The sequence below is a fragment of the Glutamicibacter sp. GQ173 genome (assembly GCF_059759215.1).
On sequence record NZ_JCAXDT010000009.1, the window covers coordinates 115,344 to 170,828 of the forward strand.

General features: G+C 59.1%; 56 protein-coding genes and 1 riboswitch (2 of these 57 running past the window's edge). Of the genes, 21 read left to right on the forward strand and 35 right to left on the reverse strand.

The window, feature by feature from the left end; genetic code table 11:
- The 3 genes from AC6CHO_RS14745 to AC6CHO_RS14755 form a co-directional block, all read left to right on the forward strand.
- Positions 1–620, forward strand: partial view of a metal-dependent transcriptional regulator gene (locus AC6CHO_RS14745; protein WP_498216061.1) — the 3' portion only. Its footprint begins 58 nt before the window's first position; the window shows 620 of its 678 coding nt (coding positions 59–678); its start codon lies off the left edge, out of view; the stop codon is at positions 618–620.
- Positions 621–839: 219 nt separating this feature from the next.
- A complete protein-coding gene (locus tag AC6CHO_RS14750; RefSeq protein WP_498216063.1) occupies positions 840–1,103 on the forward strand; it encodes a hypothetical protein in 264 nt (87 codons plus the stop codon).
- The gene (locus AC6CHO_RS14755) at positions 1,054–1,791 is read left to right on the forward strand and encodes an HNH endonuclease family protein (RefSeq protein WP_498216065.1); all 738 of its coding nucleotides are present in this window, start codon (positions 1,054–1,056) and stop codon (positions 1,789–1,791) included. The genes AC6CHO_RS14750 and AC6CHO_RS14755 overlap by 50 nt, the downstream gene beginning before the upstream one ends.
- A gap of 89 nt (positions 1,792–1,880) precedes the next feature.
- Here the strand turns inward: AC6CHO_RS14755 and AC6CHO_RS14760 are convergent, their stop codons facing one another.
- The 6 genes from AC6CHO_RS14760 to AC6CHO_RS14785 all read right to left on the reverse strand — a co-directional run bounded on the left by AC6CHO_RS14760 (position 1,881) and on the right by AC6CHO_RS14785 (position 7,168).
- Complete coding sequence (locus AC6CHO_RS14760; RefSeq protein WP_498216067.1) at positions 1,881–2,756, reverse strand: metal ABC transporter permease; 876 nt, start codon at positions 2,754–2,756, stop codon at positions 1,881–1,883.
- On the reverse strand, positions 2,753–3,508 hold the full coding sequence (locus tag AC6CHO_RS14765) for a metal ABC transporter ATP-binding protein (RefSeq protein WP_060702570.1): 756 nt from the start codon (positions 3,506–3,508) through the stop codon (positions 2,753–2,755). The genes AC6CHO_RS14760 and AC6CHO_RS14765 overlap by 4 nt, the downstream gene beginning before the upstream one ends.
- Positions 3,505–4,449, reverse strand: a complete 945-nt coding sequence (locus AC6CHO_RS14770) for a metal ABC transporter substrate-binding protein (RefSeq protein ID WP_498216225.1) — start codon at positions 4,447–4,449, stop codon at positions 3,505–3,507. The genes AC6CHO_RS14765 and AC6CHO_RS14770 overlap by 4 nt, the downstream gene beginning before the upstream one ends.
- A 133-nt stretch (positions 4,450–4,582) precedes the next feature.
- On the reverse strand, positions 4,583–5,539 hold the full coding sequence (gene hutG, locus AC6CHO_RS14775; RefSeq protein WP_498216227.1) for a formimidoylglutamase: 957 nt from the start codon (positions 5,537–5,539) through the stop codon (positions 4,583–4,585).
- Between the two features lie 87 nt (positions 5,540–5,626).
- A complete protein-coding gene (locus tag AC6CHO_RS14780; RefSeq protein WP_498216069.1) occupies positions 5,627–6,280 on the reverse strand; it encodes a peptidyl-tRNA hydrolase in 654 nt (217 codons plus the stop codon).
- A 69-nt stretch (positions 6,281–6,349) separates the two neighbouring features.
- Positions 6,350–7,168, reverse strand: coding sequence for a hypothetical protein (locus tag AC6CHO_RS14785; protein WP_498216071.1), 819 nt, complete (start codon positions 7,166–7,168; stop codon positions 6,350–6,352).
- Between the two features lie 488 nt (positions 7,169–7,656).
- Between AC6CHO_RS14785 and AC6CHO_RS14790 the strand changes: the two genes are divergently transcribed.
- Positions 7,657–8,445: a MerR family transcriptional regulator gene (locus AC6CHO_RS14790; protein WP_498216073.1), complete on the forward strand. Its 789-nt coding sequence runs from the start codon at positions 7,657–7,659 to the stop codon at positions 8,443–8,445.
- On the opposite strand, the gene AC6CHO_RS14795 is transcribed toward AC6CHO_RS14790, so the two are convergent.
- On the reverse strand, positions 8,442–8,648 hold the full coding sequence (locus AC6CHO_RS14795; protein ID WP_022876090.1) for a helix-turn-helix transcriptional regulator: 207 nt from the start codon (positions 8,646–8,648) through the stop codon (positions 8,442–8,444). The genes AC6CHO_RS14790 and AC6CHO_RS14795 overlap by 4 nt on opposite strands.
- A gap of 226 nt (positions 8,649–8,874) precedes the next feature.
- Between AC6CHO_RS14795 and AC6CHO_RS14800 the strand changes: the two genes are divergently transcribed.
- Complete coding sequence (locus tag AC6CHO_RS14800; RefSeq protein ID WP_060702576.1) at positions 8,875–9,363, forward strand: Lrp/AsnC family transcriptional regulator; 489 nt, start codon at positions 8,875–8,877, stop codon at positions 9,361–9,363.
- Between the two features lie 14 nt (positions 9,364–9,377).
- On the opposite strand, the gene AC6CHO_RS14805 is transcribed toward AC6CHO_RS14800, so the two are convergent.
- The 5 genes from AC6CHO_RS14805 to AC6CHO_RS14825 all read right to left on the reverse strand — a co-directional run bounded on the left by AC6CHO_RS14805 (position 9,378) and on the right by AC6CHO_RS14825 (position 14,939).
- A complete protein-coding gene (locus AC6CHO_RS14805) occupies positions 9,378–10,517 on the reverse strand; it encodes an MFS transporter (protein WP_498216229.1) in 1,140 nt (379 codons plus the stop codon).
- Between the two features lie 62 nt (positions 10,518–10,579).
- A complete protein-coding gene (locus tag AC6CHO_RS14810) occupies positions 10,580–10,984 on the reverse strand; it encodes an arsenate-mycothiol transferase ArsC (protein WP_498216076.1) in 405 nt (134 codons plus the stop codon).
- 63 nt (positions 10,985–11,047) lie between these two features.
- The gene (locus tag AC6CHO_RS14815; protein WP_444662078.1) at positions 11,048–12,571 is read right to left on the reverse strand and encodes an APC family permease; all 1,524 of its coding nucleotides are present in this window, start codon (positions 12,569–12,571) and stop codon (positions 11,048–11,050) included.
- 70 nt (positions 12,572–12,641) lie between these two features.
- Positions 12,642–13,514, reverse strand: a complete 873-nt coding sequence (locus tag AC6CHO_RS14820) for a universal stress protein (RefSeq protein ID WP_498216078.1) — start codon at positions 13,512–13,514, stop codon at positions 12,642–12,644.
- A gap of 3 nt (positions 13,515–13,517) precedes the next feature.
- Positions 13,518–14,939 carry a flavin monoamine oxidase family protein gene (locus AC6CHO_RS14825; protein ID WP_498216080.1) on the reverse strand — a complete coding sequence of 474 codons (1,422 nt, stop codon included), beginning with the start codon at positions 14,937–14,939 and terminating at the stop codon, positions 13,518–13,520.
- Positions 14,940–15,045: 106 nt separating this feature from the next.
- Between AC6CHO_RS14825 and AC6CHO_RS14830 the strand changes: the two genes are divergently transcribed.
- Positions 15,046–15,699 carry a TetR/AcrR family transcriptional regulator gene (locus AC6CHO_RS14830; RefSeq protein ID WP_498216082.1) on the forward strand — a complete coding sequence of 218 codons (654 nt, stop codon included), beginning with the start codon at positions 15,046–15,048 and terminating at the stop codon, positions 15,697–15,699.
- Complete coding sequence (locus AC6CHO_RS14835) at positions 15,696–15,917, forward strand: LapA family protein (RefSeq protein WP_498216084.1); 222 nt, start codon at positions 15,696–15,698, stop codon at positions 15,915–15,917. The genes AC6CHO_RS14830 and AC6CHO_RS14835 overlap by 4 nt, the downstream gene beginning before the upstream one ends.
- On the opposite strand, the gene AC6CHO_RS14840 is transcribed toward AC6CHO_RS14835, so the two are convergent.
- The 9 genes from AC6CHO_RS14840 to AC6CHO_RS14880 all read right to left on the reverse strand — a co-directional run bounded on the left by AC6CHO_RS14840 (position 15,914) and on the right by AC6CHO_RS14880 (position 22,142).
- A complete protein-coding gene (locus tag AC6CHO_RS14840) occupies positions 15,914–16,102 on the reverse strand; it encodes a hypothetical protein (protein ID WP_444662069.1) in 189 nt (62 codons plus the stop codon). The two genes, AC6CHO_RS14835 and AC6CHO_RS14840, sit on opposite strands and share 4 nt — an antisense overlap.
- A gap of 164 nt (positions 16,103–16,266) precedes the next feature.
- Positions 16,267–16,638: a hypothetical protein gene (locus AC6CHO_RS14845; RefSeq protein WP_444662068.1), complete on the reverse strand. Its 372-nt coding sequence runs from the start codon at positions 16,636–16,638 to the stop codon at positions 16,267–16,269.
- A 264-nt stretch (positions 16,639–16,902) separates the two neighbouring features.
- On the reverse strand, positions 16,903–17,148 hold the full coding sequence (locus AC6CHO_RS14850; protein WP_498216087.1) for a hypothetical protein: 246 nt from the start codon (positions 17,146–17,148) through the stop codon (positions 16,903–16,905).
- Between the two features lie 200 nt (positions 17,149–17,348).
- Entirely contained in the window at positions 17,349–17,837 is a 489-nt protein-coding gene (locus AC6CHO_RS14855; protein ID WP_444662065.1) for an Lrp/AsnC family transcriptional regulator, read from the reverse strand.
- 54 nt (positions 17,838–17,891) lie between these two features.
- Positions 17,892–18,404 carry a DedA family protein gene (locus tag AC6CHO_RS14860; RefSeq protein ID WP_498216088.1) on the reverse strand — a complete coding sequence of 171 codons (513 nt, stop codon included), beginning with the start codon at positions 18,402–18,404 and terminating at the stop codon, positions 17,892–17,894.
- Positions 18,405–18,406: 2 nt separating this feature from the next.
- Positions 18,407–19,663, reverse strand: coding sequence for an MFS transporter (locus AC6CHO_RS14865; RefSeq protein ID WP_444662061.1), 1,257 nt, complete (start codon positions 19,661–19,663; stop codon positions 18,407–18,409).
- On the reverse strand, positions 19,660–20,802 hold the full coding sequence (locus tag AC6CHO_RS14870) for an NAD(P)/FAD-dependent oxidoreductase (RefSeq protein WP_498216090.1): 1,143 nt from the start codon (positions 20,800–20,802) through the stop codon (positions 19,660–19,662). The genes AC6CHO_RS14865 and AC6CHO_RS14870 overlap by 4 nt, the downstream gene beginning before the upstream one ends.
- A complete protein-coding gene (locus AC6CHO_RS14875; protein ID WP_444662058.1) occupies positions 20,803–21,120 on the reverse strand; it encodes a non-heme iron oxygenase ferredoxin subunit in 318 nt (105 codons plus the stop codon).
- A gap of 101 nt (positions 21,121–21,221) precedes the next feature.
- Positions 21,222–22,142, reverse strand: a complete 921-nt coding sequence (locus tag AC6CHO_RS14880; RefSeq protein ID WP_498216091.1) for an N-acetylglucosamine kinase — start codon at positions 22,140–22,142, stop codon at positions 21,222–21,224.
- A gap of 577 nt (positions 22,143–22,719) precedes the next feature.
- Here AC6CHO_RS14880 and AC6CHO_RS14885 point away from each other — a divergent pair.
- Positions 22,720–24,663 (forward strand): S8 family serine peptidase, encoded by a 1,944-nt coding sequence (locus AC6CHO_RS14885; protein WP_498216093.1) that lies wholly within the window; start codon positions 22,720–22,722, stop codon positions 24,661–24,663.
- Positions 24,664–24,748: 85 nt separating this feature from the next.
- On the opposite strand, the gene AC6CHO_RS14890 is transcribed toward AC6CHO_RS14885, so the two are convergent.
- The 6 genes from AC6CHO_RS14890 to AC6CHO_RS14915 are packed head-to-tail and all read right to left on the reverse strand — an operon-like array spanning position 24,749 to position 31,157.
- Positions 24,749–25,363, reverse strand: a complete 615-nt coding sequence (locus tag AC6CHO_RS14890) for a dioxygenase family protein (protein WP_498216095.1) — start codon at positions 25,361–25,363, stop codon at positions 24,749–24,751.
- A 26-nt stretch (positions 25,364–25,389) separates the two neighbouring features.
- Positions 25,390–26,469, reverse strand: coding sequence for an ABC transporter ATP-binding protein (locus AC6CHO_RS14895; protein ID WP_498216097.1), 1,080 nt, complete (start codon positions 26,467–26,469; stop codon positions 25,390–25,392).
- A complete protein-coding gene (locus AC6CHO_RS14900) occupies positions 26,469–27,527 on the reverse strand; it encodes an ABC transporter ATP-binding protein (RefSeq protein ID WP_498216230.1) in 1,059 nt (352 codons plus the stop codon). Before AC6CHO_RS14900 ends, AC6CHO_RS14895 begins: the two co-directional genes overlap by 1 nt.
- Positions 27,528–27,529: 2 nt before the next feature.
- Positions 27,530–28,519 carry an ABC transporter permease gene (locus AC6CHO_RS14905; RefSeq protein ID WP_498216098.1) on the reverse strand — a complete coding sequence of 330 codons (990 nt, stop codon included), beginning with the start codon at positions 28,517–28,519 and terminating at the stop codon, positions 27,530–27,532.
- A gap of 2 nt (positions 28,520–28,521) precedes the next feature.
- Complete coding sequence (locus AC6CHO_RS14910) at positions 28,522–29,556, reverse strand: ABC transporter permease (RefSeq protein WP_498216100.1); 1,035 nt, start codon at positions 29,554–29,556, stop codon at positions 28,522–28,524.
- A 26-nt stretch (positions 29,557–29,582) separates the two neighbouring features.
- On the reverse strand, positions 29,583–31,157 hold the full coding sequence (locus AC6CHO_RS14915; protein ID WP_498216101.1) for an ABC transporter substrate-binding protein: 1,575 nt from the start codon (positions 31,155–31,157) through the stop codon (positions 29,583–29,585).
- Positions 31,158–31,431: 274 nt separating this feature from the next.
- Here AC6CHO_RS14915 and AC6CHO_RS14920 point away from each other — a divergent pair, with 274 nt between their 5' ends.
- The 3 genes from AC6CHO_RS14920 to AC6CHO_RS14930 all read left to right on the forward strand — a co-directional run bounded on the left by AC6CHO_RS14920 (position 31,432) and on the right by AC6CHO_RS14930 (position 34,502).
- On the forward strand, positions 31,432–32,424 hold the full coding sequence (locus AC6CHO_RS14920; RefSeq protein ID WP_498216103.1) for a 2-hydroxyacid dehydrogenase: 993 nt from the start codon (positions 31,432–31,434) through the stop codon (positions 32,422–32,424).
- Between the two features lie 187 nt (positions 32,425–32,611).
- On the forward strand, positions 32,612–33,745 hold the full coding sequence (locus tag AC6CHO_RS14925; protein WP_498216105.1) for an L-talarate/galactarate dehydratase: 1,134 nt from the start codon (positions 32,612–32,614) through the stop codon (positions 33,743–33,745).
- 70 nt (positions 33,746–33,815) lie between these two features.
- Positions 33,816–34,502: a FadR/GntR family transcriptional regulator gene (locus tag AC6CHO_RS14930; RefSeq protein ID WP_498216106.1), complete on the forward strand. Its 687-nt coding sequence runs from the start codon at positions 33,816–33,818 to the stop codon at positions 34,500–34,502.
- A 65-nt stretch (positions 34,503–34,567) separates the two neighbouring features.
- On the opposite strand, the gene AC6CHO_RS14935 is transcribed toward AC6CHO_RS14930, so the two are convergent.
- From AC6CHO_RS14935 to AC6CHO_RS14955, 5 genes are all read right to left on the reverse strand, one after another.
- Complete coding sequence (locus tag AC6CHO_RS14935) at positions 34,568–35,926, reverse strand: gluconate:H+ symporter (RefSeq protein ID WP_498216108.1); 1,359 nt, start codon at positions 35,924–35,926, stop codon at positions 34,568–34,570.
- A 429-nt stretch (positions 35,927–36,355) separates the two neighbouring features.
- The gene (locus AC6CHO_RS14940) at positions 36,356–36,748 is read right to left on the reverse strand and encodes a universal stress protein (protein ID WP_444662040.1); all 393 of its coding nucleotides are present in this window, start codon (positions 36,746–36,748) and stop codon (positions 36,356–36,358) included.
- Complete coding sequence (locus tag AC6CHO_RS14945) at positions 36,745–38,280, reverse strand: tripartite tricarboxylate transporter permease (RefSeq protein ID WP_498216109.1); 1,536 nt, start codon at positions 38,278–38,280, stop codon at positions 36,745–36,747. Before AC6CHO_RS14945 ends, AC6CHO_RS14940 begins: the two co-directional genes overlap by 4 nt.
- A 21-nt stretch (positions 38,281–38,301) precedes the next feature.
- Entirely contained in the window at positions 38,302–38,874 is a 573-nt protein-coding gene (locus AC6CHO_RS14950) for a tripartite tricarboxylate transporter TctB family protein (protein WP_498216110.1), read from the reverse strand.
- Between the two features lie 51 nt (positions 38,875–38,925).
- Positions 38,926–39,927, reverse strand: coding sequence for a Bug family tripartite tricarboxylate transporter substrate binding protein (locus tag AC6CHO_RS14955; RefSeq protein WP_498216112.1), 1,002 nt, complete (start codon positions 39,925–39,927; stop codon positions 38,926–38,928).
- Between the two features lie 150 nt (positions 39,928–40,077).
- On the opposite strand from AC6CHO_RS14955, the gene AC6CHO_RS14960 reads away from it, so the two are divergent.
- From AC6CHO_RS14960 to AC6CHO_RS14985, 6 genes are all read left to right on the forward strand, one after another.
- The gene (locus tag AC6CHO_RS14960; protein ID WP_498216114.1) at positions 40,078–40,977 is read left to right on the forward strand and encodes a LysR family transcriptional regulator; all 900 of its coding nucleotides are present in this window, start codon (positions 40,078–40,080) and stop codon (positions 40,975–40,977) included.
- A 131-nt stretch (positions 40,978–41,108) separates the two neighbouring features.
- Positions 41,109–42,047: a 5-dehydro-4-deoxyglucarate dehydratase gene (gene kdgD, locus AC6CHO_RS14965; protein ID WP_444662032.1), complete on the forward strand. Its 939-nt coding sequence runs from the start codon at positions 41,109–41,111 to the stop codon at positions 42,045–42,047.
- Positions 42,048–42,084: 37 nt separating this feature from the next.
- Positions 42,085–43,686, forward strand: coding sequence for an aldehyde dehydrogenase (NADP(+)) (locus AC6CHO_RS14970; protein ID WP_498216116.1), 1,602 nt, complete (start codon positions 42,085–42,087; stop codon positions 43,684–43,686).
- A gap of 3 nt (positions 43,687–43,689) precedes the next feature.
- Positions 43,690–45,018 carry an enolase C-terminal domain-like protein gene (locus AC6CHO_RS14975; RefSeq protein ID WP_498216118.1) on the forward strand — a complete coding sequence of 443 codons (1,329 nt, stop codon included), beginning with the start codon at positions 43,690–43,692 and terminating at the stop codon, positions 45,016–45,018.
- 127 nt (positions 45,019–45,145) lie between these two features.
- Complete coding sequence (locus tag AC6CHO_RS14980) at positions 45,146–46,087, forward strand: AEC family transporter (protein WP_498216120.1); 942 nt, start codon at positions 45,146–45,148, stop codon at positions 46,085–46,087.
- Positions 46,088–46,104: 17 nt separating this feature from the next.
- Positions 46,105–47,034: an AEC family transporter gene (locus AC6CHO_RS14985; RefSeq protein ID WP_498216121.1), complete on the forward strand. Its 930-nt coding sequence runs from the start codon at positions 46,105–46,107 to the stop codon at positions 47,032–47,034.
- Between the two features lie 33 nt (positions 47,035–47,067).
- Here the strand turns inward: AC6CHO_RS14985 and AC6CHO_RS14990 are convergent, their stop codons facing one another.
- Entirely contained in the window at positions 47,068–48,000 is a 933-nt protein-coding gene (locus AC6CHO_RS14990) for a LysR family transcriptional regulator (RefSeq protein WP_498216123.1), read from the reverse strand.
- Between the two features lie 101 nt (positions 48,001–48,101).
- On the opposite strand from AC6CHO_RS14990, the gene AC6CHO_RS14995 reads away from it, so the two are divergent.
- The 3 genes from AC6CHO_RS14995 to AC6CHO_RS15005 all read left to right on the forward strand — a co-directional run bounded on the left by AC6CHO_RS14995 (position 48,102) and on the right by AC6CHO_RS15005 (position 50,948).
- Positions 48,102–49,424 (forward strand): enolase C-terminal domain-like protein, encoded by a 1,323-nt coding sequence (locus AC6CHO_RS14995; RefSeq protein WP_498216125.1) that lies wholly within the window; start codon positions 48,102–48,104, stop codon positions 49,422–49,424.
- Positions 49,418–50,410 carry a 2-hydroxyacid dehydrogenase gene (locus AC6CHO_RS15000; RefSeq protein ID WP_498216126.1) on the forward strand — a complete coding sequence of 331 codons (993 nt, stop codon included), beginning with the start codon at positions 49,418–49,420 and terminating at the stop codon, positions 50,408–50,410. Before AC6CHO_RS14995 ends, AC6CHO_RS15000 begins: the two co-directional genes overlap by 7 nt.
- A gap of 94 nt (positions 50,411–50,504) precedes the next feature.
- Positions 50,505–50,948 carry a MarR family winged helix-turn-helix transcriptional regulator gene (locus tag AC6CHO_RS15005; protein ID WP_498216128.1) on the forward strand — a complete coding sequence of 148 codons (444 nt, stop codon included), beginning with the start codon at positions 50,505–50,507 and terminating at the stop codon, positions 50,946–50,948.
- A gap of 8 nt (positions 50,949–50,956) precedes the next feature.
- On the opposite strand, the gene AC6CHO_RS15010 is transcribed toward AC6CHO_RS15005, so the two are convergent.
- A complete protein-coding gene (locus AC6CHO_RS15010; protein ID WP_498216130.1) occupies positions 50,957–53,566 on the reverse strand; it encodes a DEAD/DEAH box helicase in 2,610 nt (869 codons plus the stop codon).
- A gap of 744 nt (positions 53,567–54,310) precedes the next feature.
- Positions 54,311–54,430, forward strand: a riboswitch (SAM riboswitch).
- Positions 54,431–54,461: 31 nt separating this feature from the next.
- Here AC6CHO_RS15010 and AC6CHO_RS15015 point away from each other — a divergent pair.
- Entirely contained in the window at positions 54,462–55,013 is a 552-nt protein-coding gene (locus AC6CHO_RS15015) for an OsmC family protein (protein WP_498216132.1), read from the forward strand.
- 79 nt (positions 55,014–55,092) lie between these two features.
- On the opposite strand, the gene AC6CHO_RS15020 is transcribed toward AC6CHO_RS15015, so the two are convergent.
- Positions 55,093–55,485: the end of an L-idonate 5-dehydrogenase gene (locus AC6CHO_RS15020; RefSeq protein WP_498216134.1), read on the reverse strand. The gene runs 696 nt beyond the window's last position; 393 of the gene's 1,089 nt are visible here — the last part of the coding sequence; its start codon lies beyond the right edge, outside the window — the gene reads right to left on this strand; the stop codon is at positions 55,093–55,095.

Below are 55,485 nucleotides of genomic sequence, written 5' to 3' on the forward strand. Positions count from 1 at the left end.
TGAATGAGTGGTCCAACGAGCCCGTGACCGCTAGCGTCATTGCGACGAAAGCGGGGATGAAGCTTTCCACGGTTTCGGGGGCGCTGAGCAAATTGCGCCAACAGGGCTTGCTGGACCATGCGCCATACGGTGCAGTGACGCTTACTGCCCTGGGCCGGGACTATGCCATGACCATGGTCCGCAGACACCGGCTGATCGAAACCTTCTTGGTCCAGATGCTCGGGTATCGCTGGGACCAGGTGCACGATGAAGCAGAAAATCTGGAGCATGCGGTCTCCGACTTCATGGTCCAGCGCATCGACAATCTTCTCGAGCACCCCACACGCGATCCCCATGGGGATCCCATCCCGACCGCCGAGGGACGCATCAGCATTCCCCCGGCTATCAATTTGAGCGATGCTGCCGATGGAAGCAAAGTCGTCGTCGAACGAATCGCTGACGATGACTCGCAGCTATTGCAGTATTTTTCCGATCAAGGCATTCGCGTGGGCGTTGAACTCAGCGTGAGCGCTGCCGAGGATTTCTCGGAAACGATCAATGTGCGCGTTGCTGGAAAAAAGACAGCCCTGAGTCTCGGCTCCCGGGCTATCAACGCTGTCTGGGTCTCTGCCGGAAAATAACTGGCATCTTCCATAACCACGAGCGGCTTTCCTGCATTTCAACGCGAGCCTCTGAGCGCCTAACAGTACTTTGGACAAGACCGACGCTTATTTGTCGGATTGTGGATTAGAGTGAATAGTAACCGTACTTGCTGGAAGGTTCAAGTTTCTTGAATTGAGAGCCCCACCAGTAAGTTTGGGCCATCACTTGCATCCCTTCTTGCACGAAAGAATCCCCCATTGCCACGGAAAATCTTTGCGCTGCTTTTCGCAGCGATTCTGGTACTGACCGGCTGCAGCGTTCCATCCGGGCAGTCCGCCTCAACGGCTTCGATTTCTGAAACCTTCCGGGCCCCATCGGCCACCGATCAAGACCTCATCATTGATCTAGCCTCGACCACGTCCAAGAAGGTCAACCCTGGTGCCAAGCTCAACGGACCCCAAGGCCTTGAACATGCTCAAGGCTCTTCCGGTCAAAGGCAAAGCACCAGCCACGGGCTATAACCGAAACAAGAAATTCGGCAACGGCTGGAAAGATTTTGACCGCGACAAGTGCGACGAACGCCAGGACACACTGTCCCGGGACATGTCCAAGGTGAAGTTCAAGGATCGCAAAAAGTGCACCGTCGCTTCAGGCACCTTGCACGACAAATACACCGGCAAGAAGATCAATTGGAAGGTCAAGTCAGGCAGCGTCGACATCGATCACGTTGTGGCCCTGAAAAATTCCTGGATCTCAGGGGCACAGAAACTGTCACAGGCCCAGCGCCAGGATCTGGCCAATGACCCACTGAATCTCATCGCTGCCGACGCTTCTGCCAACCGCCAGAAGGGTGATAAAAACGCTGCCGAATGGCTGCCCAGGAATAAGAGCTTCCGCTGCCAGTACGTCGCCACCCAGATCAGTGTCAAGAAAAAATACGCGCTGTCGGTAACCAAAGCCGAAAAGAACGCGATGACCAAGGTTCTCAATACCTGCCGCAACCAGAAGGGCGCGAAGGTTACGGCAATAAAGCCCGCCGGAAACCAGAAGACGGCGGCGCCCAAGAAGTCGGCTTCGACCGTGAAGGGCACCGTTCATCACGGTTCCTACTGCAAGAAGGCTGATAAAGGAAGGCACGGAAAGGCCAAGTCCGGCAAGGTCTACACCTGCAAATACGACGCCAATGGCAAACTCCGCTGGCGTGCCTAGAACATCATCATGGGATGGCGGAAGTCGCAGACTTCCGCCATCCCATATCTGGCCCCGGGGCGGCACATCAGTAACAGCCCCTTGTGGCGTTAGCGAACAGCGGCCAAAGACCTCCGCCGCTCCTTGGCTGCGAGCTTCGTGGCAATCAGCCCTTGGCGGGGACTGAAAAGATAGACGGCAGCGAAGATCAGCGCTTGAGCGAGAACGACCATGCCTCCCGTGGATGCGTCGAGGAAGTAGCTGGCATACACCCCGAGAATTCCAGCGCAAGCCGCCAGTGCCGGGGCGATGACCAGCATCTTTGAAAACTTGTCGGTCAGCAGGAAGGCAGTAGCTCCAGGGATGATCAGCATCGCCACCACGAGGATCACTCCCACGGCCTGCAATGCAACGACCGAGGTCATGGCCAGCAACCCCAGCAGAATCGCACCGATCAACCGCGGGCTCATGCCAAGCGCGTGGGCGTGCGTCTGGTCAAAGGCATAGAGAGTGAAGTCCTTGCGCTTGAGGATCAGAATTGCGAAGGTCACGGCTCCAAGAATCAATACCTGCCACAAGTCTGCCGAGGAGACTCCCAGCAGGTTGCCAAAGATGATGTGGTTCAAGTCGATATGGCTGGGAGTAACCGAAATGAGTACCAGCCCGAAGGAAAACAACGTAGTGAAAACAATTCCAATGGCGGCGTCTTCCTTCAGCTTGGTGGTATCTCGCACTCCCCCAATGAGCGCCACGGCCAAAAACCCGAAGATGAGTGCGCCCAGGGCAAAAGGAGCCCCGACAATATAGGCCAATACGACGCCGGGCAGCACCGCATGGGAGACGGCATCTCCCATCAGCGACCAGCCGATGAGCACCAGCCAGCAGGAGAGCAGCGCGCAGAGCACCGAAGCAATAATCGTTACTGATAAGGCACGGATCATGAATGTGTAGCTCAGCGGCTCCGCCAGCAATTCAATGAGGTTCATGATGCATCTCGTTTCATCGGGTCCAGGCCGAAGGCCAAAGCCAAGTTTTCTGCGCGCAGGACGACCTCGGGCCGCCCATGCATCAAGACCTTGCGCATCAACAGGACCGCCTCATCGGCCAGGTCCGGAAGGGCATGCAGGTCATGGGTGGAAATCAGCACGCTGCCACCCTCATCTGCCACCTCGCGCAGCAGCTTGGTGATGGTCGCTTCGCTGCGCTTGTCCACTCCGGCAAATGGTTCATCCAGCAGCATGATGCTTGCTCCTTGGGCGATGCAGCGAGCCACAAAAGCACGCTTCTTCTGCCCGCCCGAAAGCTGCCCGATTTGCCGGTTGGCAAAGTCCGTGAGCTCTACGCGTTCCAGGGCTTCATTCACTGCCGCATGGTCTTTTTTCTTAGCACGTCGGGTCCATCCCATTTGGCCATAGCGGCCTGTCATCACGACGTCGCGAACAGATATCGGGAAGTTCCAGTCAACTGCCTCGCTTTGCGGGACGTAGGCAAGTTTTCCGCTTTTGCGGGCTTGCTGCGGATCGGTTCCACTGATTTTGACGCTTCCGGTATCGGGCTTGATCTGTCCCATGATGGTTTTGAATAGCGTTGATTTTCCGGAACCATTCATTCCCACCAGGCCGCAGACGGTTCCCTGCGCCAATTGCAGCGAGGCGTGGTCTAGCGCCTGGACTTGGCCGTAATGCACGGTAGCATCGGTGACATTGATGGCCAGATCGGCGTTGCACTGTGTATTCATGATGCTTGGCCTTTCAATGCTCGGGCGATTTGCTGGGTGTCATGGGTAATCAGCTCCAGGTAGCTAGGCACTGGTCCACCAGGCTCGGAGAGGGAGTCCACATACAGCGTTCCGCCAAAGTGCGCATCGGTTGACTCCACAACTCTTTGCATGGCGGCATCGGAGACGGTGGACTCGCAAAAGACCGCAGGGACATGGTTGTCTCGAACATAGTCAATCGCCGAGGCGACTTTGCGCGGCGTGGCTTGTGATTCCGAATTGACTGCCCAGAGGTATTTTTCTTTCAGTCCGGCATCTCTCGCCAGATAGCTGAAGGCGCCTTCGCAGGTCACCAGCACGCGTTCCCGTTGCGGTATGCCCTGGAGTTCGGCAGCCAAGTCGTCTTGCACTTTCTGCAGTTTCGCCTGGTAGGACTTGGCATTCTCCCGATAGGCCGACGCGTTGGCTGGATCCAGCTCGCTAAAGGCCTGCGCAATGGTTTGAACGTATCGCTGTACGTTGATCGGGCTCATCCAGGCATGGGGATTCGGCTTCCCTGCTCCCTCGCCCTGGACGATGCCAATGGGTTCGATGCCTTCGCTGACCGTGATGTGCGGGGCGGAGTTCTCTTGGACAAACTGCGCAAACCACGCTTCAAGGTTCAGGCCGTTGTCCAGAATCAGATCTGCATGGGAGGCCCTGCGCAGATCATCCGGCGTCGGTTCGTATCCATGGATTTCTGCTCCGAGTCGGGTGATTGATTCCACCCGCAGGTGCTCGCCAGCGACATTCTGGGCGATATCTTGCAAGACAGTGAAGGTCGTCAGCACCACAGGACGCGAGTCGGCCGGCCCGGTTCCGATAGCATCCTGGCTTTTGGCCGGCGCGCATCCGGTGACAAATAGGAGCAAGGGCGCAACAAGCATGGCCAGCCAGCTCGCCGCCCTGCGTCGACCGGTCATCTTTTTCACTCGTGCCCTCATATCCTGAGCTTCGCTCCATTGCCTCTGCCTCTTTGCAAGATAACAGGAGCGAAGATCTTCGCTCACTCATAGGATAATGTTTGAGGGGTCAAACAATCAATCTGTGTCGAAATTACCCCAGGGCAATTTCATAGATCAGACGGGCAGCGCTGCGTGCTGTACGAGAGTCGACATCGTAGCGGGGATTCAGCTCGACAACATCGGCAACCGCAAGTTTCCCGCTGGCGACAACCTGACGGCATGCCGCCAGGATTCGCTCGAAGGGAACTCCGAAACCTGCGGGGGCACTCACGCCAGGCGCCACACTAGCTGGCAATACGTCCAAGTCAATAGTCAGGTACAGAACGTCGATGCGCTCAAGGAAAGCAGCGACAAATCGACTGATCTGCTCAGGCTCGCAGCGCTCGTCCAGCAAGTAGGGAACGCCGAGCTCGTCTGCCCTGGCGAAGAGCGCCGCGGTATTGCCGGGACGCGAGATTCCGAGCACTGCGTAGTGGAATTCAAGGCCTTGCTCCTGCATTTCTTGATGCAGATCCAGAAACGGCGTGCCGCTGGTTCGCTGCCCCTCATCCCGCAGGTCGAAGTGCGCATCCAGATTCAGGATGCCGATCCTCGTGGAATGATCATCTGCCAGGTGCTGCAATAATCCGAGGCCGGTGCCATAAGCGGTCTCATGTCCACCGCCTAGCACGATGGGCAACGCTCCGGTGCCCAGTGTCTGCGCCACCGCATTGGCCAAGCGCTCCTGGCCTGATTCCAGCTCGTCGCCTTCAACGACGACATCTCCGAGGTCCACCATTGCTCGCTGCTTATGGATGGCCATGGGGCTCAGCGCGGCGCGCAACGCTGCCGGTCCATCAGAAGCGCCAATACGGCCCTGATTGCGTTGCACTCCGGCATCCGAGCGGAAACCAATCAGTGCCACCGCATCGTTCAGATTCTGGGAATTTTGCGCAGCAATCTGTTGATGCCAGCGCAGGTGCTGCACAGCAGAACCGTCTACCCGGCCCGACCACCGCTGCGCTTTTTGGTCGGTCTGAATCTCTATTGCCTTGCCGTTTTCGCCCATAAGACCAGCACAGCAGATCAGACCAACGCGGTCTAGCAGAAACAAGTTGGTACTGTCCGGCATTCCGGACAGCACCAACTTGGCTGTCTAGTGTTCTTGAATGAAGACGAAAGCCGTCGTGGACCCTGGCTCAATTTCTGTACGGCCAGCGTCTTGAATCACCGGGCCGCTGGCTCGTTCAGAGAGGGCCTCAAAATCCTGGCGCGACAAATGCCGAATTCCCACGGGCGCATGAACCTTGAGCCACTCCTCGATCCCCTGGCCATCAGATTCAGCCAGCCAAGCAAAAAGCGCGTGGGCGCACTGTGCGGCAGCCTTGCCGGTGGACATCTGCAGCGAATCATTAACCGCGATATTCACCGTGGAGCTCAGTACCTCATCGCTCTTGGGAAGTTCGGTCCCAGAGACCTGCAATTTGGCGACGAGCTTGGGGAGATTTGCCGCGGGCAGTGGCGGCAAGCCGACGGCCTGGGCTTTGCCCACCTCGCTGACCATCTGGTCGGGGTACATTTCCAAGACCTTGGCGAACATCTTCGGATTGGCACGGCGAACCGATTTGGCGAAAGCCTGGGACGCCCATTGCTGCCAGTCCGGGTTGTGGGGATCTTGCAGATAGGCGATGACCGCGGCGCGCGAAACTGCCGACAGCCCTTCGTCTTCGGTTGAAGGATCCTCTTTATCGATGCGCAGGATAATGGGCTGGACTAGTTCTTCGGGATCGCGTTCGCGCAGTTCATCCATGAACTCATTCTAGATTGCGACGTGGGCTGAAGACTGCCAGATTGCCGGAGCTGCACTTCAATGCCAAGGTCAACGCCGGCGCACCTTGCGGACAATCACGATAACAACACTGGTAAGCATGGCGGTTGCGAGGCTGACAATCAGCGGAGTTTGCCAGTCGAGCTCGACTATTAATGCACTGAATTCCTTGCTGAAGGCGCTCGCTGCCGGGCCTATTTGGGCTTCGGACTGTATTGCTTTGGCCGAACTTTCCACCACGGCTGGCATCACCCATTGGAAAGCCAGGGCCACCACCCAAAAGACCAGGTTGATGGCGCGCAGGAATCCGACAAATCCAAGGATCAGCCCCAAGATCAACGGCCCGGCATACCAGAGGTATACGTAGTAGGACTGCGCTCCGGCAATGAGCGAGGCGACGATCTGCAGCCAGTAGCTCACGCTGACCGTCATAGTGGCATAAAAGAGCGCCGCCACAGGAAGACGCAACTTTGCGCTAAAGAAATACCAGGCCAGGCTCAGGACCAGCAAGGATCCGAAGACCCATAGTTGAGTTACTGAGGCTTGCGTAAGTTTCCCGCCGAAAGCCGAAGGATTCGTGGCATATATTCCCTGCGCCCCTAATCCGAGCATCCCTAGGAATATTCCCACGGCGGTCACAACCGTGAACCCAGTTCTCCCGCGGCCCACTCGACGCACTAGCCAACTGCCCAATAGCGCGGACAAGCTGGAGACAACAATCAAGCCAAGTGCATCGTTGCCAGCGAGCGGCAAAATCGAGCGGTCTTCTTCCCCGATCCACAACCAGGGCATCACAACTATGACCACAATTAATATGCCGCCGGCAATTTGCATCCACCAGTTTTGCCAGACGCGCCTCATTGAACTCACTGTGCTCCTTCGTGTTCCTACGCGCTCATTGTTCCAGAGCAGAGCCGGTGCCGCGCGAAAGGCACGGGGCATGTCCATGAAATCGGTGTCCGCTACAAGAACGAACCAGGAATAGCCACGCAGACGCAAATGGCTCGCGAGCGTCCACTCAGGTGGGATGCTCACGAGCCATCAGAATTTTGCTTTCACCGCGCTTTGGCATGGATGGCCAAAACATTTCAGCGATGCAGATTCGGGTGGTCTGCACTCGCGATAGGTCATTGCTGGATCAAGCGGTAGCCTTTCCAGCGTCATCTGTTTTCATTGAACACCAGACAATTCATCCTGCGCAAACGGCAATGCATCTACTGGTCAATATGATCAATCAACCGAAAAATAGCCTCAAAATATCCAGCATTTTGCCATGAGGCCTGAATCACATTTTGAACCAGCGTCGCAATTTTCGACGCCTTGACATTGACGTAGCGTCAACCTGTAGCTTGAGGAACATGAACAATTCACCGGTGGATCCAGTACCCGCGGAATACTCGATTTCCTACCTTTCGCGGGTCGCTGGAATCAGTAGCCGCACCTTGCGCCACTACGACCACATCGGGTTGCTGGTACCGGACCATGTTGCCCAGAACGGATACCGCTTCTACACCCAAAACCAGTTGGTGCGGTTGCAACGGATCCTGCTGCTCAGGGACATGGGCCTGAAGCTGGAGAGCATCACCGAAATTCTGGATGACCAACGCGACGAACGAGAAGCGCTGGCCGAACATGTCCAGCAACTACAAACACAGCGCAGGATCATCGATCGCCAGATCACGACGCTGGAACGCACGATTTCAGCATTGGAAAACGGAGAAGAAATGAAACCCGAAACCAGCTTTGACGGCTTCAACGAACAGTACAAGGAAGAAGTCACTCAGCGTTGGGGCGCCAAAGCCTACAACGACTCCAACCAGTGGTGGCGCAGCAAGAGTGCAGAGGAACAAGCCGGCTTCTTCCAGCAAGTCCGCGAATTGAACGAAGCGTGGATCCGCGCCGGAGAGCAGAACGTGCGTGCCGATAGCGATGCTGCGCAAAGCTTGGCCGCGCGTCATGTGCAGTGGCTGCGTTCGGTTCCAGGAACGCCACTGGATTCCTCTGATCTGGAACAGCGCCTCGCCTATGTCAGTTCATTATCGGAGATGTATGTCGCAGATGATCGGTTTGCCAAGAATTACGGCGGCCATGCGGAACTGGTCCGTGACGCGTTGAAGGCCTATGTCCAGAAAGCTGCGGACCTCTAGGATTGCGAGTCGTTGGCAATCTCTTCGCGTGCCTGGGCGTAGCGTTGCTGGATGTAGTTTTCCAGTTCAACGCGCTCCACGCGCCACATGCCCCGTCCACCAATTTGGATGGCTGGCAGCTCCCCGCTTTTGACCAGGGCGCGAACTTGAGGAAGCTTTACATTCAGCTCCTCTGCCACATCTTCCAAACGCAAAAACCTCATAGGAACAGGGTACTGTGCTTGGCCTTCGAATGAGGGCCAAGCACTACTTTGTGGACAAGCGGCATGGATTCGCGCCATAGCCGTCGGCGGAGCGGCTGCACCTAGCTCGCCTGCAACAATATCGGTCAGTTAGCGCAACACATTTGGGGGGAACTGGTCATATTGACTAAAATCTGTAGGAGGTACTTACGCACGCGCACCACAACCTGTCACAGGAGACCAGCACATGAATTCGGATACGTATCAGCTCGATGAAACCGACCGGCGTATCCTCCTGGCACTCGATGCCGACCCTCGTGTGCCCATCATGATGCTCGCGCAGCAACTTGGCCTGGCCCGCGGCACCGTTCAAACCCGCTTGGAGCGCTTGGCCCACTCCGGAGCGTTGCGTCCGAACACCGCCCGCATCTTGCCTGCATCCATGGGTCGCGGTGTCAGCGCCTTTGTGAGTGCCGAGCTGAACCAGGCTGCGCTCAATGATGCCATTGCCGCATTACGCCAGATTCCCGAGGTCCTCGAATGCGTTGCTCCAGCGGGCGATACTGACCTTTTGATACGGGTCTCCGCTACGGACCCCGATGACCTGTACCGCGTCAGCGAAGAAATCCGCCTCTGCCCCGGCATTACCCGTACGTCCACCTCGATGATCTTGCGTGATGTTATTCCCTACCGCACGACCGAACTCTTGAAGAAACTGAGCAAAGACCAGCACTAGCTCAGCGCCAGCAGTTAACTGCTGACCTCCTCCAGCCCGGCTCTCGGCAGGTGTCCGCGGGAACGATAGACCAGGGCGATTGATGCCAGGCACAGCAACGCCAGAATAGCGATGAACAGCTCCGGGTCGGCAATAAGGCGCCACGAGGCGAATAGCGTCGGGAACGTAAAGCCAACAAAACAGACCATGTAAAAGCGCCCGGTCAGTTTGCCGACATCCGCCGAACCGGCCAGATCCAGCACCTGGCTCAGCCCGGCCACCAGCAAAATGCCATTGGCTGACCCCGAGACGATAAACGCAACGACTCCCAGCAGCTCGGAGCCGGTCAACGAGACGGCAATCATCAGCAGCAGGGCGGCCAGCGCCGTCACCAAGCCAGCAATCAGCAATGAAATCTTGCGGACATCGTTGTACCGCCGAACGAACGGCTGGATGATGGTCCCCATCCCCATGGTCACGGCGACCGCAACGGTGGAGTAGAGCAGGCTGGATCCTCCAGCGCCGTCGCTTAATGCCGGGACTACCGCGAAACCGGTGGCGGCCATGCCAAATACCCACGGAGCGGAAGGCAAAACCACGCGGTTGAACCGGCGCCGGTTTTCCAGCGTTGTTTCACTGCCGGTAGCGGTGGCCTCCTGTAGTTGAATCTGGGGTTCCTCGGAGGCCGCAACAAGCAAAACCAGCCAGGCAATAGTGGTGAGCGCATGAACCAGATACGCAATCTCGGGGTGTGCGCTAAAACCGACGATGGCGCCGGAAACGATCGGCCCCACCGCGAATCCGAGGGATGTGCATAGTGCCGCACGGGTAGCGCCAGCTGGACCAGGGCTGAGCACTTTGACCCAGCTGGTGATGGCCACCATGGCCAGGCCCATTCCGAGCCCGCTGAAGACGCGGCCCGCATAAAGCCCGGCAACGTTCAACGCTCCAGCAGCCATAATTAAGGATCCGAAAATGGAACTGCTCAAAGCGATCAGTGAAAAGAGCTTGCGCCCGAAGCGATCCGCCAGCGGGCCGCCGAAGGCCAGCGCAGGAATCATGCCCACGAGATAGCTGCCCATCACCAGCATGGCCTCGACTTCGCTCAGGTCACGAAATTGCTGGTACCAGTTGATCAGGGAAACGTACTGGTTGGCGCACCACCCGGTCAGCACCAAGCAAACGCCCGGCAGCCACCACGGTGTGGCACCGGTGCGCAGGACTCGTCGTGAAATTTCTACTGCTCCATCTCGTGGAAGAGCCCGCGAACTCGCTCAGCGATCTCATCCCTGATGATATTCATGCGCTCGGCTCCGGTGATCCCGTCTTCGCTGGGCTCATAGGTGACCCAGCGTTCGACGGCGACCGACGGGTCCAGTTGCGGATGGGCATCGGTGCCGAGAATGACGACGCGGTCGACTTTCTCAACCACCTTCGGATCAATGCCCTTGGGCTCTCCATTGGACATGTCTGCCCCGGTCTGTGCCAATGAGGAAACCGATTCTTGGTTGATTCCTGTGCCAGGATTGGTTCCGGCTGAATAGCTGGTGATCTTTCCACCAGAGATGTAGTCCATCAATGCGGCAGCCATCTGCGATTTGCCGGCATTGCGTGAGCAAATGAAAAGTACCGAGTTAGCCATGAACCTATTGAACCACCCGCGATGGATTCGCGGGTGGTTCAATACTCATGAATCATCGAATGATTACTTGAGCAATTTATAGGTCTTGATGGTTTCTCCCTTGAAGAAGGCGGGCTGGGTGATCCGCATATAGATCATCACCACCACGCCAAGCAGGAGAACGCCGACACCCAGGATGAACACCATTCCCACTCCCCCGATATTCGAGCCGGATCCGTAGTCCGGATTCATGGATTCAACGGCGGTGGCAAAGAACATCACCAGAAGGACCACTCCGCCAATCAGCGGTGCCAGGAACTTGAAGATGATATTTCTCGGACTGGCGAATAGTTCCCCGCGGAAATACCAAACACAGGCCAAGGCAGTCAGGCCGTAGTAGAAGCAGATCATCAGGCCCAAGGCTGTGATGGTGTCCCACAGGGCGTTTTCGGAGAGCAGTCGGGTAATCACATAGAAGGCCGCTGCTGCCACTGCGGAGGCCACAGTGGCCACCGACGGGGACATGAAGCGCGGGGAGATCTTAGCGAAGCTCGACGGCAGCGCCTTGTAGTAGCCCATGGCCAGCAGGGTGCGGGCCGGGGAGACCATGGTGGACTGCAACGAGGCTGCCGAGGATGACAGGATGGCCAAAGACATCAGCAGGGCCAGCGGTCCCATGACCGGGCCGGAGAGCACGGCGAAGATGGATTCCTGGTTATCCGGGTTGCCGGCGCCCAGGCCCGTGGTCCCCACGCCTGCCCAATAGAGCACGCCGGTGGCGACCGCCAGGTACAGGGCGATGATGATCAGCACAGTCCAGGTTGCGCCGCGGCCCGGGACCTTCTTCGGATCGGTGGTCTCCTCGTTCATGGTCAACGTGACGTCCCAGCCCCAGAAAACGAAGATCGACAGCGAAATGCCCGCGGCGAAGGCCGAGAAGCTCTCGACGCCTGCCGGGTTGAACATCTCCAAGCTGATGGGCGTCTGGTCGAAGGGCTGGTTCGAGGTGAAGGCCATGATGGCGAACAGCAGCAGCACGCCGACCTGGAAGCCGACCAGCAGATACTGGAAGACCTTGGTGGCGTTCATGCCGCGGTAGGAAATATAGGCCGCGATAGCGATGAACACCAGGGTGGTGGGGATGTTGATCCAAAGGTTGGTGGTCAGCTCCGCGATCCAGTCCTGCCCGGTGAGCTGGGCGATCAGGATGTAGAAGAAGTCCACCGCAACGGCCGCCAGGTTGGAGAGCACGATTACCGTCGCGGCAATCAGCCCCCATCCGCCCATCCAGCCGATCATCGGGCCGAAGGCGCGGGTGGCCCAGGTGAAGGAGGTGCCAGAGTCCGGCATGGCATTGTTCAGTTCGCGGTAGCCCAGGGCCACGAGCAGCATCGGGATGAAGCCGGCGATCAGGATGGCCGGCAGGCTGGTGCCCACCTCGGACACGGTGGCGCCAAGCCCTGCGGTGAGGGTGTAGGCCGGGGCGATGCAGGAGATGCCGATGACAACAAGTCCCATGACACCCACGGTGCCTTTGGACAGACCCTTTTCATGCAGTCCCGAAACATTTTGTTCGGGAGGGTTATCCTGCCTCAATTCTTGCGACATTGAAAATTACCTTTGCGGTGGCGCGGCTCGACGGTGAACCGCTGAAGTCAGCGAGCGTTTATCGGTCTTTCTACCGTGTGGTGTCCAGGGTGGGAATGACGCCAATGGGCACGTTCAGGTTGCCCAGGATGCGCTGGGCCTTGGGGCCGATGAATAACCGGCGGTGGGCGGCAAGCCGGGCAGAACCCAGCAGGGCAAGGTCCCCCGGCTGCCAAGACAATTGGGCTGCGGCGGCATCAATGGTGTCGCCGGAAACCACCTCAATCTGCGCATCGATACCCAGATCAGCGGTGACCTGCCCCAAGTACTCGCGGGTGTTCTGCACATGGGCATCCAGCTGGTCAATGGAATCTGCCACATCTTTGTGCGCCACTAAGGTGGCAACGCGCAGCTTGGCCTTGCGGGCCTCGGCGACGCGGGCCGATAGGTCGATCACCGCACGTGCTCCGGGACGGTCGCCCACGAAGCAGGTCAGCCTGATGATCTGTCCTTCGGCGTTGCGCAGCGAATCCAGCGAGGAAGGTGAAGACATAAACACCGGCAACGGGGAGGAGTGCAGCAGCGCATTGGCGATGTTGCCGGGCATAAAGAACCCGCCCATATGGCGCTTGCGTCCACCGAGCACAATGCCGTGGGCGCCGGACTCCTGGCCGAGCTCAATCAGCCCTTCAGCGATGGAGGGTACCGAACGGGCCACCACGGCGGCGCTGATTCCTGCTGGAACCAGCGCCAGAGCTTCGGCGGCCCAGGCGTCTACCTGGGCGGAGAGGATGGATTCATATCCATGGTCCCCGCCCGGGTAGACGGCGCTGAAGGGGGTGGCGGCCGGAAGCACGATCGCGATCCGCAAGGATGCGTCCACGGTTCCGGCCACCACAGCGCTGGCCAACTCGATGGCCTCGGCGCCGCGTTCGTCGGCGGTATAACCTACGAGCAGTTTCATGGCTTAGGCGTTCGCCTTTTCGGTCAAGGTTGCCACGCCATCGTAGGACTCGTCGTAGCTGGTGCCGTCCAGTTCGGCAATGATGCGCGCTGCCGAGCGGCGGCCCATGCGCACTGCGCCGTCAACATGCTGGAATCCTTCGCCCGCCAAGTCCGAGGAGCTGAAGTAGATCGGGCCGACATTGTCGTTCTGGGTCGGGCCGAAGCGGTGCAGGCCGCCCAGGTCGTAGCTGGTGGCGTAGGCTCCCCGGGTCCACTCTTCGGAGCCGAAGTCCGAGAGGTAGAAGACCTTGGGATCCAGGGTCTTCTCGCCCAGGAACTCGGCCATGGCCTTCAGCACGGCTTCCTTGCGCTCTTCGTCCGTTTCCAGCGACCAGACCTTGTCGGCCTCGACGTCGGAAATGAAGCCGACCAGGGTGCCGGTCTCTTCCCCGTCGAAGGTGTTGTCATAGACTTCCTGGACCAGGTGGTTCGGGCCGAAGCAGGTGCCGGACAGGCCCTCTTCGCGCCAGAACGGGGTGTCGTAGACCGCGTGCACCTTGATGACCAGGCCCATGGACTGGTGCTGGTGGGTGATCTGCTGCCACCGTGGCAGCGGCGGGAAGTAGCTGATGCGGCTGTACAGGTTCGGCGGCACTGCAAGAACAACCTTCTTGGCCTTCACGGTGACATCGCTGCCGTGGGCCACAACGCCTTCTTCGCTCCATTCAAGCTTCAGCACCGGGTTTTCCAGGAACAAGGTATTTTCCGGCAGGCGCTGGGATACGGCGATGGACACGCCCTGCATGGAGGTCTTCATGCGGCGGTCAAGGATGAAGTCTTCATCGACCAGGTTGTCGAAGGACCCTGCTGAGGAGGCCATGAGCACTGCCTGCAGCGCGGAGAAGGCATGGGCCGGCTTGGTGAGCATGCCGCCGGCAATGAACAGTCCGATGTTGTTGCATGCGGTCTCGTCATCGGAGTTGTTGCGCAGGAAGTGGTGGAAGGAGATGGTGTCCAGTTCCGCCGCGCGCGGGTGCTCCCACGGCTTGTCCGGGTTCATTTCGGCTGCCAGTTGGTTCATCAGCTCGATCAGCTTGTTCATTTCCGCCACGGTGGATTCGCCAACAGGGAAATCGTCGCCCTCGTAGATGATCGATTCGCCGGCTTCGGTGCGGTAGACGCTCTTGCCCTGCTTGTAGCGCTCGAAGGTCTCGATCCCCAGCTCTTCGATCAGCGAGTACAGGCCGGTCTGGTCCGGGCTGATCCATTGGCCGCCGATTTCGATCGTGGCGCCATCCATCTGCTCGGTCCAGGTGCGGCCGCCAACGCGGTCGCGGGCCTCGAGCACTGCCACGCTCTTGCCCGCTTTGCCCAGCTCGTAGGCTGCGGTCAAGCCCGATGGGCCGGCACCGATGACAACGACGTCGCGTTCCAGATATTCCATGAACAACTCCCTCAAACAATAAAATGAATTCAGTTCATTTACTTGTCATATAGCATAGGGGAAGAACATCGACTTGTGAAGCAACCCACGTCAGGAAGTGAAACGCATGACCGAATCGGGCGCCAGGCGCGCTGGCAGGCCGCGCAAGGCGGTACTCAACCGCGAACGCATCACCGCGAACGCGCTCGAACTGGTTTCCGAGGGCGGGTACGAGTCGCTGACGATGCAGCGCCTAGCCAAGTCGCTCGGGGTTTCACCATCGGCCCTTTACAACCACGTGGATTCGAAGCATGTCCTGATGCAGTGGATCCAGGAATTGGTCATGACCGATATCGACACCACGATTTTCGATACGGAACCGATCAAGGAAGCCCTCGTGCATTGGGCGACGAGCTACCGCGATGTGTTCGCTCGCCACATCCCATTGATCCCGATCATCGCGGTGCTTCCGGTCTCCGATTCCCCGCGCACCCTTGGCATGTACGAACGGGTCGCCGAGGCCCTGAAGGACTACGGCCTGGCTGAAAACGAGATCATCCCGACTATCGTTGCCCTGGAATCATTCATCTTCGGCTCTGCGATGGACACCGCGGCGCCGCACGATATTTTTGATACGACGAATCACAAGGACCTCACCCCGCACTTCACGCAGGCGGTAGCGGCGCAATGGAAAACGCGGATCAATACCAGTGACGATTCTTTCCAGCGAGGGCTATCGGCCATGATTGCCGGCCTGCTGAGCACAGGCAGCGCATCATGAGCGAAGAGGGGCGCAAGCCGCAGCGCATCGCGTTGAATCCCCGGCAGTGGGCGGCCATCGCCTTGGTGATCGTTGCGCTGGTTTTCATCTTGCAGAACCTGACCTACGTCCGCGTGGAGTTCTTCCTCATCCACACGGCTGCGCCGCTATGGCTGGTCCTGCTGGTGACCCTGGCCGCAGGCTACGCCATTGGCTGGTTCTCAAAGCGTCGGGGCTAGTCGTCCAAGATGGCCCATTCCCCGACTTCTTCATTTTGCGAGTCGTAGACATCCTCTTGGGCACCGGGCTCCAGCGGGTACATGGCCACGCGCTGCGACCAGTCGCCCAAAATGCGTTGAAGCTCCTCCAACGGCTTGAGCTGCATGTTCTCGGTATCGAAATTGACTTCCAAAACAAAACGCATGGCCCGCTCCTAGTTCTTCCGGTTGCCGCCATCCTATGCCCGAGCCCGAAGAAAAACGAGAGTTATCGACAGCGTGCCGTCGCGAAAGTTCGGCGGGCACAGATAGAAAATAGCGAGCACCCAAGGAGCCTTGGATACCCGCTATCGGAAAGTGCAGCAGTCAGCTACTGGGCGCCACCCATGTAGGCCAACGACTGGAGCGCTTCGTTGCCGCCGACCTTGTACAGCGCCAAGATCAGGCCGCCAAAGACGATCCCCATGACGGTGCTGAAGCCCAAGGAGATCTTGATCAGGGAACGCACTTCACCGCGGCTGACTTCAGCCTCGTCATTGAGATACTTTGCAGCGCCCTGGCTGAAGCTCGCGGCAGGACTCAGCACCCCAGCGGAGACAGCCAAGAGGTTCGAAGCAGAATCGGTCTGGCCATCGCGCAGGAAGGCAATGGTTTCCCGGTTCTTACGATCCTGGCGAAGCTTCACGATGTTGGCGCCATGGCGCGCCAAGAGAATATCTTCACCGAGTGGGATCGTTGCCATTGCTTTGCTCCTCATTTAAAACCATCACGTCTTTCCAGCCATACCAAATCATTTCTGAAACGTTTTTTCCGTGGAACCCTTTTGTCGAGAACCACACACGGTCTTGTGATGCAATCCGCATGATTCTGGGGAAAAATCGACCTTTCAGGTGACGAGGAGCATAGCCAAAAGCAAAAAATCTCCTGCTCAAGCATTCAGGTTTGGACATGGCAAAACCCCGGGGCAAAATTTGCCCCGGGGTCATTTCACTGCTCTTGAAACCGCCTACGCCGTTTTCAAATCATTGTTCTTGTTCTTTTGCTGGCGCTTGGCCTCGCGGATCTGGATGCTCAGATCCTGGTTCGACAGATCATCCGGTGAAGCAACACCGCACCTGCGCGCCTTGGCTACCAAGGCTTGGCGAATTTCTGCTTGGTGGTCCCGCTTGTAGCGGATCACCATCATGACGCTGACGATTGCCAAAATAATCAGGGTCACCACTGCGGTAAGAATCGTAGTTTCCAAATTCATCGTCTTCTCGACCTCCCCATCTGTATAGTCTCTGCTGCGCTTTGCCCCTGTCGTTTGGCCGGAGAACGGGATTCAACGGCCGAGGGATCACAGCATTGCTAAGAGAAGAACATCAAGTTTAGCATATTTCTTCGAAGAATGCCCGAGGGTATCGCTGACTCCTACGACAAAATCGGATTCAACGCCACCCTTCGCTAAAGCTAGAATTCCCCCTGGCCTTGTCCGTGCTCAAAGACCAGAGACGTTTGAGTTGTTGCCACGGCGGGATTCGCCGAGAGGTTATCAAGGACGAACTGCCGGACGTCGGCGGAGTTGCGGACGGCTACATGCAAGACGAAATCATCAGCACCACCGAGAAAAAACAGCTGTTGCACTCCCGGCTTGGTTTTCATCTCATTGGCGAAATTTGCCATGAGGTGGCGTGCGCCCGGCCGGATCTTGACGAAGATCAGCGCTTCGAGCTCACGGCCCAGAACCTGTGGGTCCACCTCGATGGTGAACCGGGAAATCACGCCAGAATCACGCAAGGCGTTCAAGCGTGCCAAACAGGTTGACGCAGCAATCCCCAGCTCCTCGGCCAGTGAATTATTGGTCCGTCGAGAATTCTTGCTGAGCAACGCCAACAGCTTGCGGTCGATCTCATCGAGTTGCACGGTGCGGTTCTCGCGCTTCGATAGATTCAACGACATTGCGCCGCACCTGCTCTCTGGTATCGAGGATCGCTGCAATCATCATACGACCGTTCAGCAATTGATTTCGGAATTCTCCGGCTCCGGGTTGCCCTTGGCAGCTTGCTTGCGAATTCTCATTCGCACCACGGCTAGAACCACAGCGCCTACGACGAGCAGCCCCGCCACCACCCATGGCCAGTCCAACGCCAGCCAGGCGTAGAACACGGCCATGCCCACGGTGGTGTAGATCAAGGACCACAACAGCGCTCCCAGCGCCACCGCCGGCAGATAGCGCCGCAGGGGCATGCGGCTGATTCCAGCGGAGGCATTGACCGCGCTTTGGATTCCAATGGTGAGGAAACTAAGCGGCACCGCAAAAATGCCCCAACGGCCAATGAACTTCTGCGCCCTGCGGTAAACCGGGCCATGCAGATGCCTGTGGAAGCGGGTTCGCTCCACGCCCTTGGCGATCCCCCGGCCCACCCAGTAGGTCGCATTTCCCCGTGTGAAGGCGCCGAGGAAAAAGGCAATGAACGTCACGCCAAAAGGCGCGTCGTTGATCAGCCAGGAAACCGTCTGCGCCATGGTTATGGAACACTCTTGATCTTGCGGACCAGCACCGCGCCGAGCAAGCTCACGACTACCGAACACAGGAACAGGGTCGGGTACCCGCCCAGCCATGTCACGGCCAGCCATGCCACTAGCGGGGCGACAACCTGGGGCAGCGAATTAGCGATGTTGATCATGCCCAGATCCTTGCCTCGTGAATCCGCGGTCGGCAATACCTGGGTCAGCAAGGCAAAGTCCACGGCGAGATAAGCGCCGAATCCGATGCCCAACAGCACTGCGGCGATGATGGCCATTGTGAATGTCGTGGACAAGGCCATGACTCCGGCGGCGCAGGCGACGATTACCGAAGAAATCATTACGTACTTCTTGCGCCGGCCATCTCGGTCCGACAGCTTTCCAGAGATCACCGAAGAGAAAATCACGCAGAAGGCGTAGATCGCCGTCAGCACCAGCACGCCTTGGGCGGGATTTGGATGACCGATGGCGTCTTGCAGGAAATACAACAGGTACACCAAGCACAGCTGGCTGCCCAGATACAGCAGGAATCGGGTCAGCCAAGCCCACCCGAAGTCCTTGTGCCTGACTGGGTTGATCCAGAAACTCTGCACGAATTGCAAGGCGCTGAGCGGCTCCAGTGTCCCCTTGGGCAGCGGCGTATCCTGGCGCATCAGCACAAACGGCACGGCGCAGATGGCTACAGCCAAGGCAACCAGCGCATATCCGAACACCAGGTTGCCGGCGGCAACCATGCCAATCACCGCGCCAATCAGTGACCCGCAAGTCTGGCCGAGTGCCACCAGCCCACCAACCACGCCGCGCTGTTCCACCGGGACCCGGTCCGGGATCGCGGCGAAGATGGCCGCCACCGCCGCATTTCCGGCCGCCTGCATCAGTGCCCAGCCCAGCACCAGCAGGCCCACGGTGTGCGCGGTCGACATCAGCAACAGGGCCAGCGCACCGCAGATGGTTCCGCAGAAGACCCACGGGATGCGGCGCCCGAACCTCGAGGTGCTGCGATCGCTGAGCGCGCCAAAGAGCGGGTTCGCTACCAGGGAGACTGCCGCGCCGACACCGGTCACCAAAGAGAGGATGGCGCCCTTCTGGCTGGCATCAAGCTGTTCAGCATGCAGGCCGAGCAGCACCTGGATCGGCGCGAAGAATCCGACATTGATGCCGATATGGACGGTGACCACCGCGGCAATCCATCCGCGGCTGACCCGCCGGGTGGGCACCTGCAATGCCAGTGGCATCTTCGCGGGTTCGGCTGTGCTCATCGTTCGTTCCGCCCTAGTTCACGGGGACCCACGCTCGGGTCTTCCAATTGTCCAATACTCGGTGTGATGCCTCGTGAGATCAGGCGCTTGACCGCCTTGGCCATGAGCCCGCCGTCAACCATGCTGGCGGCAACCAGCGCCCCCGTGGCCTCCAAGCCGAATACCGTTTGGATCTTGCCGCGGCGGTTGCGCCGGATAATGGTCTGTGCGGCGTGGCTGAAATCGCCCACCGTCTCCACATGCATCTCGTGGCGGTCGGTCCAGAACCATGGCACCGAGCGCGGCACCGGCGCCGCATCCATGATGGTGGCGGCCGCCTGCGCGGCATCTTCCATGGCCGCTTCCCAATGCACCGCCCGGGCCGATCCTTGCACTCGGGCCGCATCGCCGATCGCCAGGACCTGCCGTTGATTCACCGATCGCTGCCCTTCGTCGACCACGATGCCGTCTTCTACGCGTAGTCCCATGGCCGATGCCAATGAGGTTTCGGGTTGCACGCCGATGGCGCTGACAATCAGGCTGGCATCAATGCGTTCGCCATCCACCACCGCATGGTCCGCGCCGATGCTGGCCACCGTCCCGGTGATCGTGCGGATTCCGCGCTGGGCGTGGTCCGCATGCAGCTGCTCGGCAAGCTCTTGGCCCATGACTCCCGCCAGCGGTGCTTGGGTATTGGAGACCAGGGTGACTTGTGCTCCAAGCATGCTTGCGGTGGAAGCGAATTCTGCGCCGATCAGCCCGGCCCCGATGACCAGGACCTGCAGGCCGAACATCGATGAGTCCAGGACCTCGTCCAGCGCAGATGCGTCTGCGGCGGTGTGCAGCGTGCGGGCATGCTGCGCTCCGGGAACCTGCAAGAGCTTTGGCGTAGTGCCGGTGGCTAGGACGACCCAGTCATCGGCCGCACTGGGCACGGCGAGGTCCTCGATGTTTTCCTGAATGAGGTTGATACCTTGCTCGGCATACCAGGCCATCGGGGCGAAGGGCTCGACCTGCAGCGATTTGCTCAGTGGCGGCCGGTCATAGGGCAGGCCCTGTGGATCGCTGATGGTGATGGTTCCAGCGTAGCGATGCCGCACCAGTTCCCTGGCCAGCGTGTAGCCTGCGACTCCGCCGCCGACGATATGTACTGACGGCATTTAGATGTCGAGCTCCAGGAAGCCGTCAACAACGTTCACGGTGTAGGAGCGGGCGTCCACGGTGGCTGGCATGCACTGGACACGGCCGGTCTTCAGGTCGAAGGTCGAGGAGTGGATGGGGCATTCGACCGAGCAGTCTTCTATCCAGCCGTCGGAGAGCGAGGCGACTTCATGGGTGCATTCGTCCTGCAAGGCGTAGAAGTTGCCGTCTTCGGCATGGAAGATCGCAATGTCTTCGGTAGCTCCGCTGTCCTTGGAATCGACTAGGAGCGATTCGCCTTCTGGGACTAGATCTACGGGACCGACACGATAGCTCACGCTGACTCCTTTGGTGCTCATTACTTATGAACCTATCTTGTCACCTATTTATCTTCAGCACCTAGCTGGTGAACCACCTCGTGACGCTTTTCGCGTTGCCCTCACCGGTGGTATCGGGAGATCAGTCCTTGAAGGGGATGGTCCGTTGGCAGGTGCGCGAGTAGCTGCACGCCATCCAGGCCATTGCCGGTCACCGCTTGGACCTGCGCCCCTGAGTGCAGCGAGTGAAGCTCGTGGATGAAGGACGCGCGAACGTGCTGGCCTTCGAAGACGCCACCGATCGCGGCGACCGGAACCGAGTTGCTGCTCCCCAGCCCCACCCGGAGCAGTGCGGTTGCGGCCGAGTCAGCCAGTTCCTTGCCTGCTCGAGCGCAGATCTGGGCAGCAATTTGATCCGTGTCTGCCAGCTCAGCGACGCTGGCGGCGAAGGACGCCACCGTGGAAATGCGGTCCGGCAGCGCTTGGAGGTCGATATAGGCTTCGGATAGATCGGGCCATCGTTCTTTGACCACAGCGGTTAGGGCGGTGCGCTCCCCTCTCCCGTCGTAGTCGCGCATGACAGCCATCAGGGCTTGCTGGCCAATCCAGTATCCGCTGCCTGCGTCTCCCATGATGTGTCCCCAGCCATCGATTCTGGCTACCTGGTGGGGCCCCACGCCTAGGGTGACTACTCCGGTTCCGGCCGCGACGACGGCTCCGTGATCATTACCCAGCGCCCCGAGGTAGCTGGTCACTGAGTCATGGGCAAGGGCCAGTTGCCGGAGGTCTGCTGAATCAATGAGCTCTGCGAGCCGGCCGGCATCGAGTTCTTCTTTGACCAGTCCGGTCGTTCCGACGGTGACGGTGTCGATCTGCGTGGGCGTCTCGGAGATGATTCGCTTGGTTACGCGTGCCAGTTGCGGAAGGACGGCTTCTTCGGTTTGCACGCCGGGGAATTTCATTTCCGTACGTTCACTGCCGTTTTCTAGGCGGACTTTGATGCCGCTCTGTCCACCGTCAACGGCCAATAATCCAACTGTCATCTGCGTACTCCTGCTTGTGCCTGATTTTCAGATTACTGTGAGCTGGGTTCTTCGAGACCGCAATACTCGCAAGACCTTGAACATTGCTCTCGCGGCGACCGGAGCAACTGAGCGTTCGGTGAGTTCATCGTAGTTGTTCACGCTCACAAAATCGTCAGCCTGATGAGGCTCTCCACCATTATTCAAGGAATTAGGCAATGGGCTTTCCAGTAAATCCAATGCCGCTCCCTCAGATCATTTTCAGATTTTCCTGCCTGACCACCCTCTACCTCCCAGAGGGATAAGTTCCATGACTTCGGGTAATAGGCTACACGTTTACAGTGGTCAGAATGAATCTGAAAATTTTTCCAATTCAATCCCCTAGGTAACCGACATTCATTTCGCAAACCCGCAAAAGCCCTGGGGTTCCACTGAGCAAAGATATGAAACAACTTTTTAGTACATGAGCGAATATAAAAGATTTATTTGATAACTACTTCCGCTCGGGATAGTAGTACCGCTACGCTCCATATCGGCACACCCCATTTCGCTTGATCACCGAATTTTGTGTGCCCAAAACCCAACAAGGAGAACTTCAATGGCACGTTTTTCTACCCCCCTCTCCCGATCGATAGCCGCCTCGGCTGCGGTCATGATCGGACTCGCCGGCCTCGGTGCTGGCGCATTGCCCGCCTCGGCGGCGCCGGTGACTGCTCCGGCCGAAAAAACCACTCCCGCCCCGGCCAATGAGGCCAGCGCCAAGATTGGTTCTGTGGAATCCGGCGAGTCCTACGACCAATTCATCGTCACCTACAAGGCGTCCACCCAAAGCGCCGATAAATCGGGTCGCGCGAAAGCTTGGGGCAAAGCCGCCAAGGAGGCCGGAGTCTCCGTCAAAGAGCTGAGGGCCATGGCCACCGGTGGTTACGTGGTCAAGGCAGACAAGAAACTCAAGGGTGCCGGAGCCGAGGAATTCATGGCAGAAATTGCCAAGTCCGGGCTTGTTGAAGCGGTTGAACCTGATGCCATCATGAAAATCTCCATGACCCCAGACGACACCCGCTACGGCGAGCAATGGGACTTCCACGGAACCAACGGCATGCGCCTTCCCTCGGCATGGGACGTCGCCACCGGCTCCGGAAGCGTTGTCGCCGTCCTGGATACCGGGATCACTTCGCACACTGACCTGAATTCCAACGTCATTTCCGGTTACGACTTCGTCTCCAGCTCAACCTCCGCCCGGGATGGCAATGGCCGCGACGCCAACCCGCAGGACGAGGGCGACTGGTACTCCGCTGGCGAATGCGGTGACAACTCTTCAGGAAGCTCCTCCTGGCATGGCACCCACGTAGCAGGCACAGTTGCGGCCGTCACGGGCAATTCCAGCGGTGTCGCCGGCGTTGCCCCGAACGCCAAAATACAACCGGTACGCGTCCTGGCCAAATGCGGCGGCAGCCTCTCCGATATCGCTGACGCGATCGTCTGGGCCTCCGGCGGCAGCGTTCCGAACATTCCTGCCAACGCCACCCCAGCCGACACCATCAACATGTCTCTAGGCGGAGGCGGAGCCTGCGGCACCACCTATCAGGCAGCCATTGACGCGGCTGTTTCCCGCGGAACTTCGGTCGTCGTCGCGGCAGGCAACGAAAGCCAGAACGCCTCGAACTCCAGGCCCGCCAACTGCAATAACGTGATCACTGTAGCGGCCAGCAACCCCTCCGGCGCACCTTCGTACTACACGAACTATGGCTCAGCCATTGATGTCACCGCGCCTGGCGGCGATACCCGCTATGCAGGCCAGGGAATCCTCTCGACCATCAACACCGGCGCCACCACTCCATCCAGCCAGGGCTACGCTTTCTACCAAGGCACCTCGATGGCTACTCCGCATGTTGCCGGCATGGTGGCACTGATGAAATCGGACAGCCCTTCCATGTCACCTGCCCAGGTGGAAACCGCGCTCAAGAACGGAAGCCGCCCAATGCCTGGCGGCTGTAGCATCGGCTGTGGCGCTGGATTGATTGACGCCACCAAGATCATGACCGCTTTGGGCGGAACCACCCCGGAACCAACCCCGGAGCCAAGCGGCAACCTGCTGAAGAACCCAGGCTTTGAAAATGGCGGCGAATCATGGACCGCCAATCGCACCGATGCCTTCGAAACCGGCACCGCGGCTCGCTCGGGCAACGGGCTGGCCGGACTGAACGGCTGGGGCTACTCCAGCACCTACACCCTGGATCAGAACGTCGCCATTCCTTCGAATGCCACTGCCGCGCAGCTGAAGTTCCACCTTCGGGTACTGACCAACGAGACCACTTCCTCGACCCAGTACGACAAGCTGACGGTGCAGGTACTCGACGGTTCTTCAACCTACAACATTGGTTCATGGTCCAACCTCGACGCAAACTCGACCTACGAGCAGCAGAGCGTTGATCTGAACAACTACCGCGGCAAGACCATCACGCTTCGGTTCAAGGGCGTCGAGGATAGCTCACTGGCGACCACCTTCCGCATTGACGATACTTCGGTATCCACTAGCTAGCCTGTTCAGCGGATAGCTACCCGCAAAAAGTGAAGCCGGCGCTCGCCGGCTTCACTTTTTGCGTGCCAGGAACATCACTCGCCGATTAGCTCAGGATCCACGAGCGCTTCGAGAGCCCGAACCAGAAACCATCGATGGCTGCCTTAGCCTCGATTCTGCCCGATGCGTAGGCCGCGCCGAGTGCCATATATAACGGTGCCCAGTGCTCAGAGCGCTGATGCGCTTCACGGGCGGCCGGGTTGGACCAACGCAGGTTATGACTGGTGAATCCCGAACCGGCAATCAGCGTCCCGCGGTCACGCAGCGGCGCCAGGCTCCTGCTTAGTTCGATCGGGCCCGTGGGTTCCAAGGTCGGCAGGGCCATCTGCACCGCTGGAACATCGGTGTCCGGGAACACCTCCTTCAGCGGAACCCAGGCTCTATGGTTCTGGTCGAATCCCCAAAAGCCATCAACTTTTCCATTCTTATCTTGCGTTGCATTCAGCATGACCGGGGCGTTTTCCCAGTGGGCCGAGGTCATCAAGAATTCTTTCGGCTTCTCAAATGCCCCCGACCAACTAGCCAGTTCCCGGGTCAAGCGCTGATCCTCGGCCGGCGACGGTGCGCGGCGGCTGAGGAAGCGGACCGGCGGTGCACCTGTCTGCTGTGCCGTGCCTCCAAGGCAACGACAATTACTTGAAACATCCATTAAATTAGACATAGCGCATTCCGGTCCCCGCTCCAGCGCTAGGCGTTCACCGCCAACCCGGCCTCGGCCGCCGATTGAACCGGGAAGTGGCATTCTGCAATCTGTTGTTCTTCGCTCCGGCCAATTGAAGGCATCCCCATCGAGATCGCTCCATCAGCAGCACGCACACGGTTATCGGGCCGCTCAACAGAACAAATCGGTTGCGCTTTCCAGCACCTGGTACGGAAGCGGCAGCCCGAGGGCGGATCTAGCGGCGAAGGCAATTCGCCTTGGAGCACAATGCGATTCTTCGGCCTCAAGGCGGGATCCAGCTTGGGCGAGGCCGACATCAACGATGCCGTATACGGATGCAACGGCGAATCAAAAACCTGCTGCGTGGAACCCGTCTCGATAATGCGCCCCAAATACATCACCGCGACTCGATCAGTCACATGGCGAACAACCGATAGATCATGGGAGATGAACAAATAGCTGACTCCCAACTGCTGCTGGAGATCATTGAGCAAGTTCAGCACCTGCGCCTGCACCGACAAGTCCAAGGCGGACACCGGTTCATCCAAGATGACCAGGTCTGGCCCTAAAGCCAAGGCGCGGGCAATGCCGATACGCTGGCGCTGGCCACCTGAAAATTCCTGCGGCGACTTGTCCGCATCGCTGGCGCGCAGCCCGACCAGCTCAAGCAGTTCTTTCAACCGCTGTTTTCGGGCAGCAGCCGTGGGATACAGGTCCTTGTGGGTTGCGAAGGGCTCCGTGATGATTTGCCCTGCCGTCATGCGTGCATTGAGCGAGGCAAATGGATCCTGGAAGACCATCTGCACCCGGCGGCGCCAGGCGCGCAAGGACTTGCCCCGCAACGCGAATGGATCTTGCCCGTCAAAGCGTACCGTTCCGCCATCGGGTTGTTCCAGCATCATCAGCGTCCGAGCCAAGGTGGACTTTCCGCAGCCGGACTCCCCCACCAGCCCCAGGGTTTCGCCGCGCTTGACGCTCAGGTTGATCCCATCCAAGGCTTTCAGTTCGCGGGTCCCGGAGCTGCCCGAGGCCACGTGGAAAGTCTTGGCCAGGTCCTCGACTTCGAGAACGGTGTGTTCCGGCTCGGTCTGTGTCTCGATATTCATCAGTGCGGATCCTGTCCGTTTGCTGTTTCATCCGTGGACTGCATCGTCGATACTTGCTCTGCGAAGTGGCAGGCGGAGCGCTGCCCGGGGCCGGTTTCACGCAACGCGGGGCGCTGTTCGCGGCAGATCGCGGAAACCAGCGGGCAGCGGTCCTGGTAGACGCACCCGGCAGGGATCTTGCTCAGCTCGGGCGGGCTGCCCGGAATGGAGGAAAGCCCCTCGCCGCGTTGCGCATCGGCAGGCACCGAGGACAAAAGCCCTTTGGTATAAGGGTGCGTTGGCCGAGTGAACACGTTGTCGACGCTGCCCTGTTCCACCACGTTGCCGGCATACATCACGCACACGTCGTCAGCTTCTTCGGCGACAACCGCCAAGTCGTGGGTAATGAGCACCACGGCCATCTGCTCCTCGCTGCGCAGGTTGCGCAGCAACTGCATGATCTGAGCCTGCACCGTCACGTCGAGGGCCGTCGTAGGTTCATCGGCAATCAGCAATTTGGGGCTCAGCGCGACCGCCATCGCGATCAGGATGCGCTGACGCATGCCGCCAGAGAACTGGTGCGGGTAGGAATTCACGCGAGTTTCCGGCTCTGGAATGCCCACACGGCGCATCAACTCGATGGCTTCGGCCTTGGCCTGCTTCTTGCTGGCACCTCGATGGATCCTGAAGGCTTCGCCAAGCTGGGTGCCGATGCTGAACACCGGGTTCAAGGCCGCCAAGGCATCCTGGAAAACAATGCCCAGGCCCTCGCCGGCCACCGCGCGACGCTGCTTGCCGTTCATGGAGAACAAGTCACTTGACTCCAGATAGGCCTTGCCTCCGGCAACGGAGGCCACCGGGTCAAGGAGCCCAGCAATGGCCTTGGCAGTCATGGATTTTCCGCAGCCGGATTCACCCAGCAAGGCCAGGGTCTTGCCACGGCGAGCGCTGAACCCGACGTTGCTGACCACGCGCACGGTCCCCTTCGGGGTGCGGATATCTACGTCCAGGCCCTGGACTTGCAGTACCGCTTCATCCTGCGGCTGCATGTTGGACACTGGTTCCAGCATCTCGGTCATCATCAGTCATTGCCTTTCTTTTCCTGCATTCTGGCCGCCTGGCGGGTGGCTTTCTCAAAGGCCTTGGTGCTCTTGCGGTCCAGTTCCAGACGCCAGCGCTGGGCCGGGTCGGTGGCGATGCGCATCCACGCAGCCAGAACATTGGCAGCCACGGCAGTGAGCACGATGGCAAGGCCTGGAAGGATGGACAGCCACCATGCGGTCTGCAGGTATTGGCGTCCCTGCGCCACCATCAGGCCCCACGAAACATCCGGCGGCTGGATGCCGATGCCGAGGAAGGACAGCGAGGATTCGGCGAGCATGACAAAGCAGAATTCCAGCGTGGCCAGGGTCAGCAGGGTTGGCGTGACCACCGGGATCACGTGGCGCAGGATGATCGCATTGGGCTTGGTGCCAAAGGTGCGGGCGGCATCGACAAAGGTGCGCGACTGCAATTCGGCTGATTCGGCCCTGGCGGTACGCAGGTAGATGGGGATGCGGGTAATTGCAAGGATCAGCACGATATTCGCGGCCGAAGGGCTGAAGACGAAGAGCACCACCACTGCCAGAAGCAGCGACGGGAAGGACATGATGATATCGGCGATGCGCATCGATGCCGCTTCGCGCCGGCCCCGGTGATACCCGGCCCAGACGCCCCACAGAGAACCGACGATCAAAGCCGCCAGCACCGCAGGCACCGCGACCAAGAGGGTGGTCTGGGTGGCGACCACCATGCGGGCGAGCACCGAGCGTCCCAGTGAATCGGAACCCAGGATGTACAGCCAGCCGTTGGCTGGCTCGAAGGGCGCCTTGTTCATGAACATCAGATTCTGCGCTGTCGCGCGCTCACCCATCACCGCTGGACCGAAAATCGCGGTCAATACCACCAACGCGAGGAAGACCGCGGCCACGGCGGCGAAGCGGTCACGCAGCAGCATGGTGAACATCGAGACCCGGCCGTCTTTGGCTTTTGCGGCCTTGTCTGCTGGCGCGGCCTGTTCAAGTGATGCCATCATTAGTTCCCCCTTGGGCTATCGGCGGCCATGGATACGGCTGCCAGCTGTGGCGTTTGCTGATCGGATCCCTGCGTAGGGCCTTGGACGGCACGGGCCTTGCGGCGCTTGCGCGCTCCGGCGCTTGGCCGCACGCGTGGATCGAGCAACGCGTAGCCCAGGTCGATCAGGATATTCAGGATGAAGATCGCCACCGCGGTGAGCAGGACGCAGGCTTGGAGCACCGCGAAATCCCGCTGCAGGATCGAATCGATCATCAGCTTGCCAATGCCCGGCCAGCCGAAGATCGTTTCCACCACTACGGCGCCGTTGACCAGTCCAACGGTCAGGTCGCCGGCAACGGTCAGCCCTGGAGCTGCGGCATTGCGCAGCGCGTGCTGCCCGATGACCCGGTATTCGGTGGCGCCCTTGGATCGGGCCAGCTTGATATAGGGCTCGGACAGGGCCGAGACCATGGCTCCGCGGATGACCTGCACCAGGGTGCCGAAGGGGCGCATCACCAAGGTGGCGACCGGCAGGAACCAGGCCGCCGCACCGGCAACGCCGGAGGTCGGGACCCAGCCCAGGGTGATCGCGAAGACCCAGATGCCCACGATCGCCAGCCAGAAATCCGGGATGGAGGCGGCGGTCATGGAGAGGAAGGAGCTGCAGCGATCAAGGATCCCATTGGGCTTCATCGCGGAGGCTGAACCGACCATGACCGCCAGCAGAATGGCGATGACCATCGTGGTGCCGGCCAGTTGCAAGGTGGCCGGGAAGGCCCGCAAGGCCATCTCGGCGGCATCCTGGCCGGTGCGCATGGAGGTTCCGAAATCCAGCCGGAAGATCCCGCCGAAGTATTGGGCCATCTGCACGAGGATCGGCTGGTCCAGTCCGTTGCGTGCCGCGAATTCCTCGCGCATCGTTTCGGTGGCGTTCAGCGGCAGGTAGAGCGCCGCCGGATTGCCGGTCATTCTCGCCAGGGCGAAGACGCCGATGATCACCACGACCAAGGGCAGCGCCGAGGCGATAATCCTTTTACGCAAATAGGTAAGCATGATGCTGTGCTTTCAGTTGCCGTTGATTACTTGGCCGAGGTGGCTTCAGCCAGGCGCAGCTCATCGCCGCTGGATGAGTTCGGCTCGTAGGCCACTGCCTTGGAAATGCCGAGCATGCCGGTCTGGTGGGCGATGTGCGCGAACTGGACGACTTCGTCATTCTGGTACTTGAAGACCTTTTCGAATGCTGCCTGGCGGTCGTCACCGGTCGCGGCATCCGCCTGGGCGATCAGCTCGTCCAGCTCCGGAGTGCCGAAGGCCGACTGGGCGCCGTTGGTGGTCATGTACTGGTCCACGGTGAAGGCCGCGTCACCGGCCTGGTTGCCGTGCTGGGTCATGAGCATGATGGCTCCGTCTTCCTTGGTGGGGAAGGGACGGACCTGGTAGGTCAGGTGCTGGCTGGTTTCGAGCATCTTCAGGTTCACTGTCAATCCGGCCTGGGTCAGCTGTTCCTGGATCACCTGGGCCAGTTCCTGGATCTTCGGGAACTGCGCGGTGCGCACCACGAGGTTGATCGGTGCCGAGACATCGGTGCCGGCGGCCTTGGCCTCCGCGACGAGGTCCTTGGCCTTCTGCGCGTTGTACTCCCACACCGGAAGATCCTCGCTATGTCCTACGACGCCGGAGGGCACCAGCTGGGCGGCGGCCTTGTCGCGTCCTCCGTAGAGGGAGGCCACAATGGATTCCTTGTCGATGGCGTAGTTCACCGCGCGGCGGATGCGGATGTCGTCGAAGGGAGCCTTATCGGCATGCATGCGCAGGGCGACGGTTTCATTATTCGGGTAGGAAACCCCCAGATCCCCGATGTTGTCTTCCGGGCTCAGGCCCGTGGCGATATCAGCTTCGCCCGAGGTGATCATGGCTGCGCGCACGCTGCCTTCGGAACGCCATTGGTAATTGGCTTTCTGGAATTCAGGTGCTTCCCCCCAGTAGTCCGCGAAGGCGCTGGCGTTGATGCTCTGTCCGGCCTGCCAGTCATTCAGCTTGTAGGGGCCGGTGCCAATTGGCTCGCGCACCTTTTCGGTGGCCGAGGTTTCCTCTGGCACGACCTCCAGGAAGGACAGGCGCAGCGGAAGGATCGGATCCTTCTTCGCGGCGGTGACTTCAACCGTGTAGTCATCGACTTCCTTGAGCTTCAAATCGGCATCGCCGAAGACGTAGCCTTCGACGTTGCAGCCGAGCTTGGAGTTGACCGCGCGGTCGATGGTAGCCACGGCATCAGCCGCTGTGAACTCGGAGCCGTCGTGGAATTTGACTCCCTCGCGAAGCTTCAGGGTCCAGGTCTTGTCGTCCTTGCTGGACCATTCGGTAGCGAGCTTCGGTTCCAGCTCGCCGCTGGTGGGGTTTCTTTCGATCAACGGTTCGGTGATGGTGGAACGGATGACCACCCCGGTGCTGGTCAGGTTGGATTCGCAGGCTTCCAGGGTCGGTGGCTCCTGCTGGAGCACGACGCGCAGCGTGTCGTTGGGAGCTGAGGATCCGCCGGAGGCTGCCTCTTCCGAGTTTGCGACAGAGCAGCCAGACAGCGCGGTGGTGCCCAGCAAAGCGGAGGCGGCGAGGGCTAATGGGATGCGGCGGGATCGAGCGGTTCGATTGTGCATTGTGGTTCCTTCGCGACGGTGCGATGTGCAAGGTGGATCAAGCGGGAATTCCGCGGAAGTTCGTAAGCACAGCCTTGACCGCGCGCCGGGCCGGGTCAAGGTTTTGCCGGCCAGTTGCAACCGACGGCAGGGCCCGGCGTGAAGGTACCGCACGGCAGACGAGCTGTGACTTGCGCTACATTCCGGGAGCAATGGGGAATCCATGCCTCAAGGGCATGGATTCATCCAATTTGCGTGTTGGACGTGAATTGATCACGATCCCTACGATGCAGTTATGCCCACTCATACCAACGCCGCAGCGCAAGAACAGAGCACCCCGATCACTGGAGAGCAGATCCTTCGTGTTGGCCCGGTGAATCCCGCCGTGGCCGAGAGCCTGAAGGAGGAATTCTCGACCCTCGTGTTGCCCGATCCGAGCGCGGAACGCTCGGCTTTTCTGGCCTCGCACGGCGAGCGGATCCGGGTTGCCGTATGCTCCGGCCGCTTCGGCGTCGACAGCGAGCTGATGGCCCAGCTGCCGAATCTGGAAGCCATTATCAATTTCGGCGTCGGCTACGACGCGACCGACACCCAGCAGGCCGCTGAACGAGGGATCGCGGTCAGCAATACCCCGGACGTGCTCAACGACTGCGTCGCCGATACCGCACTGGGACTCTACCTTTCCACCTTGCGCAGCCTGGGTGCCGCTGAACGATTTGTGCGCGATGGCTCGTGGGGTTCGGGTCGGAATTTTCCGTTGGCCACACGCGCCAGCGGCAAGAAGGCAGGGATCCTCGGCCTGGGACGCATTGGACAAGCGATCGCCACTCGGCTGGAAGCTTTTGGGTGTGAAATCCACTATCACAACCGCAATCAAAAGCCGGAAGTGAGCTACCAGTACCACCCGTCGGCTACGCAGCTGGCGGCGGAAACCGAGGTCCTCATCATAGCCGCGGCCGGCGGCCCGCAGTCGGCCAAACTGGTCAACCAGGAAGTCCTTTCGGCCGTGGGTCCGCAGGGATTTATCATCAATATCGCCCGAGGCACCGTCATTGACGAACAGGCTCTGGTCGAGGCGCTGCGCTACGGCGAAATCGCAGGAGCAGGATTGGATGTCTTCGAAAACGAGCCGCAGGTTCCCTCCGAACTATTGGACCTGGACAACGTCGTGCTACTGCCCCATCTCGGCAGTGGCACCCGGGAAACACGCGCAGACATGGCGTCGCTGACCCTGGAGAATCTCCGGGCGTATTTGACGCAGCGGAAGCTGATCACGCCAATTTCCTAGCCTTCCGCACCCCGGAGCTCGTGCCCCGCAGATCTGGATTACCCAGATCAGCGGGGCATTATTTGCGCAACGAGACGACCCGCAAGGATATCTGGTTTCCTATCGAAAAATTACTTGTTAGATAAGTTGATAACTTGTACTATAAGTTCAGAAGCTCAAACACCCCACTCCCAGGAGCATGCTTTCCATGACCTACACTCCAGATGCCATCCGCCACGTCAAGCTCTCCACCGCTCGCTTGCCGCTGGCCACGCCGATCTCCGATGCCAAGGTATTCACCGGCCGCCAAAAGCCAATGACCGAGGTAGTCTTCCTCTTCGCGGAAATCACCACGGAGCAGGGCTTTGAGGGCATGGGGTTCTCCTACTCCAAGCGAGCAGGCGGGCCAGCCCAGTATGCGCACGCCAAGGAAGTGGCCGAGACGATGATCGGCGAGGACCCTAACGACATCTCCAAGCTGTATACCAAGCTCTTGTGGGCCGGTGCCTCTGTGGGCCGCTCGGGCGTGGCAACCCAGGCGCTGGCCGCCCTGGACATCGCGCTCTACGACCTGAAGTCCAAGCGAGCCGGCCTGCCACTGGCCAAGTTCCTGGGTTCGCACCGCGATTCGGTGCGTACCTACAATACTTCCGGCGGCTTCCTCAATGCCTCCATTGAAGAGGTCAAGGAACGCGCCAGCCAGTCCATCGAAGAAGGAATCGGCGGCATCAAGATCAAGGTCGGCCTGCCGGACTCGGCTGAGGATCTTCGCCGCGTCGCCGCCGTCCGCGAACACATCGGCAACGACGTACCTCTGATGGTGGATGCCAACCAGCAATGGGATCGCGCCACTGCCCTGCGCATGGGCCGCAAGCTGGAGCAGTTCGATCTGGTCTGGATCGAAGAGCCACTGGATGCCTATGATGCCGAGGGGCACGCGGCACTCGCCGCAGCCTTGGATACCCCTATCGCCACCGGTGAAATGCTAGCCTCCGTTGCAGAGCATGAGCGGTTGATTGCCGCTCGCGCCTGCGACATCATCCAGCCCGATGCCCCACGCGTTGGCGGCATCACCCAGTTCCTGCGCCTGGCCACCTTGGCAGATCAGGCTGGCCTGGATCTGGCGCCGCACTTCGCCATGGAAATCCACCTGCACCTGGCTGCCACATACCCACGCGAGCCATGGGTGGAGCACTTCGACTGGCTGGATCCGCTGTTCAACGAACGCCTTGAAACCAAGGAGGGCCGCATGATCGTGCCAGACCGTCCGGGCTTGGGCTTCACGTTCAGCGACCAGGCTCGCGCTTGGACCACCGACACCGTGGAATTCGGCCGACCATAACCAGGTAGTGAACTAGTGCCGGTGCCCGCTTCAGGCGGTCACCGGCACTTATGCTTTAAGGATGCAGAGCATGAAACCCAATTTGGCTTCTTCGCTGGTTGACCACCTGCGTGAACGCATCAGTTCCGGAGACATTGCGGCGGGCGAAAAATTACCGAGCGAGAATACCCTGATCGCTTCCCACGGGGTCTCGCGCACAGTGGTCCGCGAGGCAATCACCCGGCTGCAGACCGAAGGATTGATCTACACCCGCCGCGGTGCCGGCAGCTTTGCGCTGACTCCTCCCCCGGAATCATCCCCAGAATCCCTGACGCTGATCCCTCGCACCTTGGATGAGCGTCGCCAACTTATCGAATACCGCGTGGGATTCGAGACGGAAGCCGCGGCCAGCGCTGCCCTGAAGGCTTCCGAGGAGGATCTTTCGGCTATGGATGCGGCCCTGCAAGGTTTCGAGGCTTCGTTGGGCAACGCTTCGGTGAGCATGAACTGCGACTTCGAATTCCATTTGGCGGTGGCTCGCGCCACCGGGAATCCATACTTCAGCCAGGCGGTCCAAAGCTTTGGACCCGCGATGATTGCCATGCCGCGCCGACGCTTGGATTCCTCGGACTCCTTGCCTTCAGGCAGGCTGGATTCAGTTGCCGCAGAGCATCGGGCGATCCATCAGGCAATTGCCGCGGGCAATCCGCAGCTGGCTTCCGCCGCGATGAGACTCCACCTGTCCAATTCCGTGGCCCGCCTGCAGGCCGAGGCATAGGACGCCAGCAGATAGCAGTGTGTCCCGAACGGAATTCCGTTCGGGACACGGCGCTATCTGGCAAGTTAGCCAATGAACTGGCTGAGCAATAAGACCCCCAGCAGCCCCAGGATAGCCAGGGTGGTGGTGTAGGTAGTTCGCACCGTGAGCGCCTGCCCGACATTGAGGTTGAAGTACTCTTTGAACATCCAGAAGCCGGGATCGTTCACGTGGCTAAAGGCGATGGAACCGCAGGCTGTGGCCAGAACCATCAATTCCGGCGATGCTCCCGTGGCTGCGACCAATGGCGCCGCAATGCCCGCCGCGGTCGAGACGGCGACCGTCGCCGACCCCAAGGCTATGCGGAGGATCACGGCGATGAGCCAGGCCAGGATCAATGGGCTGAGATTCCAGCCCGAGGTGGTCTCCGCGATGTAATCGGCGATTCCAGCCGAGACCAGAACTTCCTTGAACGCGCCGCCAGCGCCGATGACCAAGAGAATCATCGCCATGGCTCGGGCTGACTCGCTCATGGATTTCGCGACCTGGTTCATGGAACGATTGCTCATCGGCCCGAAAGCGATAATGGCAACGATCAAGGCAATCAGCAAGGCTATTTCTGCCGAACCCAGCAGCTTCAAGACGTTGCCAACGGGTTCGCTCAGTTGCAGCGACATCCGTGCCACCTCGGAGCCGGCAATCAGCACAATCGGCAGCAATGCGACGATGAAGGACATTGCCGTGGATGGCAGCTCTTCATCCTTGAATTCCTTCTCAGCCAACAGGCCCGCAGGCATCTGGGGATTCATCTTCCGCACGAAGGGCAAGCGCGGCCAGGTCATCGCAATGGCAATGCCCACCGGAATGGCGATCAGCAGCCCATAGGCCAGCGTGAGACCGACCGAAGCGTTGTACAGGCCTGCCACGGCCGTCGGACCAGGGTGAGGCGGGAGGAATGAGTGCATGGTGGACAGCGAGATCGACATTGGCAGCCCGACCCACAGCAGGTTCACCTTCGTGGCACGCACCAGGGTGAAGGCCACGGGAACCAAGATGACGAATGCCACCTCGTAGAACATCGTGACGCCGATGAGCATGGCCGAAATAACCATGGCCCACTGCACGCCGCGTTCCCCGAAGACCGCAAGGATCTTTTTCGCGATGCGCTGGGCTGCGCCGGCATCGCCCATGACGCGACCGATCATCGCGCCCAAGCCGATCACGATGGCGGTTCCGCCCAGCTGCCCGCCCAGGCCCTCGGCAATGATTTCCGGGATGTCCGCGATTCCTGCAGGTTGCCCATCGAAGGTGAGCGAATCAGTCGCTACGGCCCAGAAGGCAACGAGGGTGGCGACAAGAATGAGCGAGATAAAGCCGTTGAGCTTGAACCTCATCATGAGGATCAACAGCACAACGACAGCCAGCGCGACAATGAGCAATGGCATGGGTGACTCCAATCTGCTGGGCTGCGGGAAGAAAAGATGCGAGGCACTGGATGGGATGCAAAGGCAATTCGGAAAGGTGAACTGGCGCATAGCTCTTTGTGCCAGCAATCACGTTAGTGAGTTCAATTCATCCCGTCCAAGACTCGAACCGCATACATTGATACCCAGCTGGCATCAGTCTCCTGCCTCGACACCATCAATCAGCCCGGCATCCCCGAAAATCCGCTATTCATGCCCTACGGTGTTCAGCTTAGGCGGCAATCAATTCGAGCTGGCGAGTCGGATTATTGTGACCAGCATCACTGCCTGACAAGCCGTTTTTTCGTACGTATCAATCGTGGTTTTGACATGGAAAAGCAGGCCATGCCTCGCTCCTGAAAGGAGCGGAACATGGCCTGCTAGTGGTGTCTTCGAGCCGCTGAGGTGCCCTTAGGAAGCCTTGACCGCCAGCACCGGGTGTTCTGCCTGCAGCAGGATCCGTTGGGCCTGTGAACCCATGATGAACTTGCCTACTTGGGAGCGTTGGCGCAGGCCGATGACAATCAGCGAAACCTGGTGCTTGTCGGCCAAGCCAAGGAACTCCTCGGTGAGGTCGTCTCGATAAGTTGATTCAATGATTTGGGCTTGAACCCCTGCCTTGAGCGCAGCATCCAGCACTCGCGCCAGGTCCACTTCCGAGGCAGTGTTCTTGTCCACTAATGATCCCTCTCGCGAGGAGTTGACGATGAGCAGTGTCTCATCGCGCAGCTTTGCTTCCTTGATCGCTGCTGCGACTGCGGCTTCGCCAACACTAGAAGGAACGTATCCGACGATGATGCTCATGCGTTTTCCTTTACCTTGTTTTCGGCAACCGCAGCTGCCAGCGAAGAGTTCTTCCGCTTGTCAATGGCGCTCTTGATGATTGGCCACACGGCGACGACAATGAACAGAACCAGCAGGGTGGCCGAGATCGGCCGAGTGAAGAATCCTGTCGGATCTCCTTCAAGAACCAGCAGCGAACGACGCAGGTTGGATTCAAGCAAGCTTCCCAAGACGAAGGCCAGTACCAGCGGGCCTGGTTCGAACCCGAACTTTTTCATCAGATAGCCGATAGCTCCAAAGAGCACCACGAGCAGCACATCGAACATCGAGTTGCGGATGGTGTAGGCACCGAGCATCGTGATGAGCGCGGTAATCGGCGCCAGGATCGCGGCACGCACACGCAGAATCCTCACAAAGACGCCGATCAGCGGAATGGACATGATCAGCAGGAGAATATTGCCGATGTACATCGAGTTCACCACGCCCCAGAACAGCTGCGGATCGTTGCTGATCAGCTGTGGACCTGGCGTAATGCCCTGAATCAGCAGGGCTCCGAAGATGATGGCCATGGTGGCGTTGGCGGGAATCCCCAAGGTGAGCAACGGAATGAACGAGCTGGTGGCAGCAGCATTGTTGGCGGACTCTGGGCCGGCCACGCCCTCGATGGCGCCTTTGCCGAAACGCGTGGGGTCCTTGGCGGTCTTCTTCTCCATGGCATAGGAAGCCAATGAGGCAATGGTTGCGCCGCCACCGGGAAGAATGCCCAGGAAGAATCCGAGCACGGACCCACGGCCTATCGCGCCGGATGCTTCTTTGATGTCCTTGCGCTTGGGCCAGATGTTAGAAACCTTCACCGGAGCATTGGCCGCTCGATGGCGTTCCTCGAGGTTGTAAAGGATTTCGCCGACGCCAAACAAGCCCATTGCGATCGGCACGAAGTCGATCCCATCAGCCAGCGACAGGTTGCCGAAGGTGAAGCGTTCGGCGCCGGTAAAGCCGTCGCGGCCAATCGTCGCCAGGAACAATCCAACGGCTGCTGCGATGATGGCCTTGATTTTGGTGCCGCCCGAGATGGTCGCGACCAGCAGGATGCCCAGCATTGCCAAGGCCGTGTACTCCGGCGGACCGAAGTCCAGCGCGAAGCTGGCCACCAGCGGAGCCAGGAAGGTCAACCCGATGATCGAGATGGTGGCGCCGAAGAAGGAACCGATGGCGGCAATGCCCAAAGCGGCGCCCGCCCTTCCCTGCTTGGCCATCACGTACCCGTCGAAGACGGTGACCACCGAGCTTGCCTCGCCGGGCAGCCGCAGCAGCACCGAAGTGATGGTTCCGCCGTATTGCGCGCCATAGAAAATGCCGGCCAGCATGATGATGGCGGTGACTGGTTCCACGCCATAGGTCATCGGTAGCAAGATGGCTATGGTTGCCGCTGGCCCCAGGCCAGGCAGCACGCCGATGAGCATGCCGACCACGACGCCCAGCAGGCAGTACAGAAGGTTTGCAGGGTCCAAAACGACATTGAAGCCGTCGAGGACCGGTCCGAAGAATTCCATGCGAATAAGCCTTTACGTGCTTTAGAAAAGTCGAGGGATCGTGGTGCCCAAGGCGGCGATGAAAATTGCGTAGAAAGCGAGAACGATCAAGATCGAATAGATAGTGGCTGACCTCCATCGTTCACCGCCCAGCCAACGCATCCACACGAAGCACAGCAATAACGACGGGATTTCGAAGCCGATGACCGGCATGAGGAACACCATCACGATCAGCGTGCCGAACCCGATCGCGGCATACCAGCTCAGGGCGCTGAATTTCTCCCCATCTTTGCCGCCACGGCGTCCGACGATCACTTGCGCGATCGCCATCACGGAAGCAATAAGCGAAATGATAAAAGGCCACATGCCCGCGGCGGGCTCGGACGGGGTCCCCAATCCAAGCCCGGCCGAGAGCACCATGCCGGCGATGCCCAAGCCCAGAACCACTAAGGAGGAGAGCAAGTTGGCAATCGGGCCAGCGGGTTCCGCTGCCTCCGCTTCCCACTGCGCGGCCAGCTCTTCAGGGGTTAGCGCTTCTTCAATGTCAGGTGCCTGCGCCACCTGGGTTTCGTCAACGCTGGCTTCAGCAGCATGCCGCGCGCGTTTCTCGTCCATAAGTTTCATCCTGAGATTCTCGCTTTCGCGTCTCGATGCCGGCTCGGTTGGCTACTTGCCAGCGAGCGAGATCCCGTGCTCGTCGGTGAGCTCCTTGTAGGTCGAAGCCAGTTCCTTCCATTCGGAAACCACTTCTTCGCCGCTGATCTCGTGAGCGGTCAGCATGTTCTTTTCGTTGAACGACTTGTAGCTGTCGGCCGCGGTGGCGTCCTTGATCGATGCCACCAGCTTCTCCTTGGCCTCGTCACTCAAGCCCTTGGGAGCGGCGATGGCGCGGTACTGGGAAACTGGGACTTCATAACCGGCTTCGATGGCAGTAGGCACATCAGGCAGGAACTCGTTGCGCTCCTTGGAGAATACGACAATCGGGGTCACCTTGCCGGCATCAATCTGCGGCTTCGCTTCGCCCAACTGGATGGTCGACACTTGGACCTGGTCCCCCATGACCGCGGTCAATGCCGGTGAGCCGGAATCGAAGGGAACCGTGGTTCCGTCAATGTCGGCCTGAGCCATCAGAAGTTCCTGGGCCAGCTGCGAACCGGTCCCCACGCCGGTCGTGCCGAAGGACAGCTTCTTCTTGCTCTTCTTGATGTCGTCAATGCTCTTAACACCTGAGGCGGTGCTGGCAACCATTACGTAGTCATCCTGGGACAGCCCCATCAGCACATCCAGGTCATCGAGCGAGACGGTTTCTTCTTCAGAAACAGCTAGCGGCGTAATGGTGATCAGCGACGCGTTCAGCAGAACCAGGTTCTGGCCGTCCGGTTCCATGGCAGCGACTTCCTTGGTGGCCAACGCCCCATTGGCACCTGCCTTATTTACCACTGGCATGGATACGCCGAGAGAATCTGCCATGCCTTCGGCCGCAGCGCGGGCAATCAGATCCGTTGATCCGCCTGGAGCCTGGCCCACGGTCATGGTCACCGGGCCGAAAGGGAAGCTGCTGGATTCATTGCTTCCTGCTCCAACGTTTCCACCGCAAGCGGTCAATGCCAGGACGGCACCGGTGGCGGTCAGCGCGAGCATCGTGCGACGAGTCATACGGTTTTTCATGATGTTCTCCTGCGGATTCGAGTGTATGTGACCCGGATCCTTACCTTGCGTGAGGTAAGTCACCTTGCTGGTCCCGGATATAGCCTAGAAACTAGAAGTGATGCATGTCCAAGGCTGAATGTGCATAGAGTGATTCCCGGAAGGTATTGAATGTTTACTCTGGATCAGGCCAGAAGCTTTGTTGCGGTGGCAGAAGAATTGCATTTCGGTCGCGCGGCCGAACGGCTGAACATGACGCAGCCGCCGTTGAGCCGCCAAATCCAGAAGCTTGAGCGTACGGTGGGCGTCGAATTATTGGAACGCGATAACCGCCGAGTCTCGCTCACCGCTGCAGGCCAGGCATTCTTGCAAGATGCCCGGCGCCTGGTCATTGCCGCCGAACGCGCTCCGGATAACGCGCGGCGGATCGCCGCCGGACAGCTGGGAGAATTGCGCATCGGCTTCACCGCCGCTTCCGGATTCAGCCTGCTGGGACCGTTGCTAGGAGAAATTTCCGCCCAGATGCCACAGGTTCATGTGGAACTCGCCGAAATGGTGACCAGCGAACAGGTCGATGCGCTGCTGGATGGCGACCTGGATTTAGGGCTGGCCCGCCCGCCGTTTGATGAATCGCTCTTCGAATCGGCGCTCCTGTTTTCCGAGGGGCTTGTGGCGGCGGTTCCGGCCAATCATCCACTGGCACAGTCCAAGCATGAAATCGCTTTTGAGGACTTGCGCGATGAACCGCTGATCATGCATTCCCCGACAAAAGCACGCTATTTTTATGATCTCGTGGTGCGCTTGATCGATGTCGAGCACAAGAACGTACGCCATACCGTGAGCCAGATCCTGACCATGATCGCTCTGGTGTCAGCCGGGCGAGGCATTGCTTTCGTTCCAGAGAGCGCCAAGCTCCTTGGTGTTCCCGGCGTGAGCTACCTTCGCCTGCCTGAGGTCCGCGAAGATCCCGTGCAGCTGCATGCGATCTGGAGCCGGACGTCCAAAAACCCTGCGCTGGAACGCCTGGTCAATATCGTCAGAGGCAGTCTTCACGGCAATGATGCCGACTAGGTATCAAACAATACAAATATGGGCTTGGACAGGCATCATCGGGTGTTCCTACTCTGAGAGTAATAGCTGATCAACTCTCACTTCTTTTCCGCTGTCTCCGGACGCGGGATACGAAACAAAGGAATCCTCTCATGGCCCAGTACACCCCTGCCGAACTTGCCAATAAGCTCAAGGACGGGCTGCTTTCGTTCCCAGTCACAGCTTTCGACGCCAATCTCGAAATCGATGAGGCAGCCTACCGCAAGCACCTGGCATGGCAGTCGAGCTTCGATGTCGCGGGCCTGTTTGCCGCCGGCGGCACCGGAGAAGGTTTCACCCTTACTCCGCAGGAAGCGTCCAAGGTTGTGCGCATGGCAGTTGAGGAAGCAGGCTCCAGCGTGCCAGTGCTGGCCTCGGCTGGCGGCTCCACCAAGCAGGCCATCCAGAATGCCCAAGATGCTGAGGCTGCAGGCGCCGAAGGACTCTTGCTGTTGCCTCCATACCTGACCGAATGCGACCAGGAAGGCCTCTACCAGCACGTCTCGGCTATCTGCTCTTCGACCAAGACCGGCGTCATCGTCTACAACCGCGCCAACGCCGTCTACTCGGCAGACACCGTGGCACGCCTTGCTGACAATCACGAAAACTTCATCGGCTTCAAGGACGCGCTAGGCGACATCGAGCAGATCACCAAGGTCTACGCCAAGAATGGCGACCGCCTGTTCTACCTCGGCGGCCTGCCCACCGCAGAGACCTTCGCTTTGCCGCTGCTGCAGCTGGGCATGAGCACCTACTCCTCTGCCATGTACAACTTCGTCCCAGAATTTGCTCTGGACTTCTATAAGGATGTTCGTGCTCAGGACCGCGTAGCCATCAACGAGAAGCTGAACCGCTTCGTCTTGCCATACCTGGAAATCCGCGACCGCGTAAAGGGCTACGGCGTATCCATCGTCAAAGGCGGATTGAAGGCTATCGGCCGCGACTCCGGCTCGGTGCGCCCACCACTGCAGGATCTGACCGAGGCAGACCTCGCGGATCTCTCGGCACTGATCCAGAAGGCAGGCATCGTTCCTGCGGCCGCAGCACTCTAGAACTGAACTGGCAATTTTTCGAATCGCAAGGAGCACCATGACTACCAACACCGAGCAACTTACCGGGCAGTCGATTCTCGCTGGTGAAAGAATTACTGGCACCGGACGAACCGTCAACGGTTTCAACCCTGCCACCAACCAGCCGCTGGAACCGGGCTACAGCCTGATCGATACCGAACAGCTGAAGATCGCCACCTCGGCAGCGGCTGAAGCATTCGATTCTTTCCGCGCGCTGGATCCAGAAAAGCATGCGGCTTTCCTCGAAGCCATCGCCGATAACATCGAGGCCGTCGGCGAGGAACTGGTAGAGCGCGCCATGGCCGAAACCGGCCTGCCAGCAGCCCGGTTGACCGGCGAGCGCGGACGCACCACGGGTCAACTGCGCTTGTTCGCAAAGGTAGTTCGCCAGGGCGACTTCCGTGGCGTGCGCATCGACCCGGCACTGCCTGAACGCACCCCATTGCCACGCGTGGATATCCGACAGCGCAAGATTCCTCTGGGACCGGTCGCCGTTTTCGGCGCCTCCAACTTCCCGCTGGCCTTCTCCACCGCCGGTGGCGATACCGCGTCGGCATTGGCTGCCGGCTGCCCGGTGGTCTTCAAAGCCCACAATGCGCATCCAGGCACCAGCGAAATCGTTGGCCAAGCCATCACGCAAGCTGTCGCCGACGCCGGACTGCACCCAGGCGTGTTCTCCCTGGTCTACGGACCCGGTGCTTCGATCGGCCAGGCATTGGTCGCTGACCCGGTGATCAAGGCTGTTGGATTCACCGGTTCGCGTTCCGGTGGCACTGCGCTCATGGCTACCGCCGCTGCCCGTCCAGAACCGATTCCGGTCTACGCCGAAATGAGCGCCATCAACCCGGTGATCTTCTTCGAGGGCGCGCTCTCCGAGGATCCTGAAGCACATGCCAAGGCCTACCTCGGCTCGGTCACCGGTTCCTCGGGACAGCTGTGCACCGCACCCGGCCTGGTCTTCGTTCCTGCCGGTGCCGCCGGTGATGCATTTGTAAAGGCCATTGCCCCGGCCACTGCGTCCAGCGCTGGCCAGACCATGCTGACCGAAGGCATCTACAACGCATGGACCGAAGGAGTCTCGGCACTGGAAAAGCAGGACGGCGTTGAACTGCTCGGACGCGGTACCGAAGGTGCCAGCGAAAATGCTCCAGCGCCGGCAATCTTCGCCTCCGGTGTTGAGCAGCTGCTGACCAATCCTGTCCTGCAAGAAGAGATCTTCGGCGCTGCTTCTCTCGTGATCCGCTACAACAGTTCTGAAGAACTGGTCAGCACCTTGTCCAAGCTGGAAGGGCAGCTCACCGCCACCTTGCAGCTCAACGACTCGGATCATCAGCTCGCGGCCCAGGTGCTGCCGGTTCTGGAAACCAAGGCTGGACGCATTCTGGTCAATGGCTGGCCTACCGGTGTTGAAGTGGGTGACGCAATGGTGCACGGCGGTCCATTCCCAGCCACCTCGGCGCCTCACACGACTTCGGTTGGCACCTTGGCCATTGAGCGCTTCCTGCGCCCCGTGGCTTACCAGAACTTCCCGGAAGGTCTGTTGCCTGCGCCGCTGGCTACCGACAACCCGTGGAATTTGAATCGTCGCGTGGATGGCACGCTGAAGCTTGCAGGAGAATAACGCATGAGCGCACAACCAACTATTGCGTCCGTAGAAGTCATCCCCGTCGCCGGACACGATTCCATGCTGTTGAATCTCTCGGGAGCCCACGGTCCTTTCTTCACAAGAAATATCTTGATCATCACCGACTCCGAGGGACGCACCGGTTTGGGCGAAGTGCCTGGCGGTGAAGCAATCCGCTCAACTATTGAAGAAGCCGGAACGCTTATCAATGGTGCACCGGTAGCAAAATACCGTTCATTGCTTCGACAGATCTCCAGCCGTTTCGCGGACCGCGACAAGGGCGGACGAGGAGCGCAAACATTCGATTTGCGCACCACCGTTCACGCCGTCACGGCGGTGGAGTCGGCGCTGCTGGATCTGCACGGCCAGCACTTGGGTGTGCCGGTTGCGGAACTGTTGGGAGATGGCCAACAGCGCGATGCGGTGCCGATGCTTGGATACCTCTTCTACGTGGGCAACCCGGATGCTACCGATCTCCCCTACCTTCGTGAGCCACATGGCGCAGACGATTGGGAAAAGATCCGTCGTGAAGAAGCCATGACTCCAGAAGCCGTAGTGCGATTGGCTGAAGCGGCGCAGAAGCGGTACGGGTTCAAGGACTTCAAGCTCAAGGGCGGTGTGCAGCAGGGCGATGCTGAAGTAGATGCGGTGATCGCGCTCAAGGAACGCTTCCCCGATGCACGCATCACACTGGACCCTAATGGCGGTTGGCTGTTGGAAGACGCCATTCGCTTGGGCAAGCGCATGCGTGGAGTGGTGGCTTACGCCGAGGACCCTTGCGGTCCAGAAGGCCGCTTCTCAGGACGTGAAGTGATGAGCGAATTCCGTCGCGCCACCGGACTGCAGACCGCAACGAACATGATCGCCACCGATTGGCGCGAAATGTCCCACGCGGTCCGCACCAACGCGGTAGATATTCCATTGGCAGACCCGCATTTCTGGACCATGTCCGGTTCGGTGCGAGTAGCACAGCTATGCAATGAGTTCGGGCTGACGTGGGGTTCGCATTCGAATAACCACTTCGATATCTCGCTGGCCATGTTCACCCAGGTTGGCGCCGCGGCACCGGGCGAAATCACCGCCTTGGATACCCACTGGATTTGGCAGGACGGCCAGGGGCTCACCGAGGAACCGCTGCAAATCCGAGATGGGCAGATCGAGGTGCCACAGCGCCCAGGTCTGGGTGTTGAGCTGAACCGCGAGCGGGTCAACGAAGCACACGAGCTGTACTTGGAGCACGGCCTCGGTTCGCGGGACGACTCGGTATCAATGCAGTACCTCATCCCAGGCTGGACTTTTGATTCCAAGAGCCCGGCGTTGGTTCGCTAAGCGTTGATACTGAATAAGTGAAAGCCATGGGACGGCTGGGACAGCATTCATTGTTGTTCCGGCCGTCCCTGCTGTGCTGCCTGCAAGGAATCCTTGGGACGCGGCGCAAGTGCAAGCGGGAGAATAAATGCAAGGCGTGATGCAAGGTTTCGCGATAGTCCTGATTCTTATCGGGGTAGGTCTGGCGACGGCAAAATTTCTCCCGGGCAAACGCCAGTCAATCTCTACCGGCCTGACTCCGCTGATCTTCTACATCACCAATCCGGCCTTGATGTTCATCTTGTTGGCCGATGCGGATCTGGGATTGGTCCTGGGTGTTTTCACGCCTATCGCACTGCTGACTGCCGCGTTCACTGGAGCGCTATTTGCTGTGGTTTCCAGGGGCTTCCTCAAGACGCCGGCCCGTGACCTGCCAGCGGCCGCCATGGCGACAAGCTACGTCAATGCCGGGAACATCGGCATCCCCTTGGCGCTGTATGCAGTGGGAAGCACCACTCCCGCCGTCTCTGTTTTGATCGCGCAGTTGCTGGTGATCGCACCGGCGTACCTGTGCATGTTCGCGCTGATCTCGCGAAAGCTCAACCCGGAGACCCAAGATCTTCCGCTAGGCCCAACTATCCTTAAATCCATTGCCAACCCGGTCACGGTGGCAACGGCCATAGGCGCCTGCTTTTCCTTCTTCCACCTCAAGCTCCTTGAAGTGCTGCACGCGCCTCTGGAGATGTTGGGCAACGCATCCATCCCACTGCTATTGATGGCTTTTGGCATGTCCTTATACGGCCAAAAACCGTTGGCCGAAAAAGTGGGCCGGCCAGAGGTGTTCCTGGGTGTCGCGTTCAAAGTTCTGATCATGCCGTGTGTTGCATGGGTTTTGGGAAAGTTTGTTTTCGGCCTCGAATCAGTGGAACTCATGGGCGTCGTGGTGATGGCCGCGCTGCCTACGGCGCAGAATGTTCTCTTGTTCAGCCAGCAGTTTTCCCTGAAGCCAACAGTGCCTCGCGAAGTGATTCTGGCCAGTACCTTCTTGTCCATCCCGGTAGCATTACTAGCAACGTTCCTGTTGAGCTAGGAGTTCAAGCCCGTCTCATGTTTGGTGTCTTTGAGGGATTTTTCGGTATCTGGGCCATCATCGGTATTGGCTACTGGGCTGCAAAGAAGAACATCTTCGGCCCTGAAGGGCGAATGATCCTCAACCGGCTTACGTTCTTCATTGCCTCCCCGGCCCTGCTGTTCACGACCATCGCCGGTGCCAATCCCCAGGAAGCATTAGGCTCCCAGCTGTTCATCGCCGGCATCTCAGCCCTTTTCGTGTTCGTGCTTTTCCAGTTGCTCTCCCGCTGGTTCTTCAAACGCTCCGCGGCCGAACGAACCATTGGCGCGATGGCGGCTTCCACTGTGAATGCCGGCAACTTGGGGCTTCCCATTGCGCTGTATGCGCTAGGTGATATTTCCCTTGCGGCCCCGGTCGCGCTATTCCAGATGGCCATCATGACTCCGGTCTCGCTGTCGATGATGGAAAAAGCGACAAGCACTCGGGAAGCGGGCAAGCGCAGCGTATTAATCCGGACCCTGTCCAATCCGATGATTATCGCCTCGGCCGCCGGGTTGGCCTGTTCAATTTTCCACTGGATGCCACCGCAGCTGATATTAACTCCCATCGAGTTGCTGGCCGGCGCGTCCATTCCGGCGATGCTTCTCGGCTTCGGCATTTCTCTGGTTGGTTCCAGGCCATTGCAGAAGGCAACGCAGCGCCGGACCGAGGTATGGACTGCGGTAGCACTGAAGCTGGTGATTCACCCGTTGTTGGCATGGGCACTGGCGGCCTGGGTTTTCCGGCTTGATTCCTCGGGGCAATACATTGCGATCATCATGGCCGCTCTGCCCACCGCACAGAATATTTTTGTCAATGCCGACCGCTACAACGCCGGCATCGCCATCGCCAAGGACACCGTTCTGGTGACCACGATTCTTGGCATTCCGGTGATGCTGGCTTTTGCGGGGTTGCTGCATCACTAGCCGCTCGAAGACCGCGATGCGCGCAGAGTCCGATCAGGACTTCTCAGGAATGGGAGTTCCTTCGACGTTCTCCAACGAGTCAATGAAGATCTCCCGCAGACGCTGCGCCGCAGGATTCACCGATCCTTCTTCCCAGGCAATAAAAATGTCGGAATGGTTCAAATCCTGGAGTCCGTCGGGGCCTGTGAGTTCCTCGAACACCACTCCCGGCGGAGCAAAGTCCATCGCGCTGGCCGGTACCAGGGACACGCCCAGTCCGGCGGCCACCAAGGCCAGAAGCGCTGGTATCTGGCTGGCAATCTGTGTGATCGTCGGTTTGGTTCCAACGGAGTCAAAGAGCCTGATCACCAGATCGTAGAAGTATCGGGCTTCATTCGTTGAATACATCATCAGAGGCAGGCCCACCAGCTCCTTGATGAGTACGCCTTTGCCCGTAACCAGGTGATGTCCTGAAGGAAGAGCTGCCACCAGGCGGTCCTTCTTCACCAAGCACGATTGAACCCCTGCCCGGCTCACCACGGGACGCAATAAGCCAACATCGATATTTCCGCTGCTCAATGCATCGAGTTGGTCAATAGAGACGGCCTCGCGCAATACCAGCGTCACCTCTGGCAGGTGGCGTGCCGCGGTCGAGAGCAATGCCGGTAGCACCGACTGGCCCGCCACCGATGTGTACCCGACAACCACCGTTCCGGAATCCCCGGTCGAGACTCGTGAGACTTCAACGCTGGTGCGCCGGCTCAGCTCCAAGAGCCTGCGCGCATTGGGCAGCAAGACTTCTCCGGCGGTTGTGAGTTGCACGTTGCGGGAGGTCCGGGTGAAGAGCTTGGCTGAGAGTTCGCGTTCCAGCAACTGGATCTGCCGGCTCAACGGCGGCTGAGTCATGTTCAATCGTTCGGCAGCAGCGCCGAAGTGGAGTTCTTCAGCGACGGCTACGAACGACTCCAATTGAATAAGCGAAAACATCAATGCTCTCCTTGAATCGTTGATTGCATAAGTTAGCTTGGACAGGTATCGATAGGGGCTTCTAAAGTGATTCTAGACCTAGAGAACCAAGGGAGCCCTCCATGCTGGATGCAACGACGCACCATGTCTCCACCGAAGAGCAGCACCGCCGCAGGGCGTCCTGCCGCATTCAAGAAATCGCTATCACGCCGGTAGCTTTTGCCGATCCGCCATTGCTGAATTCGGTGGGCGTTCATGAACCTTTCGCGCTTCGGGCCATCATTGTCGTTCACACCGAAAATGGACATTACGGGCTAGGCGAAACCTACGGGGATGAAACGCACGTGGCGCGACTGCGCCGGGCTGCCGAGGAACTTATCGGCGCTGATCCATTTAATCTGAACCTCATCGCCCGGTTGGTATCCCAGTCGCTAGCTCAGGACGACGGCCAGGGCGGGCACGGCACCGGCGGCATGGTCACCACGACATCGCTTGATGACAGGGTGCTCTCCGCATTCAACGTTGCCTGCCTCGATATCCAAGGAAAGATCCTCGGTCTGCCCGTGTGCACTCTGCTGGGAGGAGCCGTGCGAGATCACGTGGATTTCAGCGGATACCTCTTCTACAAGTGGGCCAATCATCCAGGCCAGGAACCCGACCGCTGGGGCGCCGCCGAGGACCCGTCAGGCATAGTCTCCCAAGCCCGCACCATGGTCAACGACTATGGCTTCCGAGCCCTGAAGCTCAAAGGCGGGGTCTTCCCGCCGGATCAGGAAGCTGACGCCATCGAGTCATTACATAAAGAATTCCCGGACATTCCGATGCGACTGGATCCCAATGGAGTGTGGAGCGTGCCGACAGCTATCGAGGTCGGACATCGCTTGGAATCCTCTCTTGAATATCTTGAGGACCCTTGTTTGAGCATTGCAGATAATGCTGCGGTGCGTGCCGAAATCGCGTTGCCGCTTGCCACCAATATGTGTGTGGTTGCCTTCGACGACCTGCCGCCGGCCATAGAAGCCAAAGCCGTGGACATCGTGCTGTCTGACCATCATTTCTGGGGTGGGCTTAGCCGATCGAAGCTGCTCTCCGGGATGGCAGAAACCTTCGGGCTGCGGCTTTCCATGCACTCTAATTCCCACTTGGGAATCAGTTTCGCCGCGATGATCCATTTGGCCGCTGCCACCGAGAATATCGACTACGCGTGCGACACCCACTGGCCCTGGAAGCGCGAAGAGGACGACGTGATTGTCCCCGGCGTACTGAGCATTCACGAAGGCCGAGTCAAAGTCCCCACCGCGCCAGGGCTTGGCATCGAGTTGGATGTCCAGGCATTAGAGCGCATGCACCAGCAGTATCTGGACTGCGGCCTGCGTCAGCGCAACGACACCGGTTACATGCAATCCATCGACCCCAGCTACGAGCTGGAGAGCCCGCGATGGTAGACGCACTCAAGATCGTGGTCACCGATCCAATCGTGAGCCGCTTCGAATCCCGCTTTCGCGAAGTGGCGGCTGGCTTCGAATGGCATTTTGTGGCCGATCTGCCGGCAATAGAGCAATCATCCCGCATTGCCGAAGCCGACGTGCTCATCTGCTCCAAGCTCTCGCCCGAAGATGCGCAACGATGCCAGGCACGGTTGGTGCATGTCACCGGCTCGGGAACAGATCGTGTTGCTTTGCAGCAGCTCCCGGCAACCACCAGCATTGCCACCACCTCGCATCACGAACGCTCCATCGCCGAGTATGCACTGATGGCCATCCTTGCCCACGAACGTCGCCTGTTTGAAGTTACCGCCGAATTGCGCGAAGGCACCTGGAAGACGGTGGCCACCGACCAGTCAGCGCCAATGTTCCGCACGTTCAAGGACCTGACAGTCGGTTTCATCGGGTTGGGCGGAATTGGCGCACAGACATTAGCTGCCGTCTCAGCTTTGGGTGCGAAAGCTGTTGCCGTCCGCCGCAATCCGTCAAGGTCTTCAGAAACCGATCAGAACCTGGCGTGGGTCAAGTCCATGGAGCATCTGCCTGAGCTCTTGGAATCCAGTGACGTTGTAGTTCTCTGCCTTCCCCTGACAGATGAGACGCGCTGCCTCATTGGCGCGGAGCAACTCGAACTAATGCGCAATGATGCGCTCCTGGTGAATGTATCGCGTGGACCGATCATTGATGCCCAAGCGCTTATCGCCGCCTTGGAGCAGCGGAGCATCGGCGGAGCTGCCTTGGATGTATGGTGGGATGCGCCCACCGGCACTCAAGCACCCGAGCTGACACGGCAGCTCGCTGCCAATCCACGGGTGATCGCTACCCCGCATTATTCTGGACATGCCCGGAACACTTTTGAATCCAGAGTGGACGAGATCTGTGAAAACATCCTCGCCTTCGCAGCTTTGCCCGGATCCCTATCCGCAGCGCCTGCAGCCGATAGCTGAGCCGAAAGAACCATTAGCACCGGGAATTCACAAATGCCGATTCGTGCCGAATGAAATTCTGTCATGGGACTGTCCACTCCATAGAATGGTTCCCATGCAAGATGAAAAGCTGCTGCACATGGTTGAAGAAGAATTCACCGCCATACTTTTGCACGCTCGGGATATGCTCCTGCGCCGCGCCAAGGCCGTGCACCCCGACCTTCAGGCACCTGGCTATCGGGTGCTGGCGCTCGTCATCCGCGATGATGCCCAGCAGCAAGGAGCACTGGCAGAAAAGCTTCGCTTGGACAAGGCCACGATCTCTCGGCTGGTTCAGCATTTGGAATCGCTGGGGCTCGTCACTCGCACTCAAGACCCTTTCGACGGCCGGGCACAACTTGTCTCCGCCACCCCGCTGGCACACGAGAAGTGGAAGGCCAGCGGCAACACCCTACGCCAGGAGCTTCGCCGCCAACTCACCGAATGGGAACCTGACGAGCTGCAGAACTTCGGCGTGCTCTTGCACCGCCTGAACATCAGCTTCGACGAACTCGCATAGCGGGGAAGCTACTCCATCAGCGCCAGGAAATCATCTGCGCTGAGCGCTGCTGGTTGGCCCGCCTGGGCATTGTCCCCTAGGACATCGTTGAACAGCTGGGTCTTCTTCGCTTGCAGCGCCAAGACCTTTGACTCAATGGTGTCCTTAGCGACCAGACGATAAACGTAGACCGGCTTCTCTTGGCCAATGCGGTGTGCGCGGTCAATGGCCTGGGCTTCAGCCGCCGGATTCCACCATGGGTCCAACAAGATGCAGTAGTCAGCAGCGGTGAGGTTGATGCCAAACCCGCCAGACTTCAGCGAGATGAAGAAGACCGGGAAGTCCCCATCGGTGAATCCCTCGATCAGTTCCTTGCGCTTGGCACCACTGGTCGAACCATCCAGATAGCCGTGATCAATGCCTAGTTCTACGGCGATATCCTTCGCCTTTGTCAGGAAGCCGGTGAACTGGCTGAAGACCAGGATCTTGTGTCCCTCAGCCACAGCATCGCCCATCATTTCACGCAGCAACTCTAGTTTCGCGCTAGCGCCATCCCCTTCGCCAACCAGCGACGGGTCCAAAGCCAGCTGACGCAGCAGGGTCAAAGATTGCAAGATCTTGAACCTGTTCGAATCAACGTCGTCCACTAGACCGAGGACTTCCTGGCGCACGCGCTGGAAACGGCGGTCATAGGCTTTGCGGTGGCTTGGTTCCAGTTCCACTTCCAGGATCTGTTCGGTCTTGGCAGGGAGTTCTGGCACAACTTGTTCTTTTGTACGTCGAAGTACGAAGGGACGCAGACGGCTCTTGAGCCGATCCAGCCGTTCTTTGTCCCCATCTGCGATCTGCTTTTGGTAATTGTCTTTGAAGGCGTTTTGACCGCCCAGCAACCCGGGAGCAGCCATCGAAACCAGAGCCCACAGTTCCATCAGGTTATTTTCCATCGGGGTGCCGGTGACCACGAATTTGCATGGAACCGGCAGCTGCCGAGCTTGCTTGTACCCCTTGGAAGTATGATTCTTTAGCTGTTGCGCCTCATCCATGATCATGACGGAGAAGCCGGCGGCTTCGAATTCCTCATAGGACAGCCGGAAGATCGTATAGCTGGTCACGATCAGCTGGGCATCGCCCAACTGATCAGCTACTGTTTGGCCGGCTTTCTTGGCTGTCGAGGTAATGCCCCGCGTTTTGAGGTTCGGGGTGAATCGGTGGGCTTCATTGATCCAGTTGCCTACGACCGACGTCGGAGCCAGGACGAGGAACTTCTGATCTGGATTCTCAAGGCGGGCCTGTTCGAGACAAGCCAGCAATTGGACGGTCTTGCCCAGCCCCATGTCATCTGCGAGTACCCCGCCCAACGAGTGGGTACGCAGGAAATTCAACCATGAAAGCCCCTGTTCCTGGTATGGGCGAAGGTTCGCTTTGAAGCTTTCGGGAAGCTCCACCATTTGAAGTTCTTCACCGCGGCTGAGCTCATTCATGTTCTGCAACCACTGGCTATGCTGGGCTTCGATGATGCCCAGATCCAGCAGCTCGTGCCACCAGTCAATGCTTAGCTTGTGGACTCGAATCGTATTGCCTTCGACTTTGCCTAGTTCGCCAGCTTCTGCGATCAGCTGGCGCAGTTGCGCGAAGTCTTCACTCGCAATGGGAATGACCGTCATGTCTTCAAGGACCAGGTAATCCAATCGCAGAGTGAGTGCTGCCAGCAACAACGCGAAGGGCACCTTGATGTCATCGATGGTGACTTCGACCGTTAGATCAAACCAGTCGCCGGAGTTTTCACCTGCCTCGATAGAGACTGTTGCCGGCGTATCAAGGATCCGATATCTAGGCAGCTGATTCTGCGCTTCGATGAGAATATCTGGGTGCTCTTCAAGTAACGGCAGGGTGTAGACCATGAAGTCGATGGACTCATCGATGGTCAATTCACGATCCTCGTAAATCCCCTGGGAGTTCACCTGACCCAACGCCGAGTCGTCACCCAATTTGTCCTTGATTGAAGCCAGGATCTCTTTTTCGACGCTGCGCTGCTTGGTCGCTTTGGGCGCGTACTTCCACGAATAGTGCAGGTTCACCGTTTCGGCAGTGCTGGAAACTCGCAGCCGCAACACCGGGCGAGGAGGCTCGGGAATGACGTAAGAAACGTCAGCGCTTTTCAGAGGTGCCAATGCCCTCATGCGATCCAGGTGAGAATCTTCGAATCGTTGGACGTCGGTTGACGGAATGAACTGCACACCAGAAGCGATAAAGGTCGCCAGCTCGCCCGAAACGGGCTCGGCAAATTCGGCTAGTCCCCAGTCCTTGGATTTCTCCAGCGGTTTCGACGAATACGCCAAAAGAGTTGGCGGGTTGCCGATAGGCAATAAGTGAGTGTGCTCCTCTTCAGGTCCTCTGAGGATGCCTTCTACCGTCAACCCGTTCTCGCCGCGACGCATATCCAGGTAGGCCTGAGCCTGTACCTCGCTGAAGTTCACTTCAGCTTTGCCCGAAGTAGCACCATTGATGATCGCTACGCCAGCGTCCCGAAGCTCTCCAAATGCGGCTATCAAGTCCTTGCCGGGCACTTCCATCAAGGAAATCCAGTCCTTGGCTTCCCAGAAATGGCCATACTTCTGCTTTTCTGCGTGCTCTCGCATACGGTTCAGTTCAATTACGGCTCGGCGCTGTTCCCTAGGGAAATGTTCGTCAAAGGCTACTGATTTCCAGCTCACACCGGACTGCACCCAAGGACTCTTGCTTCCCCGCTTAGCTGGGCGCGCTTGAAGAGTCAGCAGGTCGTCGCCACCATACCGAGGCGTTCTGAGAATCTTCAGGATCAGACCCAAAGGTTCTTCAATAATGTCTATTTCGTCCTGGGGCACCGGCAACAGTCGGTTAAGGTTTCGCTCCCACTGAGGTACTGCATTGCGACGCCACGCGTATGGGTCCGATTCGACGTCAGAAACGATCAGTGGATCATCCTCGTCACTGAGGACCTCTAGGAGTAAAGCCGCCACCTCTGCGCAGCTATTTTCGGAAGGATGCCCTGAGCAAAATCCTTCAAATTCAATGCGATCCCCCGCAATGTGGAAATTCGCCACCACTTCGAGACCTGCGACCAGGCCGGTGACGCCTGAACTGCCAACCCTTTGGTATCGGTCAACGTCTTGAACGAGACCCGCTTTGTGATACATCCGTCCAGCACGAAGTTCATCGTCAGACACCAATAAGTCCAGAGAGCCAAAGTTCAGCTGGAATTCCATCATCGCCATCCAAAAGTAGTGCGTTAGAGCGGATTGCTACCCTCCATCCTATCGATGCATAGGGACAAGACAGCCATGACGAAACGTTAAGTGGATACTTTACCGAGCCCGCTGTTAGCGGATAAAAAGGAACTACTGAATCACGAGTTCCACTCATCAAGGCCCTGGCTGAGTGGACGGCAACCCTTGAGCCATTGTGCGGGGTGCCCCAGGTGACGATTCGACGCATCTTGAAATCCAAGATCGTAAACGATGGCGCCCCCTGCGCCAGAAAGGGGATGACTCCCCCATGTCTCACGCAACAGCAAAACTCTCAGTAGCCGAGGACCGTTCACAGCGCCTTCAAGAAGCAGGTGCAGGTTGGGGCGAACGGATTTCCGCCGCACCGCATAGCGCCGCGTTGACCTTTACGGTCCAGGGCGAAGGCTTTGATTCGGTTGCCAGCAATATCCGCGCCGGCAAGCACACCTTCACCGTGGACGAACCGGCAGCGCTCGGTGGCAGCGACATCGCGGCCAGCCCAGTGGAATACGCGTTGGCGGCCTTGGTCTCCTGCCAGGTAGTGGTCTATCGGCTCTACGCTGAGAACCTGGGAATCCAGGTTGACGATGTCCAGATCACCGCCGACGGGCAGCTCGACGTCCGCGGGCTCTTCGGCATCGATCCTTCCATCCGACCCGGATTCTCTTCGGTGGATCTGAAGGTGCAGATTGCTGGCCCGGAATCCGCCGAACGCTACGAGGAATTGCGCCAGGCAGTAGATACACACTGCCCGGTGCTTGACCTCTTCGCCAACCCGGTGCCGGTCACCACCTCGGTGCAGCTGATCGAAGCCAGCTAGCCCAAGCTGGATACAGCAATGCACTGTGGCGGCCATTGATATTAATGGCCGCCACAGTGCACTTTGCGCCTAGGGAAAACTACTGTTCCAGGAAGTTGAGCAGCACCTTGCCCGAGGTCGAGGAGTCCTTGGCGGTTTCAAAGGCTTCAAGTCCATCGGCTACCGGGAACTCATGGGTGACGGCTGCCCCGATCTGCAGGGAGCCGTCGGCCAGGGCTTCGAGCACCTGATCGATTTCGCCGTTGAAGCGGAAGGATCCGACTAGTTCCAGTTCCCGAGTGATAGCCAGTGAAATCAGCGCAGGCTGTTCGCCGGAGGGCAGCAATCCGACCATGACGACGCGCCCGCCGCGCACCGCACCGCGGACCGCTGATGCTAAGCCGCGGTAGTTGCCGCTGGCCTCGATCACCACATCCGCGTTGACTTTGGCGATGGCCTCCTGGTCATCGGCGCGCAGGGTGGAGGTGGCGCC

What these genes read in the sequence shown, in the direction of transcription:
- AC6CHO_RS14755 (WP_498216065.1), top strand. Translation starts at nt 1,054, where the DNA reads ATGCTCAAGGCTCTTCCGGTCAAAGGCAAAGCACCAGCCACGGGCTAT.
- AC6CHO_RS14760 (WP_498216067.1), bottom strand. Translation starts at nt 2,756, where the DNA reads ATGAACCTCATTGAATTGCTGGCGGAGCCGCTGAGCTACACATTCATG.
- AC6CHO_RS14765 (WP_060702570.1), bottom strand. Translation starts at nt 3,508, where the DNA reads ATGAATACACAGTGCAACGCCGATCTGGCCATCAATGTCACCGATGCT.
- AC6CHO_RS14770 (WP_498216225.1), bottom strand. Translation starts at nt 4,449, where the DNA reads ATGACCGGTCGACGCAGGGCGGCGAGCTGGCTGGCCATGCTTGTTGCG.
- hutG (WP_498216227.1), bottom strand. Translation starts at nt 5,539, where the DNA reads ATGGGCGAAAACGGCAAGGCAATAGAGATTCAGACCGACCAAAAAGCG.
- AC6CHO_RS14780 (WP_498216069.1), bottom strand. Translation starts at nt 6,280, where the DNA reads ATGGATGAACTGCGCGAACGCGATCCCGAAGAACTAGTCCAGCCCATT.
- AC6CHO_RS14790 (WP_498216073.1), top strand. Translation starts at nt 7,657, where the DNA reads ATGAACAATTCACCGGTGGATCCAGTACCCGCGGAATACTCGATTTCC.
- AC6CHO_RS14795 (WP_022876090.1), bottom strand. Translation starts at nt 8,648, where the DNA reads ATGAGGTTTTTGCGTTTGGAAGATGTGGCAGAGGAGCTGAATGTAAAG.
- AC6CHO_RS14800 (WP_060702576.1), top strand. Translation starts at nt 8,875, where the DNA reads ATGAATTCGGATACGTATCAGCTCGATGAAACCGACCGGCGTATCCTC.
- AC6CHO_RS14810 (WP_498216076.1), bottom strand. Translation starts at nt 10,984, where the DNA reads ATGGCTAACTCGGTACTTTTCATTTGCTCACGCAATGCCGGCAAATCG.
- AC6CHO_RS14815 (WP_444662078.1), bottom strand. Translation starts at nt 12,571, where the DNA reads ATGTCGCAAGAATTGAGGCAGGATAACCCTCCCGAACAAAATGTTTCG.
- AC6CHO_RS14820 (WP_498216078.1), bottom strand. Translation starts at nt 13,514, where the DNA reads ATGAAACTGCTCGTAGGTTATACCGCCGACGAACGCGGCGCCGAGGCC.
- AC6CHO_RS14825 (WP_498216080.1), bottom strand. Translation starts at nt 14,939, where the DNA reads ATGGAATATCTGGAACGCGACGTCGTTGTCATCGGTGCCGGCCCATCG.
- AC6CHO_RS14830 (WP_498216082.1), top strand. Translation starts at nt 15,046, where the DNA reads ATGACCGAATCGGGCGCCAGGCGCGCTGGCAGGCCGCGCAAGGCGGTA.
- AC6CHO_RS14835 (WP_498216084.1), top strand. Translation starts at nt 15,696, where the DNA reads ATGAGCGAAGAGGGGCGCAAGCCGCAGCGCATCGCGTTGAATCCCCGG.
- AC6CHO_RS14840 (WP_444662069.1), bottom strand. Translation starts at nt 16,102, where the DNA reads ATGCGTTTTGTTTTGGAAGTCAATTTCGATACCGAGAACATGCAGCTC.
- AC6CHO_RS14845 (WP_444662068.1), bottom strand. Translation starts at nt 16,638, where the DNA reads ATGGCAACGATCCCACTCGGTGAAGATATTCTCTTGGCGCGCCATGGC.
- AC6CHO_RS14850 (WP_498216087.1), bottom strand. Translation starts at nt 17,148, where the DNA reads ATGAATTTGGAAACTACGATTCTTACCGCAGTGGTGACCCTGATTATT.
- AC6CHO_RS14855 (WP_444662065.1), bottom strand. Translation starts at nt 17,837, where the DNA reads ATGTCGTTGAATCTATCGAAGCGCGAGAACCGCACCGTGCAACTCGAT.
- AC6CHO_RS14860 (WP_498216088.1), bottom strand. Translation starts at nt 18,404, where the DNA reads ATGGCGCAGACGGTTTCCTGGCTGATCAACGACGCGCCTTTTGGCGTG.
- AC6CHO_RS14865 (WP_444662061.1), bottom strand. Translation starts at nt 19,663, where the DNA reads ATGAGCACAGCCGAACCCGCGAAGATGCCACTGGCATTGCAGGTGCCC.
- AC6CHO_RS14870 (WP_498216090.1), bottom strand. Translation starts at nt 20,802, where the DNA reads ATGCCGTCAGTACATATCGTCGGCGGCGGAGTCGCAGGCTACACGCTG.
- AC6CHO_RS14880 (WP_498216091.1), bottom strand. Translation starts at nt 22,142, where the DNA reads ATGACAGTTGGATTATTGGCCGTTGACGGTGGACAGAGCGGCATCAAA.
- AC6CHO_RS14885 (WP_498216093.1), top strand. Translation starts at nt 22,720, where the DNA reads ATGGCACGTTTTTCTACCCCCCTCTCCCGATCGATAGCCGCCTCGGCT.
- AC6CHO_RS14890 (WP_498216095.1), bottom strand. Translation starts at nt 25,363, where the DNA reads ATGTCTAATTTAATGGATGTTTCAAGTAATTGTCGTTGCCTTGGAGGC.
- AC6CHO_RS14895 (WP_498216097.1), bottom strand. Translation starts at nt 26,469, where the DNA reads ATGAATATCGAGACACAGACCGAGCCGGAACACACCGTTCTCGAAGTC.
- AC6CHO_RS14900 (WP_498216230.1), bottom strand. Translation starts at nt 27,527, where the DNA reads ATGACCGAGATGCTGGAACCAGTGTCCAACATGCAGCCGCAGGATGAA.
- AC6CHO_RS14905 (WP_498216098.1), bottom strand. Translation starts at nt 28,519, where the DNA reads ATGGCATCACTTGAACAGGCCGCGCCAGCAGACAAGGCCGCAAAAGCC.
- AC6CHO_RS14910 (WP_498216100.1), bottom strand. Translation starts at nt 29,556, where the DNA reads ATGCTTACCTATTTGCGTAAAAGGATTATCGCCTCGGCGCTGCCCTTG.
- AC6CHO_RS14915 (WP_498216101.1), bottom strand. Translation starts at nt 31,157, where the DNA reads ATGCACAATCGAACCGCTCGATCCCGCCGCATCCCATTAGCCCTCGCC.
- AC6CHO_RS14920 (WP_498216103.1), top strand. Translation starts at nt 31,432, where the DNA reads ATGCCCACTCATACCAACGCCGCAGCGCAAGAACAGAGCACCCCGATC.
- AC6CHO_RS14925 (WP_498216105.1), top strand. Translation starts at nt 32,612, where the DNA reads ATGACCTACACTCCAGATGCCATCCGCCACGTCAAGCTCTCCACCGCT.
- AC6CHO_RS14930 (WP_498216106.1), top strand. Translation starts at nt 33,816, where the DNA reads ATGAAACCCAATTTGGCTTCTTCGCTGGTTGACCACCTGCGTGAACGC.
- AC6CHO_RS14935 (WP_498216108.1), bottom strand. Translation starts at nt 35,926, where the DNA reads ATGCCATTGCTCATTGTCGCGCTGGCTGTCGTTGTGCTGTTGATCCTC.
- AC6CHO_RS14940 (WP_444662040.1), bottom strand. Translation starts at nt 36,748, where the DNA reads ATGAGCATCATCGTCGGATACGTTCCTTCTAGTGTTGGCGAAGCCGCA.
- AC6CHO_RS14945 (WP_498216109.1), bottom strand. Translation starts at nt 38,280, where the DNA reads ATGGAATTCTTCGGACCGGTCCTCGACGGCTTCAATGTCGTTTTGGAC.
- AC6CHO_RS14950 (WP_498216110.1), bottom strand. Translation starts at nt 38,874, where the DNA reads ATGGACGAGAAACGCGCGCGGCATGCTGCTGAAGCCAGCGTTGACGAA.
- AC6CHO_RS14955 (WP_498216112.1), bottom strand. Translation starts at nt 39,927, where the DNA reads ATGAAAAACCGTATGACTCGTCGCACGATGCTCGCGCTGACCGCCACC.
- AC6CHO_RS14960 (WP_498216114.1), top strand. Translation starts at nt 40,078, where the DNA reads ATGTTTACTCTGGATCAGGCCAGAAGCTTTGTTGCGGTGGCAGAAGAA.
- kdgD (WP_444662032.1), top strand. Translation starts at nt 41,109, where the DNA reads ATGGCCCAGTACACCCCTGCCGAACTTGCCAATAAGCTCAAGGACGGG.
- AC6CHO_RS14970 (WP_498216116.1), top strand. Translation starts at nt 42,085, where the DNA reads ATGACTACCAACACCGAGCAACTTACCGGGCAGTCGATTCTCGCTGGT.
- AC6CHO_RS14975 (WP_498216118.1), top strand. Translation starts at nt 43,690, where the DNA reads ATGAGCGCACAACCAACTATTGCGTCCGTAGAAGTCATCCCCGTCGCC.
- AC6CHO_RS14980 (WP_498216120.1), top strand. Translation starts at nt 45,146, where the DNA reads ATGCAAGGCGTGATGCAAGGTTTCGCGATAGTCCTGATTCTTATCGGG.
- AC6CHO_RS14985 (WP_498216121.1), top strand. Translation starts at nt 46,105, where the DNA reads ATGTTTGGTGTCTTTGAGGGATTTTTCGGTATCTGGGCCATCATCGGT.
- AC6CHO_RS14990 (WP_498216123.1), bottom strand. Translation starts at nt 48,000, where the DNA reads ATGTTTTCGCTTATTCAATTGGAGTCGTTCGTAGCCGTCGCTGAAGAA.
- AC6CHO_RS14995 (WP_498216125.1), top strand. Translation starts at nt 48,102, where the DNA reads ATGCTGGATGCAACGACGCACCATGTCTCCACCGAAGAGCAGCACCGC.
- AC6CHO_RS15000 (WP_498216126.1), top strand. Translation starts at nt 49,418, where the DNA reads ATGGTAGACGCACTCAAGATCGTGGTCACCGATCCAATCGTGAGCCGC.
- AC6CHO_RS15005 (WP_498216128.1), top strand. Translation starts at nt 50,505, where the DNA reads ATGCAAGATGAAAAGCTGCTGCACATGGTTGAAGAAGAATTCACCGCC.
- AC6CHO_RS15010 (WP_498216130.1), bottom strand. Translation starts at nt 53,566, where the DNA reads ATGCGAGAGCACGCAGAAAAGCAGAAGTATGGCCATTTCTGGGAAGCC.
- AC6CHO_RS15015 (WP_498216132.1), top strand. Translation starts at nt 54,462, where the DNA reads ATGTCTCACGCAACAGCAAAACTCTCAGTAGCCGAGGACCGTTCACAG.